This is a genomic window from Ancylobacter sp., assembly GCF_965249975.1.
Classification (GTDB): domain Bacteria; phylum Pseudomonadota; class Alphaproteobacteria; order Rhizobiales; family Xanthobacteraceae; genus Ancylobacter.
Map to the genome: position 1 here is coordinate 56,572 of NZ_CBDFNE010000020.1, position 57,671 is coordinate 114,242.

At 67.7% G+C, this 57,671-nt stretch carries 42 protein-coding genes and 1 tRNA gene (2 of these 43 only partly in view); 26 read left to right on the forward strand and 17 right to left on the reverse strand.

The features are described from left to right. Positions 1-679: the 3' portion of a class I SAM-dependent methyltransferase gene (locus ACP2AH_RS18425; protein ID WP_425107139.1), read on the forward strand. It extends 563 nt beyond the left edge of the window; only the last 679 of its 1,242 coding nucleotides appear in the window; its start codon lies beyond the left edge, outside the window; it ends in the stop codon at positions 677-679. On the opposite strand, the gene ACP2AH_RS18430 is transcribed toward ACP2AH_RS18425, so the two are convergent. Further along, entirely contained in the window at positions 673-1,959 is a 1,287-nt protein-coding gene (locus ACP2AH_RS18430) for a hypothetical protein (protein WP_425107140.1), read from the reverse strand. The two genes, ACP2AH_RS18425 and ACP2AH_RS18430, sit on opposite strands and share 7 nt — an antisense overlap. Positions 1,960-2,272: 313 nt before the next feature. Between ACP2AH_RS18430 and ACP2AH_RS18435 the strand changes: the two genes are divergently transcribed. Next, complete coding sequence (locus ACP2AH_RS18435) at positions 2,273-4,825, forward strand: HWE histidine kinase domain-containing protein (protein ID WP_425107141.1); 2,553 nt, start codon at positions 2,273-2,275, stop codon at positions 4,823-4,825. 42 nt (positions 4,826-4,867) lie between these two features. Here the strand turns inward: ACP2AH_RS18435 and ACP2AH_RS18440 are convergent, their stop codons facing one another. Further along, on the reverse strand, positions 4,868-5,539 hold the full coding sequence (locus tag ACP2AH_RS18440; protein WP_425107142.1) for a TetR/AcrR family transcriptional regulator: 672 nt from the start codon (positions 5,537-5,539) through the stop codon (positions 4,868-4,870). Between the two features lie 126 nt (positions 5,540-5,665). On the opposite strand from ACP2AH_RS18440, the gene ACP2AH_RS18445 reads away from it, so the two are divergent. The 4 genes from ACP2AH_RS18445 (at position 5,666) to ACP2AH_RS18460 (ending at position 11,431) form a co-directional block, all read left to right on the forward strand. Then, positions 5,666-6,835, forward strand: coding sequence for an HlyD family secretion protein (locus ACP2AH_RS18445; RefSeq protein WP_425107143.1), 1,170 nt, complete (start codon positions 5,666-5,668; stop codon positions 6,833-6,835). Positions 6,836-6,852: 17 nt separating this feature from the next. Then, complete coding sequence (locus ACP2AH_RS18450) at positions 6,853-8,424, forward strand: DHA2 family efflux MFS transporter permease subunit (RefSeq protein ID WP_425107144.1); 1,572 nt, start codon at positions 6,853-6,855, stop codon at positions 8,422-8,424. 487 nt (positions 8,425-8,911) lie between these two features. Further along, positions 8,912-10,477: a 2-isopropylmalate synthase gene (locus ACP2AH_RS18455; RefSeq protein ID WP_425107145.1), complete on the forward strand. Its 1,566-nt coding sequence runs from the start codon at positions 8,912-8,914 to the stop codon at positions 10,475-10,477. 183 nt (positions 10,478-10,660) lie between these two features. Further along, positions 10,661-11,431 carry a DUF930 domain-containing protein gene (locus tag ACP2AH_RS18460; RefSeq protein WP_425107146.1) on the forward strand — a complete coding sequence of 257 codons (771 nt, stop codon included), beginning with the start codon at positions 10,661-10,663 and terminating at the stop codon, positions 11,429-11,431. Between the two features lie 166 nt (positions 11,432-11,597). On the opposite strand, the gene ACP2AH_RS18465 is transcribed toward ACP2AH_RS18460, so the two are convergent. From ACP2AH_RS18465 to pabB, 4 genes are all read right to left on the reverse strand, one after another. After that, on the reverse strand, positions 11,598-13,877 hold the full coding sequence (locus tag ACP2AH_RS18465) for a DUF6600 domain-containing protein (RefSeq protein ID WP_425107147.1): 2,280 nt from the start codon (positions 13,875-13,877) through the stop codon (positions 11,598-11,600). Between the two features lie 190 nt (positions 13,878-14,067). Then, positions 14,068-14,856: an aminotransferase class IV gene (locus ACP2AH_RS18470; protein WP_425107148.1), complete on the reverse strand. Its 789-nt coding sequence runs from the start codon at positions 14,854-14,856 to the stop codon at positions 14,068-14,070. After that, positions 14,853-15,437 (reverse strand): anthranilate synthase component II, encoded by a 585-nt coding sequence (locus tag ACP2AH_RS18475; protein WP_425107149.1) that lies wholly within the window; start codon positions 15,435-15,437, stop codon positions 14,853-14,855. Before ACP2AH_RS18475 ends, ACP2AH_RS18470 begins: the two co-directional genes overlap by 4 nt. After that, entirely contained in the window at positions 15,434-16,849 is a 1,416-nt protein-coding gene (pabB, locus tag ACP2AH_RS18480) for an aminodeoxychorismate synthase component I (RefSeq protein WP_425107150.1), read from the reverse strand. The genes ACP2AH_RS18475 and pabB overlap by 4 nt, the downstream gene beginning before the upstream one ends. Positions 16,850-17,065: 216 nt before the next feature. Here pabB and ACP2AH_RS18485 point away from each other — a divergent pair, with 216 nt between their 5' ends. From ACP2AH_RS18485 to ACP2AH_RS18515, 7 genes are all read left to right on the forward strand, one after another. After that, positions 17,066-18,052 carry a tripartite tricarboxylate transporter substrate binding protein BugD gene (locus ACP2AH_RS18485; RefSeq protein ID WP_425107151.1) on the forward strand — a complete coding sequence of 329 codons (987 nt, stop codon included), beginning with the start codon at positions 17,066-17,068 and terminating at the stop codon, positions 18,050-18,052. A gap of 127 nt (positions 18,053-18,179) precedes the next feature. Next, positions 18,180-18,671: a tripartite tricarboxylate transporter TctB family protein gene (locus ACP2AH_RS18490; protein WP_421700410.1), complete on the forward strand. Its 492-nt coding sequence runs from the start codon at positions 18,180-18,182 to the stop codon at positions 18,669-18,671. A gap of 12 nt (positions 18,672-18,683) precedes the next feature. Beyond that, positions 18,684-20,183: a tripartite tricarboxylate transporter permease gene (locus ACP2AH_RS18495; RefSeq protein ID WP_425107152.1), complete on the forward strand. Its 1,500-nt coding sequence runs from the start codon at positions 18,684-18,686 to the stop codon at positions 20,181-20,183. 114 nt (positions 20,184-20,297) lie between these two features. Continuing rightward, positions 20,298-20,373 (forward strand) — tRNA-Lys (locus tag ACP2AH_RS18500). A gap of 213 nt (positions 20,374-20,586) precedes the next feature. After that, a complete protein-coding gene (locus tag ACP2AH_RS18505; protein WP_425107153.1) occupies positions 20,587-20,799 on the forward strand; it encodes a hypothetical protein in 213 nt (70 codons plus the stop codon). A 95-nt stretch (positions 20,800-20,894) separates the two neighbouring features. Continuing rightward, a complete protein-coding gene (locus ACP2AH_RS18510) occupies positions 20,895-21,140 on the forward strand; it encodes a hypothetical protein (RefSeq protein ID WP_425107154.1) in 246 nt (81 codons plus the stop codon). A gap of 51 nt (positions 21,141-21,191) precedes the next feature. Further along, positions 21,192-22,088 (forward strand): transglutaminase family protein, encoded by an 897-nt coding sequence (locus ACP2AH_RS18515; RefSeq protein ID WP_425107155.1) that lies wholly within the window; start codon positions 21,192-21,194, stop codon positions 22,086-22,088. A 52-nt stretch (positions 22,089-22,140) separates the two neighbouring features. Here the strand turns inward: ACP2AH_RS18515 and ACP2AH_RS18520 are convergent, their stop codons facing one another. Further along, positions 22,141-23,238 (reverse strand): alkene reductase, encoded by a 1,098-nt coding sequence (locus ACP2AH_RS18520; protein ID WP_425107156.1) that lies wholly within the window; start codon positions 23,236-23,238, stop codon positions 22,141-22,143. 200 nt (positions 23,239-23,438) lie between these two features. On the opposite strand from ACP2AH_RS18520, the gene pncB reads away from it, so the two are divergent. The 7 genes from pncB (at position 23,439) to ACP2AH_RS18555 (ending at position 34,894) form a co-directional block, all read left to right on the forward strand. After that, complete coding sequence (gene pncB, locus ACP2AH_RS18525) at positions 23,439-24,731, forward strand: nicotinate phosphoribosyltransferase (protein ID WP_425107157.1); 1,293 nt, start codon at positions 23,439-23,441, stop codon at positions 24,729-24,731. Positions 24,732-25,103: 372 nt separating this feature from the next. Then, a complete protein-coding gene (locus ACP2AH_RS18530) occupies positions 25,104-26,387 on the forward strand; it encodes an SH3 domain-containing protein (protein ID WP_425107158.1) in 1,284 nt (427 codons plus the stop codon). Positions 26,388-26,515: 128 nt separating this feature from the next. Beyond that, positions 26,516-27,514, forward strand: a complete 999-nt coding sequence (locus ACP2AH_RS18535; RefSeq protein WP_425107159.1) for a Gfo/Idh/MocA family oxidoreductase — start codon at positions 26,516-26,518, stop codon at positions 27,512-27,514. 11 nt (positions 27,515-27,525) lie between these two features. Further along, entirely contained in the window at positions 27,526-28,680 is a 1,155-nt protein-coding gene (locus ACP2AH_RS18540) for a DegT/DnrJ/EryC1/StrS family aminotransferase (RefSeq protein WP_425107160.1), read from the forward strand. An 87-nt stretch (positions 28,681-28,767) separates the two neighbouring features. Then, positions 28,768-30,303 (forward strand): murein biosynthesis integral membrane protein MurJ, encoded by a 1,536-nt coding sequence (gene murJ / locus ACP2AH_RS18545; RefSeq protein ID WP_425107161.1) that lies wholly within the window; start codon positions 28,768-28,770, stop codon positions 30,301-30,303. A 154-nt stretch (positions 30,304-30,457) separates the two neighbouring features. Further along, on the forward strand, positions 30,458-31,702 hold the full coding sequence (locus ACP2AH_RS18550; protein ID WP_425107163.1) for an efflux RND transporter periplasmic adaptor subunit: 1,245 nt from the start codon (positions 30,458-30,460) through the stop codon (positions 31,700-31,702). Between the two features lie 15 nt (positions 31,703-31,717). Beyond that, complete coding sequence (locus ACP2AH_RS18555; protein WP_425107164.1) at positions 31,718-34,894, forward strand: efflux RND transporter permease subunit; 3,177 nt, start codon at positions 31,718-31,720, stop codon at positions 34,892-34,894. A gap of 505 nt (positions 34,895-35,399) precedes the next feature. Here ACP2AH_RS18555 and ACP2AH_RS18560 read toward each other — a convergent pair. Then, positions 35,400-41,045 (reverse strand): apolipoprotein acyltransferase, encoded by a 5,646-nt coding sequence (locus tag ACP2AH_RS18560; protein ID WP_425107165.1) that lies wholly within the window; start codon positions 41,043-41,045, stop codon positions 35,400-35,402. A gap of 385 nt (positions 41,046-41,430) precedes the next feature. Between ACP2AH_RS18560 and ACP2AH_RS18565 the strand changes: the two genes are divergently transcribed. Further along, the gene (locus tag ACP2AH_RS18565) at positions 41,431-41,751 is read left to right on the forward strand and encodes a 2Fe-2S iron-sulfur cluster-binding protein (protein WP_307020019.1); all 321 of its coding nucleotides are present in this window, start codon (positions 41,431-41,433) and stop codon (positions 41,749-41,751) included. Here ACP2AH_RS18565 and ACP2AH_RS18570 read toward each other — a convergent pair. From ACP2AH_RS18570 to ACP2AH_RS18580, 3 genes are read right to left on the reverse strand one after another with little or no spacing between them, the layout of a single operon-like run. After that, positions 41,742-42,803 carry a YcjF family protein gene (locus ACP2AH_RS18570; RefSeq protein WP_425107166.1) on the reverse strand — a complete coding sequence of 354 codons (1,062 nt, stop codon included), beginning with the start codon at positions 42,801-42,803 and terminating at the stop codon, positions 41,742-41,744. The two genes, ACP2AH_RS18565 and ACP2AH_RS18570, sit on opposite strands and share 10 nt — an antisense overlap. Positions 42,804-42,825: 22 nt before the next feature. Continuing rightward, entirely contained in the window at positions 42,826-44,289 is a 1,464-nt protein-coding gene (locus ACP2AH_RS18575; RefSeq protein WP_425107167.1) for a YcjX family protein, read from the reverse strand. 2 nt (positions 44,290-44,291) lie between these two features. After that, positions 44,292-44,810, reverse strand: coding sequence for a SixA phosphatase family protein (locus tag ACP2AH_RS18580; RefSeq protein WP_425107168.1), 519 nt, complete (start codon positions 44,808-44,810; stop codon positions 44,292-44,294). Between the two features lie 177 nt (positions 44,811-44,987). Between ACP2AH_RS18580 and ACP2AH_RS18585 the strand changes: the two genes are divergently transcribed. Further along, a complete protein-coding gene (locus tag ACP2AH_RS18585) occupies positions 44,988-45,854 on the forward strand; it encodes a MipA/OmpV family protein (protein WP_425107169.1) in 867 nt (288 codons plus the stop codon). 220 nt (positions 45,855-46,074) lie between these two features. Next, positions 46,075-46,491, forward strand: a complete 417-nt coding sequence (gene dksA / locus ACP2AH_RS18590) for an RNA polymerase-binding protein DksA (protein WP_126280180.1) — start codon at positions 46,075-46,077, stop codon at positions 46,489-46,491. A gap of 113 nt (positions 46,492-46,604) precedes the next feature. On the opposite strand, the gene ACP2AH_RS18595 is transcribed toward dksA, so the two are convergent. After that, positions 46,605-48,023 (reverse strand): hypothetical protein, encoded by a 1,419-nt coding sequence (locus tag ACP2AH_RS18595; RefSeq protein WP_425107170.1) that lies wholly within the window; start codon positions 48,021-48,023, stop codon positions 46,605-46,607. Between the two features lie 258 nt (positions 48,024-48,281). Between ACP2AH_RS18595 and cckA the strand changes: the two genes are divergently transcribed. The 3 genes from cckA (at position 48,282) to ACP2AH_RS18610 (ending at position 54,226) form a co-directional block, all read left to right on the forward strand. Beyond that, positions 48,282-50,807: a cell cycle histidine kinase CckA gene (cckA, locus tag ACP2AH_RS18600; protein WP_425107496.1), complete on the forward strand. Its 2,526-nt coding sequence runs from the start codon at positions 48,282-48,284 to the stop codon at positions 50,805-50,807. Positions 50,808-50,838: 31 nt separating this feature from the next. After that, a complete protein-coding gene (gene pgi, locus ACP2AH_RS18605; protein ID WP_425107171.1) occupies positions 50,839-52,482 on the forward strand; it encodes a glucose-6-phosphate isomerase in 1,644 nt (547 codons plus the stop codon). Positions 52,483-52,597: 115 nt separating this feature from the next. Then, positions 52,598-54,226 carry an alpha-D-glucose phosphate-specific phosphoglucomutase gene (locus tag ACP2AH_RS18610; protein ID WP_425107172.1) on the forward strand — a complete coding sequence of 543 codons (1,629 nt, stop codon included), beginning with the start codon at positions 52,598-52,600 and terminating at the stop codon, positions 54,224-54,226. A 38-nt stretch (positions 54,227-54,264) separates the two neighbouring features. Here the strand turns inward: ACP2AH_RS18610 and ACP2AH_RS18615 are convergent, their stop codons facing one another. The 5 genes from ACP2AH_RS18615 to ACP2AH_RS18635 all read right to left on the reverse strand — a co-directional run. Next, positions 54,265-54,822: a MarR family winged helix-turn-helix transcriptional regulator gene (locus ACP2AH_RS18615; RefSeq protein ID WP_425107173.1), complete on the reverse strand. Its 558-nt coding sequence runs from the start codon at positions 54,820-54,822 to the stop codon at positions 54,265-54,267. A gap of 229 nt (positions 54,823-55,051) precedes the next feature. Further along, positions 55,052-55,540: a DNA starvation/stationary phase protection protein Dps gene (gene dps, locus ACP2AH_RS18620; protein WP_425107174.1), complete on the reverse strand. Its 489-nt coding sequence runs from the start codon at positions 55,538-55,540 to the stop codon at positions 55,052-55,054. Between the two features lie 81 nt (positions 55,541-55,621). Next, positions 55,622-56,578: an agmatinase gene (speB, locus tag ACP2AH_RS18625; protein WP_425107175.1), complete on the reverse strand. Its 957-nt coding sequence runs from the start codon at positions 56,576-56,578 to the stop codon at positions 55,622-55,624. Then, entirely contained in the window at positions 56,578-57,534 is a 957-nt protein-coding gene (gene speB / locus ACP2AH_RS18630; RefSeq protein WP_425107176.1) for an agmatinase, read from the reverse strand. Before speB (ACP2AH_RS18630) ends, speB (ACP2AH_RS18625) begins: the two co-directional genes overlap by 1 nt. Positions 57,535-57,564: 30 nt before the next feature. Beyond that, a protein-coding gene (locus ACP2AH_RS18635; protein ID WP_425107177.1) for a creatininase crosses the window boundary here: on the reverse strand, positions 57,565-57,671 show its 3' end. 670 nt of this gene lie beyond the right edge of the window; the window shows 107 of its 777 coding nt (coding positions 671-777); its start codon lies beyond the right edge, outside the window; its stop codon occupies positions 57,565-57,567.

Below are 57,671 nucleotides of genomic sequence, written 5' to 3' on the forward strand. Positions count from 1 at the left end.
CGCCATCTATCTCGCCGAACTCGGCGTGCATGTCACCGCGATCAACGTCGCCACCGAACAGCTCGCCGAATCGAAGAAGCGCGCCGAGGCGGCCGGCGTCGCCGACCGCATCACCTTCTTCGAGCGCGACTATCGCGAACTCACCGGCCGCTTCGACCGCATCGTCTCCGTCGGCATGATGGAGCATGTCGGGGTCAATCATTTCGACGACTATTTCAACACCATCAAGCGGCTGCTGGCGCCGGGCGGCTTCGCGATGATCCACGCCATCGGCCGCATGTCGCCGCCCGGCTCGACCGCGCCCTTCATCCGCAAATACATCTTCCCCGGCGGCTATGTGCCTGCCATGTCGGAAGTGTTCACCTCACTGGAGCGGGTCGGGCTGTGGACGGCCGACTGCGAGATCCTGCGCCTGCACTATTACTGGACCATCCGCCACTGGCGGCAGAACTTCGAGGCCAAGCGCGGCGAGGTGGTGGCGATGATGGGCGAGCGCTTCGCCCGCATGTGGGAGTTCTACCTCGTGGCAGTGGAACTCGGCTTCCTGCACGGCTCGAACATGGTGTTCCAGCTGCTGCTGTCCAATGAGCGCGACGACGTGCCGGTCATCCGCGACTTCATCACCGATGGCGAGCGGGCGCTGGCCGCGCGCCCCGTTCAGCCGCTGCCGCCTCAGTAGCTCTTGAGCCCGTCCCGGCTCAGCACCGCCAGCGCGGTGCCCCGGCCTTCCAGGGCGATGTCGGCTTCCCATGCGCCGCAGCGCACCCGCCTTGTGCTGCGGGCGGTCTCGTCCTGCCAGGGGTCGATCGCCATCACCACGCAGGAGCCGTCATCCAGTTCGATGGTGCGCACCAGAGGCTGGCGCGCGCGCCAGGCGGCATGGGCCGGGGTATCGATGACCAGCCGGCCGCGGCCGATCTTGTCCGACAGCGCCGCCACGCGCTGCAGCGAGCGGACATAGCGCGGGAGCTGCGCATAGGGCGGGCGCGCGGTTTTCAGTTGCGGCTCCCAACCCCACAGCACCACGCCCTTGGCGCCGCTGAAATAGGGAATGATCGCCATCGCCTCGGCGAGATAGCCGGGCACTTCCTTCCCGCTCAGCTCGGCATTCGAAATGTGGAACAGCATCCACTCATAGGCATAGACCGGCTTGTCGCCGAACGGGCGGGTCCGCAGGTAGTTCTCCTCGACATTCGCCGCCATGTAGAAGACCGAGTCGGGCTTGTCGTAGAACAGGTAGATGCTGGAAATATAGAAATCGACATGGGGGTCGATAGACTCCCAGAGCAGGGCATCGGTGCGGTGCGAGCCGTCGATCTGCGCCGCATCCTTGCCGGAGATGCCCCAATAGTCACGCCGGAATGGCTGCGGGCCATAGAGCCCGACCACGGCGTCGGGGTAGCGTTCCTTGGTCCAGAGCAGCGGCAGCCAGAACCATTCCGCCCATTTCTTGTAATAGGCCGCCTCGAACGCCGCCAGCGAGGTAGTGCCGGAGGCAAGACGGGCCGCCGTATCGCCATGCGCCTTCTCGATCGTCTCGACGAAGGGGAATTCGATGTCCTGGACGTAGATCCCGCTGGGCTTGCTGTTCTCGATGGCGCGGCGGACCACCAGCTCGAAATTGGGCGGCATGTCCCAGGGATTGGCGCTTGGCCCGTCCTTGGAGGGGTTGATGTCCCGGCGCGGCTTGCCCCAATAGTCCGTATAGGTGTTGACCAGCGTCACCGGCTCAAAGCCGCGGGCATAGGCTTCGGTGTTGTTCTCGGCAAAAGGGGTGAGCACGTTCCAGAACGCCTTCAGTCCGCCCTTCATCTCGAAGCGGGGAATGTCCGACCAGCGCAGCGTCTCGCCGCCCGGTTGCTGGCTGAAGGCGGGGGCGGGCGACAGCACGGCGAGCGCCGGGGCAAGCAGGAGCGCGAGCAGAGCGGCCGCGCCGCTGCCAGTCCGGGGGATCGTCATCCACTTCTCCGTCGCCATCTCGTCGAGAGGATTCATACGCCAAATCGAGCCATTTGATGGTGGCGCGCCCGCCGGGCACGGGCGGAAACGGCGCTGCGGCGGGAAGCGTGGAACCCGGCGAGGGGGATTGCGTTCTCCGTAGCTACTGACCGCCTGTGAAAGCCGAAAAGTTCCCGTATGCCCCTCGCCCCGTGTCGTCCGTCGCCCTGTTCGCGGCCTCGCCGCCACCGTCCGAAGCCCTTGGCGGCGGGCATGTTCCTCCCCGCTTCCGGCCTCGTCGGCCCGGCCGCGCGCGCGAAGGCCGGGGCGTTGCATGTCGGTGGGTGAGCGGGTCGACCTTTCCAATTGCGATCGCGAGCCGATCCACATTCCCGGCAGCGTGCAGTGCCATGGCTGCCTCATTGCCTGCGATCCGCAGGGCGGGGTGGTGCATCGCCATTCCAGCAATGCGGCCGAGATGCTCGCCCTGACGGGGGACCTCATCGGCCGCGATCTCGCCGATCTGCTCGGCCCGCAGGCAGCCACCCGCATCCGCGAGGCGCTGGTGCGCGGCTCGGACCCGTCCTCGCCGGCGCTGCTGTTCAATGTCGAGCTGGCCTCGGGCGGGCGCTTCGACGTGTCCGCCCATGTGTTCAAGGGCGTCAGCCTCATCGAATTCGAGGTCGCCTCGGCCGAGGACGGGCCGGCGCTCGACCTCGCGCGCTCCATGTTCGCCCGCGTGCGTGGCGAGAAGGACATCGACAAGCTGCTCGAACACTCCTCGCGGCTGATCCGCAGCCTGCTCGGCTATGACCGGGTGATGATCTACCAGTTCGCCGAGGACGGCGCCGGGCAGGTGGTGAGCGAGGACAAGCGCGAGGATCTCGAGAGCTTCCTGCACCAGTGGTTCCCCGCCAGCGACATTCCCCAGCAGGCGCGCACCCTCTATGTCCGCAACATCGTCCGCGTCATCGGCGATGCCAATGGCGAGCGCTGCCCGCTGGTGCCGGAGGAACACCCGCTCGACGACCCGCTGGACCTGTCCTTCGCGCATCTGCGTTCGGTGTCGCCGATCCATCTGGAATATCTGCGCAATATGGGGGTCGCCGCCTCCATGTCGATCTCGGTCATCGTCGACGGCCAGCTCTGGGGCCTGGTGGCGTGCCATCATTACGCGCCGCGCGTGCTGCCGATGGCGGAGCGGGTGGCGGCGGAGATGTTCGGCGCCTTCTTCGCCCTGCATCTGCAGGCGCTGAAGCAGAAGCGCACGCTCGATGTCGCCACCATGGCGCGCCGCGCGCTCGACCGCGTGCTGCGCCTCGCCTCGCAGGAGGAGGAGATCGGCGAATTGTTGCGCGCCAACCTCGCCGACTTCGCCAAGCTGATGCCCTGCGACGGCATCGGCCTGTGGCTCGGCGGGCAGTGGAGCGCGGAAGGCGCGGTGCCGCCGGCCTCCGACATTCCCGGCCTCGCCAATTTCATCGGCGAGCGGGCCGAGGGCAAGGTGTGGGCGAGCCACGAACTCTCCGCCCTCTGGCCGCGCGCGGAAGCGTTCTGCGCCGAGGCGTCCGGCGTGCTGGCGCTGCCGCTGTCGCAGCTGCCGCGCGACTATCTCCTGTTCTTCCGTAAGGAGATCGTCCACACGCTCGACTGGGCCGGCCGGCCGGAAAAGACCTATGAGACCGGCCCGCTCGGCGACCGGCTGACCCCGCGCAAGAGCTTCGCCATCTGGAAGGAGACGGTGCGCGGCAAGGCCAGCCCCTGGACCGAGGCCGACCGCGAGATCGCCGAGGCGGCGCGCTCCACGCTGGTGGAAATCGTGCTGCGCCATAATGAGCTGATGGCCGATGAGCGCGACAAGGCCGACACCCGCCAGCGCCTGCTCAATGAAGAGCTGAACCACCGGGTGAAGAACATTCTCGCGGTGATCAAATCGCTGGTGGAACACTCCCTGCGTGACGGCCGCAGCACGCAGGATTATGTCGACAGCCTGCGCGGCCGGGTGCAGGCGCTGGCCATCGCCCATGATCAGGTGGTGCGCGGGGCGGGCGGCGGCTCGCTCGGCGACCTGTTGCGTGCCGAACTCTCGCCCTATGGCGGCGACGGCTCCCGGCTGACGCTGAGCGGCCCTACGGTGTGGCTCGACGCGCGCGCCTTCTCGGTCATGGCGCTGGTGCTGCACGAACTCTCCACCAACGCCGCGAAATATGGCGCGCTGTCGCGTCTTGGCGGGCGGTTGGAGGTGACCTGGCGCGTCAACCCGGAGGGCGATTGCGAGGTGGTGTGGCGCGAGCAGGGCGGGCCGGACGTGGTCGCCACCGGACGGCGCGGCTTCGGCATGGCGCTGATCGAGCGCAGCGTGCCCTATGATCTCGGCGGCACCAGCCGGCTGGAATTCGCGCCCAGCGGCCTCGTCGCGAATCTCTGCCTGCCTGCCCGCCATATCTCCACCTCGTCGGGCGAGGCGGGGGAGGGGGCCGAGGGCGACGGGCTCGGCGCCACCCCGGCACAGCCGGAGCCATTGTCGGAACTGGGCGTGCTGCTGGTGGAAGACCAGATGCTCATCGCCATGGATGTGGAGATGATGCTGAACGATGCCGGTATCGACAATGTGGTGACGGCGCCCTCTGCCGCCGAGGCGCTACGCCGGCTGCAGGACTTCACCCCGGATGTGGCGGTGCTCGATGTCAATCTCGGCGCCGGCACCTCGGCCCCGGTGGCGCAGGAACTGCGGCGGCTCGGCGTGCCCTTCCTCTTCGCCACCGGCTATGGCGACCGCTCGATGATCCCGGCCGGCTGCGAGGACGTGCCGGTGCTGCCCAAGCCTTATGAGAGCGAACCGCTGATGAAGGCATTGCGCGAGATCTGGGAGCGCCGGGCGGCCTGACGCCGTTGCCGTCACGGCCGATGGGCGGCCGCAGCAACAATTCTAGCCGCGCGCGGCGGGCTTCCCGACCGGCTCCGTGCCGTAATAGGCGAGGAAGATCGCGACGGCGCGGTCCACCGTGGCCTCGATCTGCGAAGGCGTGGGCTGCTGCTCGGTGCCGAACAGCAAGCCCTTCACCTGATTGCTCTGGCACAGGTTGAAGAACACATAGGCGGCGGCGAGATCGTCATCGATGGCGAGCCGGCCGAGATCTGCCTGCTGGCGCAGCAGATCGGCCAGCCTCTGGCCGCCATGGCAGGGGCCGGCCTCGAAGAAGGTGCGGCCGACGCGCGGAAACCGCTCCGCCACCGCGATCACCATGCGCACCAGCCGGATATGGTCCGGCTGCACCATCATGGTCATGAAGGAAATGCCGATCCGGCGCAGCAGGCTCGCCACATCGTCGATCGAAGGGTCGACCACGAACAGGTGCTCGGCGGAGCGGGCGCGGTCATTGTGAACCAGCGCCTCGAAAAGCTCTTCCTTGCTGTTGAAATAGACATAGATCGTCGCCTTGGAGACGCTGGCCGCCTTGGCCACCTCGTCCATGCTCGCGGCGTCGAAGCCCTTTTCGAAAAAGACCTTCCGCGCGCCGTCGATGATGTCGCGGCGCTTGGACGATTCCGGCTCGGTGCGCGCAGGCGCGGCGGGCGTTTCGATCTCAATCATGCTCATGGCTATCCCCAGCCCCCTGATAGGGCGCGCGGAGCGCTGTTGTCAAAGCTCTTGACTAAACTGTTTAGTTTGATATGTAAAGCACCAGAGTGAACTGAACGGTTTAGTTACGTTACGGAGGGTGGCATGGCGCAGGCTGAGATCAAGGCAGTGCCGGAGACGGCGGGGCGGCAATCCGCCGAGCCGATCCCGCTCACCGCGCGCAAGCCGGCACCGGACGCGGCCACACCCGTCGCGCCGTCCGCTGAAGCGGCCCCCAAGCCGCCGCGCTCTCGCAAGAAGCTCGTTCTTGGTGCGATCCTGCTCGCCGTGCTGGCGGGCGGGGGGCTTTATGGTGCCGATTGGTGGCGCGTGGGCCGGTTCATGGTCTCCACCGACGATGCCTATGTCGGCGCCGATACCTCGATTCTCGCCGCCAAGGTGGCCGGCCATGTCGTGGCGCTCGATGTCGAGACCAACCAGAACGTCAAGGCCGGCGATGTCATCGCCCGCATCGACGATGGCGACTACCGGCTCGCCCTGAAGGCCGCGGAGGACAAGATCGCCACCCAGCAGGCGACCATCGACCGCTATGGCCAGCAGATGGCGGCGGCGCGGGCGGAAATCGACCAGGCGCAGGCCGAACTGGCCTCGCAGCAGGCCGAACTGCAGCGCGCCGATCTCGAACTCACCCGCCAGACCCAGCTGATGAAGGACCAGTTTTCCAGCCGCGCCACGCTGGAAACAGCGCGCGCCGACCGCGACAAGGCGCAGGCCGCCGTCGATGCCGCCAAGGCCAAGGTCGTCTCGGCTCAGGCCAATGTCGCCGTGCTTGACGCCCAGCGCACCGAGGCGCTGCGCACGCTCGACGAGTTGAAGACCGCCCGCGACCAGGCCCAGCGCGACCTCGACTTCACCCTCGTCAAGGCCCCCTTCGATGGCGTCGTCGGCAATCGCGCGGTGCAGCTGGGGCAATTGGTGCAGGCTGGCACGCGCATCGCCGCGCTGGTGCCGATGGCGCAGGTCTATGTCGACGCCAATTTCAAGGAGACGCAGCTTGGCCGGCTGCATCCCGGCCAGAAGGTCGATGTCGCCGTCGACGCCTATCCCGACGAGACCTTCCACGGCCGCGTGGTCAGCGTCGCGCCGGCCTCGGGCTCGGTGTTCAGCCTGCTGCCGCCGGAGAACGCCACCGGTAACTTTACCAAGATCGTCCAGCGCGTCCCGGTGCGGATCGAGCTGGATGAGGTCGCCCGCGACAAGGCGGAGCTGCGCCCGGGCATGTCGGTGGTCGCCACCGTCGACACCCGCGGCTGAGCCTTCAGGAGGCGCGCATGTCCGACATCACAGCAACGCTTGGCGCCGCGCCCCGCGCCGCCTCCAGCGAGGGGAGGCGCATGTTCGCCTTCCTGTGCATGGTGTTCGGCATGTTCATGGCGATTCTGGATATCCAGATCGTCTCCGCCTCGCTCGCCGAGATTCAGGCCGGGCTTGCCGCCTCCTCCGACGAAATCTCCTGGGTGCAGACCAGCTACCTCATCGCCGAGGTGGTGATGATCCCGCTGTCCGGCTTCCTGTCGCGGGCGCTGTCCACGCGCTGGCTGTTCGCCGCCTCGGCGGTGGGCTTCACCGTCATGAGCTTCATGTGCGCCACCGCGACCTCGATCGACCAGATGATCCTCTATCGCGCGCTGCAGGGCTTTCTCGGCGGCGGCATGATCCCGACCGTGTTCGCCGCCGCCTATTCCGTCTTCCCGCGCGAGAAGCAGGGCGTGGTGGCCCCGCTCATCGGCCTGGTGGCGACGCTGGCGCCGACCATCGGCCCGACCATTGGCGGCTATCTCACCGATCTGTTCTCCTGGCACTGGCTGTTCCTCGTCAACATCATCCCCGGCATCTTCGTCGTCATCACCACGGTGACGCTGGTGGATTTCGACGAGCCCGACCTCGCTCTGCTCGACCGCTTCGACTGGTGGGGCCTCCTCTTCATGGCCGGCTTCCTCGGCAGCCTGGAATTCGTGCTGGAGGAGGGGCCGACCAATGACTGGTTCGAGGATGAGTGGATCCTCATCTTCGCCGTGCTCGGCGCCGTGTCGGCGGTGGCGTTCTTCGCCCGCGTCTTCATGGCCCGCGAGCCGGTGGTGAATCTGCGCGCCTTCGCCAACCGCAATTTCGCCGTCGGCTCGGCGTTCAGCTTCGTGGTCGGCATCGGGCTTTACGGGCTGACCTATCTCTACCCGCTCTATCTCGCCCGGGTGCGGGGCTACTCGGCCCTGATGATCGGCGAGACAATGTTCGTCTCCGGCCTCGCCATGTTCCTGTGCGCGCCCATCGCCGGCCGGCTGATGGGCAAGGTCGATCCGCGCGCCATGATCGCCTTCGGCTTCGCCGCCTTCGCGGTGGGCACGTGGCAGGTGACCGGGCTGACCAAGGACTGGGATTTCTGGGAACTGCTGGTGCCGCAGATCCTGCGCGGCGTCGGCATCATGATGGCGATGATCCCGATCAACAACATCTCGCTCGGCACCCTGCCGCCGGACCAGCTGAAGAACGCCTCCGGCCTGTTCAACCTGATGCGCAATCTCGGCGGCGCGGTGGGGCTCGCCCTCATCAACACCGTGCTCAACGACCGCTGGGACCTGCACCTCGCCCGCCTGCACGAGAATGTGCAATGGGCGAATGCGGCGGCGGTGGAGCGGCTCGATTCCATGACCCGCGCGCTGTCCGCCCTCGGTTCGGATGCCGGCACGGCGGCGCTGAAGCGGATGGCGGGGCAGGTGCGCATCCAGGCCGAGGTGATGGCGTTTTCCGACGTGTTCCTCGTGCTCACCGTGCTGTTCGTCGTGCTGTTCTTCGCCGCCCCGCTGCTGCGCCGTCCGACGCACAAGGTGGAGGGCGGGCACTGAAATCTCCGCTTCCCCGCCCGGCCGCACGGACGTGACGGGGTCGAACGTCATGGCCGGGCGAGGCCCGGCCGCCGCGCCCTCGGGAGGCCGCCCCCTCCACCCGAAGGCGCGCGGCCCGGTGCCCGCCCGGCCATGACGCACTCGCCTGCCGCCTGCGCGCGCCAGAGGCTCCCCTTACCCTCGCCCTTGCCGTTTCCCCCGCGCTCGGCTATGACCTTGCGCCAGAGCAACCTCGCGAGAGCCGAGCCGTGACGACTTCGTCCGCCCGCCGTTCTTCCGCGACCCCGACCGCGCTGCGGTTTGCGGGGAAGGTTCTCCTTGCGTCCGGGCTCCTTCTTCTTAGCCGCCCCTGAGGGCCGGCCGGGCTTCGCGCCTGGGCGCTCAGGGGATGACGCCTCCCGCCACACTGTCAGACAGGCAACGGACGATGCCGCACGGGCCAGAAGGCCCTGCCGCTCCCGGTGCCGGAGCCGAGAAGGAAGCCCACATGTCCAACCCTCATGACCGCGTCGTCATTTTCGACACCACGCTGCGCGACGGCGAGCAGTGCCCCGGCGCCTCGATGACGCTGGAAGAGAAGCTGGAAGTCGCCGATCTGCTCGATACGATGGGCGTCGATGTGATCGAGGCCGGCTTTCCCATCGCCTCCAACGGCGATTTCGAGAGCGTCGCCGAGATCGCCCGCCGCACCAAGCGGGCGGTGGTCGCCGGCCTCGCCCGCGCCATCCCCGCCGATATCGCCCGCGCCGGCGAGGCGGTGAAGTTCGCCCAGCGCCCGCGCATCCACACCTTCGTTTCCACCTCGCCGATCCATCTCGAACACCAGATGCGCAAGACGCAGGATCAGGTGATCGACATCATCACCGCGACGGTGACGCAGGCGCGCAACCTCGTTGACAACATCGAATGGTCGGCGATGGACGCCACCCGCACGCCCATCGACTATCTCCAGCGCTGCGTCGAGACGGCGGTGAAGGCCGGCGCCACCACCATCAACCTGCCGGACACGGTGGGCTATGCCACCCCGTCGGAGTATGAGGCGATGTTCCGTCAGGTGCGCGCCTACATCCTCGACCGCGTGCCCAATGGCGAGCAGATCATCTTCTCCGCCCATTGCCATGACGATCTGGGCCTCGCCGTGGCCAATTCGCTGGCGGCGCTGGCCGGCGGCGCGCGGCAGATCGAATGCACCATCAACGGCCTCGGCGAGCGCGCCGGCAATGCGGCGCTGGAAGAGGTGGTGATGGCCATCCGCACCCGCGGCGACGTGCTGCCCTATGCCACCGGCATCGAGGCGACCATGCTGACGCGCGCGTCCAAGCTGGTCTCGGCCGTCACCTCGTTCCCGGTGCAGTACAACAAGGCCATTGTCGGCCGGAACGCCTTCGCCCATGAGAGCGGCATCCACCAGGACGGCATGCTCAAGAACAACACCACCTATGAGATCATGACCCCCGACAGCGTCGGCGTGTCGAAGACCTCGCTGGTGATGGGCAAGCATTCCGGCCGCGCCGCCTTCCGCGACAAGCTGAAGGCGCTGGGCTACGAGCTGGGCGAGAACGCGCTGAACGACGCTTTCAGCCGCTTCAAGGAACTCGCCGACCGCAAGAAGGTGGTCTATGACGAGGACATCGAGGCGCTGGTCGATCACGAGATCGCCGCCGCCCATGACCGCATGAAGCTGGTGTCGCTCAGCGTCATCGCCGGCAGCCATGGCCCGCAGCGCGCCACCATGAAGATGAAGGTGGACGGCATCCTCGTCACCGAGGAATGCGAGGGCAATGGCCCGGTGGACGCGGTGTTCAACTGCATCAAGGCCATCGTCCCGCATGAGGCGAAGCTGGCGCTCTATCAGGTCCACGCGGTGACCGAGGGCACGGATGCGCAGGCGGAAGTCTCTGTGCGGCTGGAAGACGGCGATAAGGCGGTGACCGGGCGCGGTTCCGATCCCGACACGCTGGTCGCCTCGGCGCAGGCCTATATCATCGCGCTCAACAAGCTGGCGACCAAGCGCGGCAGCCTGAACGCGCAGGCGCAGCCGGCGGCGGAATAGTCCGTTCCGCGCGACGCGCATCGCCCCTGAACGACGAGAGCCCCGGCCGATGGCCGGGGCTCTTTTTGTTTCAACGGCGCGGGCCTGTCGCGGCGGCACGGGCGGTGGCGGCCATAATACTGCCGGGCGCATCGGGGATGGCTTTGGCGACCACCGGAGGCTCCCTGTGCCGGCCCATCCTGCATGATCGCCGTCTCGTCCCTGCCGGACGCCGTCCACGGTCTGCTGGAAGCTGAAGAGCGCCGGCCGCCGCCGGCCCGCTCCGCCGCCGAGGCCGCGCGGCTCGCCGCCTCCGCGCTGCTGCATCTCGGCGTGCTGGCGGCGCTTGTGCTGGTGGGGGCGAGGGGTTTTCCCGAACCGGCAGACGCGCCGGCGCTGGAAACCGAGATCATCAGTTCCCGCGATTTCGCGGCGCTACGTGCCGTCCCGGCGCCGGTCGTTTCTCCGGCCCCCGTGCCGTCATCGCCGGCGGCGGAGGCCTTGCCGCGCGTGGGCGCGGCGCCGCCCCCCGTGCCTTCCCCCGCGGTGCCGTCGCGTGTGCCGTCCGCAAAGTCCACCACCCATCCGGAGATGATACGCCCTGCGCGGATGCTCTCGGAACAGGCGCTGGACAGCCCGCGCAGCCGGGGCCTGCGCCGCGAACTGGCGCGCCTCGGCGAGGAGGATCGCCTCGCCCAGCTCTGCGATTTGGAGGCGATGGAGCAGATCCACGTCTGGCGCCCGGAGTTCCAGCCCGACCGGCTGGTCGACTACGCCTCGGGCGATACATCGCTGGAGGGAGCGGTGTTCACCGCCAAGGGCGGCGCCTTCCGCAGCCAGCGCCACTGGTATGAGGTGTCGTACCGGTGCGAACTCGACCCGCCGCTGCGCAAGGTAGTGGGGTTCGCCTTCCATGTCGGCGCGGCCATCCCGCGCGAGGACTGGGCTTCCTACAATCTTCCGGCCGTTCATTGAGGGCGGAGAGAGGCGGCAAAATCTCGCCTTGCCCGCGGGACCCCAGCCCTTCCTCCGACAGCGCGGAGCGGTCCCCCGACAGGAAGGACGTAGAAGCGCAGAGGTGACAGCCATTCCGGTGGCATCGACGTCACCGGAATGGCTCCAACGGGAAGGCGCCCCGCCTTTACTGCGCGCCGGGCGGCACGGGCGGCTGACCGGGGCCGCCGGGGCCAACCGGACCTCCCGGCCCACCCGCCCCGCCGCCGGGCGGGCGCGGCTGGCCCTGCGGCGGACGCGCCGGCTGGTTCGGACCGGGCTGGCCCTGCGGGGGACGGGCCTGCTGTGCCCCCGGCTGCTGCGGACGCTGCTGCATCTGCTGCTGCATCTGTTCCTGCCGCTGCTGCTGCCGGGCGCGCTGCTGTTCCTGTTGAGCGTCCTGCACCTGCTGGCGCTGCTGCTGGCGGGCGCGCTGCTGTTCCTGCTGGGCGTCCTGTTGCTGCTGGCGCTGTTGCTGGCGGGCGCGCTGCTGTTCCTGCTGAGCGTCCTGCTTCTGCTGACGCTCCTGCTGCTGGCGCTCGCGCACCTCCTGGTTCCGCTTCGCCCGATCGGCATTGTTCAGCGGCGCCGGATTGGGGGGCGGTCCAGCCGCCGCGGGCGGTTGACCGGGCACGGGGCGGGGGGCGCCCGGCCCGCCGGGGCCGGCATTGGGACCGCCCGCACCAGGCGGCGTCGCTCCGGGCGCACCGGGGCCGCCGGGCCGGCCGGGGCCGGCGTCGGGGCCATTGTTCGGACCGCCCGGACGGGGCGGCGTCGCTCCGGGCGCACCGGGGGCGCCGGGCCGGCCGGGGCCGGCGTCGGGGCCGCTATTCGGACCGCCCGGACCGGGCGGCGTCGTTCCGGGCGCACCGGGCCCGCCGGGCTGGCCGGGGCCGGCGTCGGGGCCGTTATTCGGACCGCCCGGACGGGGCGGCGTCGCTCCGGGCGCACCGGGGCCACCGGGACGGCCGGCGCCGGCGTCGGGGCCGTTGTTCGGACCGCCCGGACGGGGCGGCGTCGCTCCGGGCGCACCTGGCCCGCCGGGCTGGCCGGGGCCGGCGTCGGGGCCGTTATTCGGACCGCCCGCACGAGGCGGCGTCGCTCCGGGCGCACCGGGCCCGCCCGGCGTGCCGGGCGCGACCACGGGTCCGTTGTTCGGGGCGCCGGGGTTGGCGCCGGGGGCCGCCGGTCCGCCGGGACGGCCGGGTCCCATGCCGGCACCGCCGGGACGCGGGCCCGGCTGGTTCTCGATGCGGTCCACCACACGCTGCGCCTTGGCGCGCTGCTCGGCGCGCATCTTGTCAAAGATGGCACGGCGCTGTTCCAGCGCCTCGCGCTGCTGGCGCTGAAGCGCCCCGGCGCGGGCCTCCGCCTGCCGCCGCTCTTCCAGCATCTGGTTGGCCCGCTCGCGCTCCAGAAGCTGCACCTGCTGGCGGAACCGGTCGGGGTTCTCGAAGCGGCGTTCGCGCAGATCGCGCCGGTTGTCGGGGGTGAGCACATTGAGCAGCGCCGCCGAGGGGGCGAGCCAGCCCGGCACGTCGCGGTCCTCGCTGACATATTGCCGGATCAGCGGCCGGCGGTCGGGCTCGATCTCGCGCACATAGCGCGGCGGGGGGCCGCGCCGGTCGCCGAAATCGAGGCGCGGCGCGAAGATGCCGAGCCGGCCGCCGTTTCCATCGAAGAACACGTCGTCGCGATTGTCGACATAATAGACCTCGCGCGTCACCAGCCGCTCGCGCACCGGCGCGGCATAGACATTGGTGCCGAAGCCGCGATTGACGTAATAGCCGTCATCCCAGCTCGGCTCATAGATGTCCGGCGCGGCCTGCAGATAGACGTTGATCTGCGGGATTGGCGCGACATGGACACCAATGTCCTCCGCCGCCATGTAGCGGTCCTCGACGAACACCCAGCTTTCCGCCACGGGCGGAGCATAATGCGCGGGCCGGCCCACGGCGTAGCCGGGGCGATCCGGCGCGATCGGCGCCCAGCCGGTGCGCCCGCCGCCGCGCCGCCACGTCACCCAGGCGGGCGCCCAGGTGTCGCCGGGCACCCAGAACCAGCCATAGGCGGGGTCATAGCCCCAGCGGCCATAATGATAGGTCGCCCAGCCGAAGGGCTCATAGGATTCCCAGTACCAGCCATACTGGTCGGTCCACACCCAGCGCCCTTCCTGATAGGGCCGCCAGCCGGGGCCGACATCGCTGGGAATGAAGACATAATCGTAATCGGGATGGGCGACCCAGGTGCCGAAGCGGCCCAGCTGGTCATAGAACAGGTTCACGTCCATCGTCGCGGCGCCGCCCTGCGGGCCGGCCTGCGCCAGCCGGATCGGCGCGTTCTGCGCGAAGGCGGGCAGTGTGGCGACGCCGGCGAGAAGGCTCGCGCCGATCCCGGCGGCGAGCAGGGGACGGGTCAGGCGAAGCATGGGGCACCTCCGGCAGCTTTGCGGTGGTGTTCAACGCCGCCGCCGCCGGAAGGTTTCAAATAATTGCGGCGTGTCTGGGCCGGTTCACCGGCGCAAAACGCTTCCGGTCAAGAAAGCGTCAAAAATATGATGCCGCCATGTCTCGCGTCCTCTATCTCCGACGCAAGAAGTCGCAAGGTGAGCGGCGCGCTTATTTTCCGCCGGTGGCTTGCCGCCAGATAATATCCTGCAAGTTGCGTATAGTGTCGTGCTCATCGTCCAGTGCAACGCCGTCCAGCGCCGTCACCGGGCGGAGGAAGCGCACGGAATTGGTGAGGAACACCGCATCCGCCCCGGTGAGCGCTGCCGGCGCCAGCGGGCGCTCTTCCACCGCCAGCCCGAGACGCGGCGCCGCCTCGATCACCAGCGCGCGCATGATGCCGGGCAGGCAGCCCTCGCGGAGCGCCGGCGTCACCAGCCGTCCGGCGATGAGCGCGAACACATTGGCGATGGTGGTGCAGGCGACGCGGCCCCGCGTGTTGAGGAGCAGCGCGTCGTCCACCCCGGCCGCCGCCGCCTCGCGCGCGGCCAGAATATGGTCGAGATAGCCCAGCGTCTTGAGGTTGGCCGTGGGCGAGAATTCGTTGCGCCGCCCGGTGGCGGTGATCAGCCGCGCCGGCTGGCCGAGGAGGGCAGGGGACCAGGGCGCGCGCGTCACCACGACGGTCGGCGCCCCCGCGCTGGTCGGCCACAGGCCGCGCGCCGCCGTGCCGCGCGTCACCGTGGTGCGCAGAATGGTCGGCTCCGCCGTCAGGGCCGCGTCGAGCGCCGCCTCGACCGCCGCCGCCTCAAGGACGATGCCGATCCGCTGCGCCGCCGCCACCAGCCGGCCGACATGGCGCGCGCGGGCGAAGACCGCCCCGTCCAGCGCCAGCGCGGTGTCGAACACCCCGTCGCCGAGCGTGAAGCCGCGATCCTCAATGCTGACGACCCCGCTCACGCCGCGCTCTCCCGCGCCCGCGCCAGTTTCAGGAAATTGCCCAGCAGCGCGTAGCCATCCGGGGTCAGCACGGATTCGGGGTGGAACTGCACGCCATAGGTCGGGTGGGTGCGATGGGCGAGGCCCATGATCTCGCCATCCTCGCTCCAGGCGGTGGCGATCAGCGGCGCGCCCTCGTCCAGCTCCACCGCCAACGAATGGTAGCGCCCGGCCGGCAGCGGCGAGGGCAGGCCGGCAAACACATCCGTGCCGGCATGGCGCAGCAGCGAGGCGCGTCCGTGCATCGGCTCCCTGGCGCGCACCACGCGCCCGCCAAAGGCCTGGCCGATGCATTGGTGGCCGAGGCAGATGCCGAGAATCGGCAGCGTGCCCGACAGCGCACGCACCGCCTCCAGCGAGATGCCGGCCTCGTTGGGCGAACAGGGGCCGGGCGAGATCACCAGCGCCTCCGGCGCCCTCGCCGCGATGGACGCAAGGTCCAGTGCGTCGTTGCGGGCGACCTCCACCTCTTCGCCCAGCTCGGTGAGATAGCGCGCGACGTTGAAGACGAAGCTGTCGTAATTGTCGATCAGCAGGATCACGGCGCCGCCCCCTCGGTGAAGGCGCGAAACAGCCGCTCGGCCTTGGTCAGGCTTTCCGCATGTTCGGCGGCGGGATCGGAGAGGGTAGTGATGCCGCCGCCGACGCCGAAGCTGGCGCGGCCGCCTTCCACCGTCACCGTGCGGATGGCGATGTTGAAATCCATGGCGCCGTCGAAGCCGATATAGCCGATGGAACCGCAATAGACCCCGCGCGGCCGGCCTTCCAGTTCGTGGATAATCTCCATGGCGCGGATCTTCGGCGCGCCGGTGATCGAGCCGCCGGGAAAGGAGGCGGCCATCAGGTCCAGCCCGTCGCGGCCCTCCTTCAATTCGCCTGTCACCACCGAGACGAGGTGGTGGACATTGGCATAGGTCTCCAGCCCGCACAGGCGCGGCACCTTCACCGTGCCGGGCCGGCACACGCGCGAGAGATCGTTGCGCAGCAGATCGACGATCATCACGTTTTCGGCGCGGTCCTTCTCGCTGGCGGCGAGCGCGCGGCCGCGAAAGGCGTCGAGCGTCGGCTCCACCGAGCGCGGCAGCGTGCCCTTGATCGGGCGGGTCTCTACCTCGGCGCCGACAAGCTTGACGAAGCGCTCCGGCGAGGAGGAGGCGATGAGACGGTCCTCATTGACGATCAGCGCCGCGAAAGTGGCGGGGTTGGCGCGGCGCAGCTGGTCATAGAGGGCGAAGGGGTCGACGGCGCCGACCTCCGCCTCGAAGCGCTGGGTGAAATTGGCCTGGAAGATATCCCCGGCGCGAATGTAGTCGATCACCCGGGCGACGGCGCCGCGATAGCCCGCCGCGTCGAAATTGGAGCGCCAGTCGCGCGCGCGCACCGGCGCGCCCAGCGGGGCTTCCGGCGCCGCCAGCCGGGCGCTGGCCTCATGCAGCCGTTCGCGGGCGCGGCGGGCGCGGCGGGCGGGGTCCGTTTCCGGCCAGCCGGTGGAAATGAGAAAGGCCCGTTCCGCCACCACGTCGAAGGCGGCGACGAGATCGTAGAAGCCGAGGTCGATTTCCGGCCCCTCGCCGGGCTCGGCCTGCGGTGTGGGGAACCGGTCAAACAGCCGGCCGGCCTCATAGGCGATATAGCCCGCCGCCCCGGCCTGAAAGCCGGCCTCGCCCGGCAGGCGGGGCTGGGCATAGGCGTGGAGCCGGGCACGCAGCGCCTCCAGCGGCGGAGCGTCTTCGCGCACCCCGTTCCAGTGCGCGACACCGCCTTCGCTGCGGAAACGGCCGAAGGGCTCGGCCATGACATAGGACCAGCGCCCGAGCACCGGGTGGCGCATGGCGCTGTCGAGAAAGGTCAGCCCCGCCACCGGCGCGCCATCGCGCGTGCCCAGCCGGCGCGCGGCCAGCCAGGGCTCCTGCCAGGCGATTTCGACGACGAGGGGAGGCGGCTCCTGAATCATGCCGCGAATATGGAACGTCGCGCGACGGGTTCCTAGAGCAGTGATGCGCCCTGCGCCTCCCAGCCATGGATATGTAGGGCGCAGCGTGTTTTCTAAGCCAAAGGGCCACTTGACGCTGCGTTGCGCGGGTGGTGGCCTAGTCTCCCAACAATACGGCGCCCGCGCGGACGGGCGACCGTGCAATCAAACAGGCTCAACACGTCTCGGGAGGGACATATGACGAACTTCAAGGGGGCGGCCACGGCCCTTGCGGCCTTCGCGCTGATGGCAATGCCTTTTGGCGCTGCGGTTGCGCAGGATTATCCCAACCGTCCGGTGACGATGGTGGTGCCGTTCGCCGCTGGCGGACCGACGGATACGGTGGCGCGGCTGATCGCGGAATCGATGTCGCGCACGCTCGGCCAGCAGGTGGTGGTGGAGAATGTCGGCGGCGCCGGCGGCACGCGCGGGGCCGGGCAGGTGGCGAAGGCCGCGCCCGATGGCTACACCGTGCTGCTGCACCATATCGGCCAGGCGACCGCCGCCACGCTCTACCGCAAGCTGCCGTACAACGTGCTCACCGACTTCGAGGAAGTCGGGCTCGTCACCGACGTGCCGATGACCGTCATCGGTAAATCGACGCTGGAGCCGAAGGATGCGAGCGAACTGATCGCCTATGTGAAGAAGAACAAGGACGCCGTGATCTACGGCAATGCCGGCGTCGGTTCGGCCTCGCATCTGTGCGGCATGCTGTTCATGTCGGCGCTGGACACACAGATGACCACCGTTCCCTATCAGGGCACGGGCCCGGCCATGAACGACCTGGTCGGCGGGCAGATCGACCTGCTGTGCGACCAGACCACCAACACGACGGGCCAGATCAAGGCCGGCAAGGTGAAGGCCTATGGCGTCACCACCAAGGCGCCGGTGAAGTCGCTGCCCAACCTGCCGACGCTCGATTCCGCCGGCCTGCCCGGCTTCGAGGTCGCGGTGTGGCACGGGCTCTACGCCCCCAAGGGCACGCCCAAGGCGGAAATCGACAAGCTCAACGCCGCCCTCGTCGCCGCGCTGCAGGACCCCAAGGTCATCTCCCGCTTCGCCGATCTCGGCACCGAGCCGGTGGCGCTGGACCGCGCCACGCCGGAAGTGCACCAGAAATATCTGGAAGCCGAAGTCGCCAAGTGGAAGCCGGTGATCGAGAAGGCCGGCGTCTTCGCCGACTGACGCTGCCACCGGTCGTCGGCGCGCCCGTGTGGCGCGCCGGTTCCGCCCTGCCTCCTGCCCACGCTCTTGCCCGCCTGCCTGCGCTCACCCCGGCGGGCGGGCCCCATCCGGCCGCTGGACACATCCGATGACACGTTTCGTCAAAAGCCCGAAGGAGGTCGCGAGCGGTTTCCTGCTGGTGCTCCTCGCCGCCTTCTTCGCCTGGCAGGCGATGGACCTGCCCATGGGCCGCGCCATCCGCATGGGGCCGGGCTATTTCCCGATGATCCTAGCCGGCCTGCTCGGCTTTCTCGGACTCATCGTCCTCCTCACTGGACTCACACTCCACCCGGTGGCGGAGGAGGATGAAGGTCAGGAAATCGGGCTGCGCCGCTGGCCCTGGGTGCCGCTGGGGCTGGTGACGCTCGCGGTGGTTGTGTTCGGCCTCGGCATCCGCCCGCTTGGCCTCGGCCCCTCCATGGGGCTGGCGGTGTTCCTCTCCACCCTCGCCAGCCGCAAGTTCCGGCTGACCACCGCGCTGCTGTCCTCCGCGATCATGGTGGCGTTCTCCTGGGCGGTGTTCATCAAGGGGCTCGGCCTGCCGCTGCCCATGCTGGGCCCGTGGCTCGGCGGCTACTGAGGAGAGAACCCCATGGAAATCTTCGACAATCTCGCCCTCGGCTTCTCCGTCGCCGTCACCTTCCAGAACATCTTCTACTGCTTCATCGGCGTGTTGCTGGGCACGTTGATCGGCGTGCTGCCGGGCCTCGGCCCGGTGCCGACCATCGCCATGCTGCTGCCCATCACCTTCGGCCTGCCGCCGGTCTCGGCGCTGATCATGCTCTCGGGCATCTATTACGGCGCGCAATATGGCGGCTCGACCACGGCGATCCTGATCAACCTGCCGGGCGAAAGCTCCTCGGTCGTCACCGCCATTGACGGCTATCAGATGGCGCGTCAGGGCCGCGCCGGGGCGGCGCTCGCCACCGCCGCGCTGGGCTCGTTCTTCGCCGGCTCGGTCGCCACCTTCCTGCTCGCCGTCTTCGCCCCGCCGCTCGCCGACCTCGCGCTGAAATTCGGGCCGCCGGAGTATTTTGCGCTTATGGTTCTAGGGCTTGTGGCCTCCGTGGCCCTCGCCTCCGGCTCGGTGGTGAAGGCGCTGGCCATGGTGATTCTCGGTATCCTGCTCGGCCTGTCGGGCCAGGATGTCTACACCGGCACCCCCCGTTTCACCTTCGACATGCTGGAACTCGCCGACGGTGTCGAATTCGTCGCTCTGGCCATGGGCGTGTTCGGCATTGGCGAGATCGTCCGCAACCTGGAGGATGAGCACACCCGCACCGTGTTGGTGCAGAAGGTGAAGGGTCTGCTGCTGACGAAGGACGACATCAAGCGCATTATCGGTCCCATCCTCCGCGGCACCTTCCTAGGCTCCTTCCTCGGCATCCTGCCGGGCGGTGGGGCGATCCTGTCTTCCTTTGCCGCCTATTCGATCGAGAAGAAAATCTCCCGCCATCCCGAGAAATTCGGCAAGGGCGCCATCGAGGGCGTGGCCGGTCCGGAAAGCGCCAATAACGCCGGCGCCCAGACCTCCTTCATCCCCATGCTGACGCTCGGCATTCCCTCAAACCCGGTCATGGCGCTGATGATCGGCGCGCTGATCATCCAGGGCATTGTGCCGGGACCGAATGTGGTCAACGAGCAGCCGAACCTGTTCTGGGGCATCATCGCCTCGATGTGGATCGGCAATTTTATGCTGGTGGTGCTCAACCTGCCGTTGATCGGCATCTGGGTGCGGCTGCTCACCGTGCCCTATCACATCCTGTTCCCGCTCATCGTCGGCTTCTGCTGCATTGGCGTCTACAGCGTGAACAACAACGCCATCGACGTCTACACCATGGCGCTGTTCGGGGTGGTCGGCTACGTGCTGGTCAAGCTCGACTGCGAGCCGGCGCCGCTGCTGCTCGGCTTCATCATCGGCCCGATGCTGGAGGAATATCTGCGCCGCGCCATGCTGATCTCGCGCGGCGATCCGACTGTTTTCTTCACCCGGCCGATCTCCGCCACCATGCTCGGCCTCGCCATGCTGGCGCTGGTGGTTGTTCTCCTGCCCTCCGTCCGCAAGAAGCGCGAGGAGGCCTTCCAGGAATAAGTCGGTCGGCTCACCGAGCCTGTGGATAGATCAGGAAGCGCACCTGACCCTATGGACACACCCCGGGGGCTCTGCTACACGACCCCCCGTCCGCAAGGCCACGGTCTGCGGCGGGGGCGCATAGCTCAGTTGGTAGAGCAGCTGACTCTTAATCAGCGGGTCCTAGGTTCGAGCCCTAGTGCGCCCACCAAATCCCGGTTCGCCGGCGACTGGTGGAAACCACGGCGAAGTCTCTTCGCCACCCCCTCTTCTTAATCTTGTTCGTCATGCTTATTTGACGGCATCGCGCGGCGATGCCCGTCGCGGGAATTCTCTCTTCCCTATGACCATCTGAAAGCACCGGGCGGGCGATCCATCGGCGGCGGCGCCGTGTGATCCAGGCCGTTTCGCTCGGGAGGGCGACATGATTGACCAGTCTTCCATGCTGTGTGCCCATTGCCAGCGCTGCGGGCGGCGCTCGGTACTCGGGCGTGTCGATGCGGCCACTCTCGCGCCGCCGGCGGAGGGCGGCAGCGCACCGCGCCTCCGCTGCGACATGTGCGGCGGCCGGCAGGTGAAGCTTTTCAACGCTCAGGGCCCGGTGGAAATGCTGGCCTTTCTCAACGGACGCCTGTGAGGGGAGCCGTCATCGGCGCGCCGTGAAAGCGGCGGCGAACGAATTACGGCCTCGCGCGTTAGGCCTCGCAACAGCACAAGCAGGCGAGGCAAGTCATGGAACATCCGAACAACGGTTATGGCGTATCGGGCGGAGCCGGCGCCGCGAACACCGAGCGTAAGGCAGAGGGGGCGCCAACTCAGCCCCGCGTGGCGGGCACGAGCACCTCGAGCGGCCTGGGCGATACCGGCAGTCGCTCCACCTCATCCGCCGCATCGCTGTTTCCTCCGCGCCTTTATTCGTTCCGCGCGCTGGTAGCGATGGGGGTGTTGGGCTTCGTGGTGGGCCGCATCTGCCGCTGAGGTCTCACCCTTGGGCGGGGCGGCGTGGGCGCCGCTCCCTGGAAATCGATCATGCAGACTTTAACTGTCCGACACGTCACCCATTACCGCTATGCCAACCCGGTCGTATTCCACACGCATCGGCTGATGCTGCGCCCGCGCGACAGCCATGATCTGCGGTTGGTCGAGGCGGAACTGGTGCTCTCGCCACATGGCACGGTGCGTTGGATCCACGACGTGTTCGGCAATTCTGTCGCCATCGTCGATTTCGCCGAGCCGGCAAACGAATTGCGGATCGAAAGCGTGCTCACGCTTGAGCGCTACGGTCTGGGCGGCCTGATCTTCGAACTTGCCGAAGACGCGCAGTCGTACCCCTTCGTTTATTCGCCCGATGACCGAATTGATCTCGGTCGGATGCTCGAGCCGCATTATCCCGATCCGAACGGCGAGCTCGAGGCCTGGGCAAAGGGGTTCGTCGCCACCCGCCCCACGGACACGATGGCGCTGCTGACGGACATCAACAACAGCATCCATGCGAACTTCGCCTATAATCTGCGGATCGAGGAAGGCACCCAGCCGCCGCTGGAGACGCTCCGCCTCGGCACCGGGTCGTGTCGCGATTTCGCGCTGCTGCTGATCGAGACGGCGCGCGCGCTCGGCATCGCGGCGCGTTTCGTCACCGGTTATCTCTATGATCCCGCGCTCGATGGGAGCGAGATGGGCGTTGTCGGGGCGGGAGCCACCCATGCGTGGGCGGATATCTATCTGCCGGGTGCCGGGTGGGTCGAGTTCGATCCCACCAATGGAACCATCGCCGCTGACAATCTCATCCGCGTGGCGGTCACGCGTGATGCCAGCCAGGCGGTGCCGGTGGGGGGGGGCTTCACCGGTCTCACGGGCGACTATCTCGGCATGAATGTCGATGTGGCGGTGCGCACGGTCCAACCGCAAGCGCCGCTCGCCGCCTGATCCCGCGCGTCCGGGAAAAGAAAAGGCCCGGCAGTGCCGGGCCTTTCGTGCGTCAGGCGCTCGCGCCTTCCAGCGTGGGATAGTCGGTATAACCCTTGGCGCCGCCGCCATAGAGATGGTCGCGGTCGAGTTCGTTGAAGTCGACGCCCCGGCGCAGGCGCTCAACCGCGTCGGGCGAGGAGATGAACGCCTTGCCGAAGGCGACAAGGTCAGCCTTGCCGTCCGCGATCACCTGCTCAGCCATCGCCTTGTCGTAGCCGTTATTGACCATCCAGGCGCCGCTGTAGCGGGCGCGCAGCGCCTCGAAATCGAAGTCCGGCGCGATGTCACGCGGTCCCCCGGTGGCGCCCTCGATCATATGAACATAGACGGGGTGCAGGCTCTCCACCACATCCATCACATGGTTGAACAGCGCCTGCGGGTTACTGTCCGCGAGGTCGTTGGCGGGCGTGACCGGGGAGAGGCGCAGCCCGGTGCGCGCGGCGCCGATCTCGCCGATCACCGCCTCAAGAACTTCCTTGAGGAACCGGGTGCGGTTCTCGATCGACCCGCCATAGGCATCGTCGCGCTTGTTGGCGCCGTCGCGCAGGAACTGGTCGACGAGATAGCCATTGGCACCGTGAATCTCCACGCCGTCGAAGCCCGCGCGGATGGCATTGGCCGCCGCCTTGCGGAAATCGTCGACGATGCCTGGGATTTCCTCGAGCGCCAGCGCGCGCGGCTCGTCCACCTCAACGAAGCCGTTGTTCACATAGGTCTTGGTGTTGGCGCGGATGGCGGACGGGGCGAGGGGCGCGGCGCCGCCTGGCTGCAGCGAGCGGTGCGAGACGCGCCCGACATGCCAGAGCTGCACGAAGATGTGGCCGCCTGCGGCGTGGACGGCATCGGTGATCTTCTTCCAGCCCTCGATCTGCGCCTGGGTGAACACACCGGGCGTGTCCTGATAGCCCTGCGCGGTGTCGGAGATCTGCGTCGCCTCGGTGATGATGAGACCGGCGGTGGCGCGCTGGCGATAATAGTCCACTGCGAGCGGCGAGGGGACGAGTCCCACCCCGGCGCGGTTGCGCGTCAGCGGCGCCATGACGATGCGGTTGGCAAGAATGATGTCGCCGAGGCGATAGGTATCGAAGAGGGATTTCGTGGCAGCCACGATGTGCTCCTGTCGAGAAGGGGCCCTGTCGTTCGGCAGGGCGTTGGAGCGCAGTTAATCATTGGATCGGCGGTTCCAAGGGCTGAATCGCACGACCTTCGTCGCAGGCTCGATCCTGCCCGCGCGTCGCGCGGCGGCGTGGCCTGCAATTTCGTGCGGCATGCTCTAGAAGGGGAGGCCGGGCAAACGGGGCCTACCGCATGATCGACATCGCCACTCGCGTCTATAACCACACGTGGAAGATCGACCCGATCGTCCGCTCCGTGCTCGATACGGACTTCTACAAGCTGTTGATGGCGCAGACGATTTACCGCCGTCGCTTCCACACACGCGTCACCTTCGGCATCATCAACCGCACCCATTCCGTGCGCATCGCCGATTTCGTCGATGAGGGCGAACTGCGCGAGCAACTCGACCATGTGCGTACCCTGTCGCTGACACGCGGGGAGTCCACCTGGCTGCGTGGCAACATGTTCTACGGCAAGCGCCAGATGTTCTCGCCGGACTTCGTCGCCTGGTTCGAGGGGTTCCGCTTCCCTGCCTACCATCTCGAAAAGCGCGATGGGCAATATGAGCTGACCTTCGAGGGGCCGTGGATCGAGACCACGATGTGGGAAATCCCGGCGCTCGCCATCATCAACGAGCTGCGCTCGCGCGCCGTGCTGCGCAGCATGGGGCGCTTCGAGCTGCAGGTGCTCTATGCCCGTGCCATGACCCGTGTGTGGGAGAAGGTGGAGCGGCTGAAGGCGCTGAGCGGGGTCGGCGTCGCCGATTTTGGCACGCGCCGCCGGCACGGCTTCCTGTGGCAGGACTGGTGCGTGCAGGCGATGATGGAGGGGCTGGGGGAGCGCTTCCTCGGCACGTCCAACTGCCTTATCGCCCTGCGCCGCGAGGTCGAGGCCACCGGCACCAACGCCCATGAGCTGCCCATGGTCTATGCCGCGCTCGCCGATAGCGACGCCGCACTCGCCCGCGCGCCCTATGACGTGTTGGCCGACTGGCAACAGGATTACGAGGGCAACCTCCTTGTGATCCTGCCCGACACGTTCGGCACCACGCATTTCCTGGAGAAGGCGCCGGACTGGGTCGCGCGATGGACCGGGATCCGAATCGACAGCAAGGATCCGATCGAAGGCGGCGAGGAGGCGCTGCGCTGGTGGAAGGCGCGCGGGCAGGACCCGACGCAGAAACTCGCCATCTTCTCGGACGGGCTCGATATCGGCGACATCGAGCGCATCTACCGCCATTTCCACGGCCGCATGCGCATGGGCTTCGGCTGGGGCACGCTTTTGACCAATGATTTCCGTGGCTTCGCACCTGAGGGGCGACTGGACCCGATCTCCATCGTCTGCAAGGTCATCTCGGCCGACGGGCGCCCGACGGTGAAACTCTCGGACAATCCGACCAAAGCCATGGGATCGCCGGCGGAACTGGAGCGCTATCACCGCATTTTCGGCGCCACCGCCGCGCCGGCACGGGCGGTGCTGGTGTAAGGGCGGGCACGTTTCCCACAAGGCATTGCAGCTGTTGAGGTAATTTGACGCGAGGGGAGTGAGTGCGGCCAAGAGTTGCCGCAATCTTTGTTCATAAGGAAATTTCCGGCATGTGACATTCTTGCATCAAGAGGCCATTTGCCGGTAAGTTGTGACCCGTCGCATACGAAGGCGGTTTACGGAACTCGGTCGCGGGCCCTTGGGCGCCGGCCCGAATGGACTGGAAGAACGCATGCGAAGTGGTCAGCGCCGCGCCCTTGAGCTGGCCGTCAGTGCTTCTCGGCACTGCCGGCATCCGCACCGTGCAGACGCTTTTGCCGTTTCGTCTTTCTTGTTCGCCCGCCCTTTCCTCGTAGCGTAGAGTTCCGCGTCATGGCCACGGCATCGCAACAGTCGCGCGGAAACGGGCTCTCCTCCTCGTTGATTTCCGATTTCCGTTCCATCGTCAGCACGCTTGAGCAGGAAAAGGCTGGTCGCGACGGGAACCCACCCGACGGCGAGGCGTCTGCGGCAGCGCGCCCCACGCCTGGTGAGGAGCGCTCGCTCGGCGATGTGCGCAGCCGTATCGCGGCGCTCGGCGATATGGGCGATGTGTTTGCCGCCAGGCCGGCATCGGCACGGGTCGAACCGGTCGCGGCGCCCGCCGCGGAGACGGCGCAGGCCGCCCGCCGGCGCAGCTTCGGCAGCACGGCGCGCCAGCCCGGAGAATCGGAGGCGCGGCGCAAACGCAACGCGTCCAAGGATGTCATCACCTGGCAGCGTCTCGGCGTGCTGGCGGTGTTCATGGCGGTGGTCGGTGGTGGCGCCATCCTGCTGCAGTCGCTCGCCGCCCGTGAGGAGGCGAAGGTCGCCCCTGAAGTGATCGGCAACGCCGCCGTGGCGAGCGTCGCTCCCTCCGCCCAGACCGAGGCGCAAGCGGCCGTCGCGCTCAAGCCGGTGGAACTGTCGGGCGCGGCGATCGAAGCCTCGGTGCCGTCGTCCGCCCCGCCGGCCGTGCTCGCCCATGGCTCGGCCTCGGACAATCTACCCCCCATCGTGCTGAACGCGCGGGGACGCGCGAGCGCCGCTCCCGATGTCCCGCCGCTGGCCTCCGGCGTCACCGCCTTCGCCGCTCCCGATCCCGTGGCGGCCGCCGCTGGGGCCATCCCCGATGCGGCCGAAGGAGCGCCTGAGGCGGCCGAGGCAGTCGCCGCTGATGCGGGCGCCGACGCGCCAGCATCGACGCGCGTGGCGGCCCTGCCGAAGCAGGCACCGCTGCCGCCGGCCCGGGCACCCCAGCGCGAGGTCGCGGCGGCCACTCCTGCGGCTTCGAACGCCGAGGCCGCGTCTTCGGCTCCCGCCGCTCCTGCGGCGCCTGCCGTGGCCGAGCCTCTGCCCGCGGGCTTCGGCGGCGACCCTGTCGGTACGGCGGTCATGCGCAGCCCGGTGACCATGCGGGCGGCGCCGAAGAAGGGAGCCGTCGCCATCGGCAACCTGCCGCGCGGCAAGCAGGTGCAGCTGGTGACGTGCCAGCAATGGTGCGAGATCATCGTCGATGGCAAGCGGGCCTTCGTCTACAAAAGCTTCGTAGATACTGGCGCCGTTGCGGCGGGCGCGGGCGCTGCGGCGGAAGAGGCCGGCGACGCGGCGGAGGCCGAGGCCGCCGCTCCCGAGTGAGGCCGTCGGTAACAGGTTGAAGCAAATAGTGAAGCCTTTGTTGCGGCTTTACGATTCGGCCTCTCTCGCCACGCTTCGGGGCGCGTGTTAGACCCCGGCAACCTATTCAGACGGAAGGATGTTCCCGAATGGTGAAGGACCCGAGCGGGGCTTCTAAGCCCGTTCGCGTCGGCGTCGTCGGCGTCGGCATCATGGGTTACAACCATGCCCGCGTGCTGATCGACCTGCCTGGCGCCGAGATGGTCGGCGTCGCCGATCCCGACCAGGGCCAGCGCGAGAAGGTGGCGGCGCTGCTGGGCTGCCGCGCCTTTGCCAGCATCGATGAACTCGTGGCGAACGGGGCCGAGGCGCTGGTCATCGCCGCCCCCACCCATCTGCACCACGAAGTCTCGCTGCGCGCGATCGAGGCCGGCATGCATGTGCTGGTGGAAAAGCCGATCGCGCCCACCGTTGCCGAAGCGGAGGCGATCGTCGCCGCGGCCAAGGCGAAGGACGTGGCGCTGGTGGTCGGCCATGTCGAACGCTTCAATCCGGCGGTCGAGGCGGTGAAGAACGCGATCCGCGACGAGGAGATTCTCTCCATCGGCATTACCCGCGTCGGCCCGTTCCCGCCGCGCATGTCGAATGTCGGCGTGGTGATCGATCTTGCCGTGCATGACATCGACCTGATCTGCCATTTCACCGGCTCGCACATCACCGAGGTGCAGCCGCAGGTGAAGGCGGCGGTGGCCGAGCGCGAGGATATCGCGCTGCTGCAGTTCCGCACCGCAAATGGCGTGCTGGCGCACATCAACACCAACTGGCTGACACCCTTCAAGGCGCGCACCGTGCATGTCGCCACCCGCAAGAAATATGTCATTGGCGATCTGCTCACCCGCCAGGTGACCGAGTACTTCGACTACAAGCCGGATGGCAGCTACTCCATGCGCCATCTTCCCGTCGCCTATGCCGAACCGCTGCGGCTTGAACTGCTGCGGTTCCTCGAGGCGGTACGCGGCGGTTCGGCCCCGGCGGTGACGGGCGAGGATGGCGTGGCGGCGATTGCCGTCGCCATGCGCTGCCTTGAGGCGCTGGAACCCGCGCCGACATCCGCCGTGCCGTCGCCCCTGCGCGCCAGCGTGGCCTGAGAGGAACACCGATGAATTCGCATGTGAAAACCGAGTTGGCGCCCATTCCTTTCATCGACATTGCCGCCCAGCGGACGCGGCTCGGCGCGCGCATCGACGAGGCGGTGGCGCGGGTTCTGACGCATTGCCGGTTCATCAACGGGCCCGAGGTGACGGAATTCGAGCATCAACTCGCCGCCTTCGCCGGCGCCAAACATGCGGTCGCCTGTTCCAGCGGCACCGACGCGCTGGCCATGATCCTCATGGCCTGGGGCATCACGGCCGGTGACGCGGTGTTCTGCCCGGCCTTCACCTTCTGCGCCACAGCCGAGGTGGTGCCGTGGGTCGGGGCAACCCCGGTCTTCGTCGATATCCTCGAAGACACTTTCAACATGGACCCGGCCAGCCTGGAGGCTGCCATTGCGGTGGCGAAACAGAAGGGGCTGACGCCGAAGGTGGTGGTGCCGGTCGATCTGTTCGGCCAGCCTGCCGACATGGACGCCATCGAAGCCATCGCCAAGGCGCATGGTCTCAAGGTGCTGTGCGACACGGCGCAGGGCTTCGGCGCCACCTGGAACGGCCGGCGCACCGGCTCCTTCGGCGACGCCACCGCCACCAGCTTCTTCCCCGCCAAGCCGCTCGGCTGCTATGGCGACGGCGGTGCGGTGCTGACCGATGACGACGATCTTCTGCCGATCCTGAAGAGCGTGCGCGAGCATGGCCAAGGCGTCGACAAATACGAGAATGTCCGCCTCGGCATGACCGGCCGGCTCGACACGATCCAGGCGGCGGTGCTGCTGGAAAAGCTCGCCATTTTCGAGGACGAGATCGCCGCCCGCCAGCGAATCGCCGACCGCTACAATGCGGCGCTGGCCGATGTATGCACCGTGCCGGCGGTGGACCCGCGCGCCAGTTCGGTCTGGGCGCAGTACACGATCCGCTTGCCCCACGGCGTGCGCGATGATCTGGCGGCCGCGCTGCAGAAGGAAGGCGTGCCGACCGCCGTCTATTACCGCATTCCGATGCATCGCCAGCCGGCCTATGCGCAGTATCCCGCCGCCGGCAACGGCCTGCCGGTGTGCGAGAAGCTGGCCGGCGAGGTGATCAGCCTGCCCATGCATCCCTATCTCGATGAGGCGGCGCAGGAGCGCGTCATCGCGGCGGTCCGCCGCGCGCTTGGCGCCTGAGGCACAGCAGGGCTGGCCGGGCGGGGGCGGGGAGGCTAGCTTTCCGCCCGCCGTCCGATTCCGGCAGCCTCAAACGCGTCGGCTCCCATGATACGCAGCATCTTCACGGTCGGCGGCTGGACGCTTCTCTCGCGGCTGACCGGCTTCGTGCGCGACATCGTCATGGCGGCGGTGCTCGGCGCCGGGCCGATGGCGGATGCCTTCTACATCGCCTTTCGCCTGCCCAATCATTTCCGTTCCATCTTCGCCGAGGGCGCGTTCAATACCGCCTTCATCCCGGCTTATGCGCGGGTGAAGACCGTGGAGGGCGAGGTAAAGGCGCGCCGCTTCGCCGACGGCATCCTCACCGGCGTGGTGCTGGTGCAACTCGCCATTCTCGCCATCGCCCTGATGGCCACGAATTGGGTCGTCGCCACGCTGGCGCCGGGGCTGTCGGACGATCCCGGGCGCTTCGCCCTCACCGTGGATTTCACCCGCATCACCTTCCCCTATCTCGGCCTCATCGCCGTGGTGACGTTGGTCGGCGGGGTGCTGAACGCCAATGACCGCTTCTGGGCGGCGGCGGCGGCGTCGATCCTGCTTAACGTCGCCATGGTCGGCACGCTCAGCGTCGCCGGGCTGTTTCCCACCGCCGGCCATGCGGCGGCGTGGGGCGTGCTGATCTCAGGCTTCCTGCAACTCGGCCTGCTGGTGTTCGATGCCGAGCGCCACGGCCTCGGCCTGCGCTTCGGCCGGCCGCGGCTCGATCCGGAGACGCGCGCCTTCCTCATCGCGCTGGGGCCGGCGATCATTGGCTCTGCCGGGGTCCAACTGGCGATCTTCGCTGACACCATCATCGCCTCCTTCCTGCCGCAAGGCGCGGTGGCGGCCCTGTTCTATGCCGATCGCATCAACCAGCTGCCTATCGGCGTCGTCGGCATCGCGGCCGGCATCGTGCTGCTGCCGGAAATGTCGCGCCGCATCGCAGCGGAGGATTTCGACGGCGCGCGCTTTGCCCAATCGCGGGCGATCGAGCTCACGCTGCTCTTGGTGCTCCCCTTTCTTGCAGCGGCGCTGGTCATTCCCGAGATCATCATGCGCGGCCTGTTCATGCGCGGCGCCTTCACGCCGGAGGCGGCGGCCGAAGCTGGCGCGACCCTCGCCGCCTATGCCATCGGGCTCGCGCCCTTCGTCGTGGTGCGGGCCTTCATGTCGCCCTTCTATGCCCGTGGCGACACGCGCACCCCCGTGCTGGCGACGCTGGGGGCAGCGGTGGTGAATATCGGGCTCAAAGTGCTGCTGATGGGCACGTTCGCGCAGGTGGGGCTGGCCTTCGCCACTTCCGTCGGCGGCTGGATCACCGTCCTGGTCCTCGCCTTGCTGGCGCGCTGGCGCGGCTATGAGTGCGGCGATGCGCAATTGCTGCGGGCTCTTCCGCGCCTAGGGCTGATCCTCGCCGCGCTGGCGGCGACTCTGTTCGCGACCGCCACCGTCGTGCCGCCTTGGCTGAACGTGCTGGCGCATGGCCGCGACGAGATGCTTCTGGCCTTGTGCGTCGCAGCGGGCGGAGCGGTCTATGCGGTTCTGGCGCTGGCGCTTTTCGGTCGCCGTTATCTCATGGGCCTGCTGCGCGGGCGGCGCTGACGGGCGTGTCCGTTTACGTTTTATTGCTTACGCGGTGCAGCAAAACTGTGGTACGTCGCACCGGCGTCATGGGTTCCGGGCGGGGTGTCCCATGGCTTGCGACCCCAAGGGGACAGTGTCCCGACATGCCCGATGAGCCTTCCCGGAGATGTCCATGATCACCGCGCTGCCGCGTCTTTCCCTCGCTGCACTCTCGCTCGCCGCCCTCGCGCTGGTGGGCTGCTCCGAGCAGAATCAGGGCCAGCCCGCGGCCGCTCCGCCGCCGCCATCCGTGACAGTCGCTCATCCGACGACGCGCACGATTACAGATTACGACGAATATGTCGGCCGCTTCGCTGCGGTCGATCTCGTCAATGTCTATGCGCGGGTTTCGGGCTATCTGGAAAAGGTGGCCTTCACCGACGGTCAGCTGGTGAAGCAGGGCGACCTTCTATTCACCATCGACAAGCGGCCCTTCCAGGTGGCGCATGATCAGGCGCAGGCCAATCTTCAGCGCGCCCAGGCCGAGCTCGACTTCGCCACCTCCGACCTTCAGCGCGCCCAGACGCTGATCGACGACAAGACCTCCAACGCCATTTCCAAGCAGGCCTATGATCAGCGCCTGCAGAGCGAGCGAACGGCGCGGGCGAGCGTGGCGGCGGCGCAGGCGGCGCTGCAGGCCTCGCAGCTCGACCTCGATTTCACCGATCTGAAGGCGCCCGTGAGCGGCCGCATCGGCGACCGCAAGGTGTCGGTCGGCAACCTCGTCACCGGCGGCTCGGGCGGCACCAACACCAATACGCTGCTTGCCACCATCGTCTCGCTGAACCCGATCTATTTCGAGTTCACCTATGACGAGGCCTCCTATCTGCGCTACCAGCGTATGGCGAAGGAGCTGGGCGCTAAGGCGGATTCGATCCCGGTGAAGCTGGGGCTGATCGATGAGAAGGGCTTCCCACATGAGGGTACGCTCGACTTCGTCGACAACCGCATTAGCGAGGACACGGGCACGATCCGCGGCCGCGCCACCTTCGCCAACCCGGATGGCACCTTCACCCCGGGCATGTTCGGCCGCATCCAGATTCCCTCCGCCGCCCCGCACGAGGCGGTGCTGGTGCCCGATGTGGCGATCGGTACCGAGCAGACCCGCAAATTCGTCTATGTGATGCAGCCGGGCGACCAGCCGCAGGCGCCGCAGATGAAGTATGTCACCCTGGGCCGCGCATATGACGGCCAGCGTGTCGTCACCAGCGGCATCGGCAAGGACGACCTCGTCGTCGTCAACGGCCTGATGCGCATACGTCCCGGCGCGAAGGTGGTGGGGAAGATGGAGGCTCCGGCGGCTCCTCCCGCCGCCGGTGCGGCGGGCGATGCCAAGGCGGCCGACGGCAAGGCATCCACCACGACCACCGCCAACTGAGCGCGGAGCGGTCTCATGCGATTCTCCCACTTCTTCATCGATCGCCCGATCTTCGCCTCGGTGGTTTCCATCGTGGTGATGATCCTCGGCGCGGTCGCCTTCGTCTCCCTGCCTGTGGCGCAATATCCGGACATCGCGCCGCCGGTGGTCAATGTCAGCGGCCAATATCCCGGCGCCAGCGCGGAAACGGTGGCCGACACCGTCGTCGCGCCGATCGAACAGCAGATCAACGGCGTGGAGGGAATGCTCTACATCTCCTCCAACTCGACGGCGGACGGGCGCTTTTCCATCGCCGTTACTTTCGACATCGGCACCGATCTCGATATCGCGCAGGTGCAGGTGCAGAACCGGGTCGCCACCGCGACACCGCGCCTGCCGCAGGATGTGCAGCAGATCGGCGTCACCGTCGCCAAGTCCTCGCCGGACATTCTGATGGTGGTCAGCCTGTTTTCGCCGGATGATTCCCGCGACTCGCTGTTCATCTCCAACTACGCCAACCTCCAGATCAAGGACCAGCTCCAGCGCGTGCCGGGCGTCGGCTCGATCACCGTGTTCGGATCGCGCGACTACGCGATGCAGGTGTGGCTCGATCCCTTGAAGCTGCAGGCGCTGAACCTGACGGCGGGCGACGTCACCGCCGCGCTGCAGGCGCAGAACCTTCAGGTTGCCTCCGGCGTGCTGAATGCGCCGCCGGTGCCGAACCAGATGGGCTTCCAGATCGCCGTGCGCACGCTTGGCCGCCTCTCGACGCCCGAGCAATTCGGCAACATCGTGGTGCGGGAGACGGGCAACGCCGTAGTGCGGCTGCGCGACGTGGCGCGGATCGATATCGAGGCGCAGGACAATTCCTCGATCTCCTACTTCGATTCCAAACCCTCCGTGGCGCTCGGCATCTTCCAGCTGCCGGGCTCCAACGCGCTCGCCACCGGCGAGGCGATCGAAGCGGCGATCAAGGAAATCGCCAAGGGCTTCCCGCCCGGCGTCGCCTATTCCACCGCCTACAACCCCACGCAGTTCATCGCCGAATCCGTGCGCGCGGTGGAACACACCATCATGGAAGCCATCGTTCTGGTGGTGATCGTGGTGGTGCTGTTCCTGCAAAGCTGGCGGGCGGCGATCATCCCCATCCTCGCCATTCCGGTGTCGCTGATCGGCACCTTCTTCATCATGAGTCTGTTCGGCTTCTCGCTGAACAATCTCTCGCTGTTCGGTCTCGTGCTGGCCATCGGCATCGTGGTGGACGACGCGATCGTCGTGGTCGAGAGCGTGGAGCACAACATCTCCACCGGTCTCTCACCGCGCGATGCGGCGTACAAGACCATGGACGAGGTGGGCGGGGCGCTGGTGGCGATCTCGCTCGTGCTGGCCTCGGTGTTCATCCCCTCGGCCTTCATCACCGGCATTTCCGGCGAGTTCTACCGCCAGTTTGCCCTCACCATCGCCGGTTCGACGCTGATCTCGCTGATGGTGTCGCTGACGCTGTCGCCGGCCATGTGCGCGCTGCTGCTGAAGCCGCATAAGGGGCCAGATCACAAGCCGGCCTGGTACGCCCGGCCGTTCACTGGCTTCTTCTATTATTTCAACAAGGGCTTCGACGCGGTTTCGGGCGGGTATGGCTGGCTCACCAGCAAGCTGGTCCGCGTCGCCGTGGTGGTGTTGCTGGTCTATATCGCCATCCTCGCCGGCGGTTTCCAGCTGTTCCGTACCACGCCGCAGGGCTTCATCCCGGCGCAGGACCGCGGCTATCTCATCGTCGCGGCGCAGCTTCCCGGCGGCGCGGCGCTGTCGCGCACCAATGAGGTGATGACCAAGGCCGCCAAGGAGGTTCTCGCGACCCCCGGCGTGGCGCATGTGGTGAACATTGTCGGCTTCTCCGGCGCGACCTTCACTAATGCGCCGAACGCGGGCGCCATGTTCGTCATTCTCAGCCCCGCCGCCGAGCGCGCCGGGCACCCCGGGCAGTCCGCCCCGGCCATTCAGGGCACGCTGTTCGGCAAGCTCGCCTCGGTCGAGGAGGCGCAGATGATCGTCGTCATGCCGCCGCCCGTCTCGGGTATCGGCAATGCCGGCGGCTACCGGATGATGATCGAGGATCGTGGCGGGCGCGGCTATCAGGCGCTGCAGGGCGCGGTCTACGCCATGATGGGCGCGGCAAACCAGACGCCGGGTCTGAAGCAGGTCTATTCGCTGTTCGAGACCTCGACGCCGCAGCTCTTCCTCGACATCGACCGCACCAAGGCGCAGCTGCTCGGGGTCAACATCGCGGATGTGTTCTCGACGCTGCAGACCTATATCGGCTCGTCCTATGTCAACGACTTCAATCTGTTCGGCCGCACCTATCGGGTGCAGGCGCAGGCGGACGCGCCTTATCGCCTGACCTCGGACGATCTGCTGCGGCTGCGGGTGAAGAATGCGGACGGGCAGCTTGTGCCGCTCGGCTCCTTCACCACGGTGAACGACATCTCCGGCCCCTACCGCGTGCCGCGCTACAATCTCTATCCGGCGGCGGAGCTCGACGGCGACACGATGCCCGGTACCTCGCAGGGCCAGGCGATCCAGAAGATGCAGGAAATCGCCGCCCAGGTGCTGCCGGATGGTTTCGCCTTTGAGTGGACGACGCTGGCCTATCAGCAGGTGAGGGCGGGCAATACCGCTATCTTCGCCTTCGCGCTGGGCGTGGTGTTCGTATTCCTGGTGCTGGCGGCGCAGTATGAGAGCCTCACCCTGCCGCTGGCGGTGATCCTGATCGTGCCCATGTGTCTCATCGCAGCGGTGGTGGGCATCCAGATCCGGGGACAGGACAACAACATCCTCAGCCAGGTCGGCTTCATCGTCCTCATCGGCCTCGCCGCGAAGAACGCGATCCTGATCGTCGAATTCGCCAAGCAATTGGAGGATCGGGGCGAAAACCGCTTCGTCGCCGCCACCGAGGCCGCCAAGCTGCGCCTGCGGCCGATCATCATGACGTCCCTGGCCTTCATCTTCGGCGTCGTCCCCCTCGTCATCGCCAAAGGTGCGGGCGCGGAGTTGCGGCAAGCGCTTGGCACGGCGGTGTTTTCGGGAATGATCGGCGTGACTTTCTTCGGTCTGCTGTTCACGCCGACCTTCTATGTCGTCTGCCGCTGGCTCGCCGGCTTCGGCGAGCGGCGCCGGGCCCGCAAGGGTGAGACGCCCGCCGCCGCGCCGCACTGAACAGGGCGCTGGGCGTCACAGAATGATCCATCGACCCCGCCGCTCCTTCGAGCGGCGGGGTTTTCTTTGTCGCGAGATATCACGATGCACCTGGCGGGCCGTGGGGGCCCGATCTCTCGGGCTTCCGCCACGGCCTGCCGTTCCGGATCGGGGCCGGCGACCTGCGGGGACAGGGCGGCCCGGCCATCCGTCTTCGCGTTATGATGGCGGCCTTGGTCGCCTGCCCATGCTCTGCGCTGCGTCGCCGAGAGGGTCCGTGCAGCAGCCGGAGACGACTGACGCACTAGGCGAGGGGCGACCTGCGGGCCGTGCTCGTGGCGCAGACGTTGGCCGATCACCCTTGGCCCGGCGACGGCTACGCCCCGGCCCGCTTCACCCTCCGCTCCCGTCCCAACGGTCGCCGTCGACGACGCTCTTTCACAGATCGCCGCGCCTCGCCCAAAAGAAAACCCCCGCTCAAGGCGGGGGCTCTCAATCGATGGAGTAGGGGACAGGCCGGGTCGCGTCAGTCGAAGCGGCCGGCGGCGTGGGCGAGCAGGGTGTAGACCTTGCCCGTGTCCGAGGTGAGATAGGTCTTCGTCAGTTCCTGCCCGCGCTCATCGCGGGAGACCTGCTCCAGCAGACGCTCGAACTCGCCAATATAGCGATCAACGGTGTCGCGGAATTCGAGGTCGCGCCGGTACTTGCGGCGGATCTCCTCGAAGGTCTGCTGACCCTGCATGGTGTAGAGCCGGCGGGTGAAGACGTTGCGCTCACCCTTCTTGTACCGCTCCCAAAGGTCCACCGCCGCTTCGTGGTCGATCATCCGGGCAATGTCCACCGACAGCGAGTCGAGCGACTCGATGGTGTGGTGCACCGGGCGCTCCGGCTGGCCCTGGCGCGGGTCGAAATTGCGCGCAGGGTTGGCCGGGACGCTGCGGGGCATGGGGCCAACTGGCCCATTGCCCTCACCGTCCGAGGCCCGCGCGAGCAGTTCCGACAGCCAGCCGCCCTTGTCGGAACCGCTGCGTTCAGCGGCCGCCGGGGTGACATTGGCGCGGCGCTGGGGCGCGGGAGCCGCATTGCCATTGCCGCGCGGCGCCTCGAAATAGGCGGGCGCTTCCGGCCGGGAGGCCGGCTCGGGGCGCGGCGCTGCCGCCTGGGGGCGGGCGAGTGGCGCGCGGGCGGCGGGAGCCGGCGCCGCGGGCAGCGGCTGCGGGCCGGGTAGCGGGGCGGCAATACGCGCCCGGGGAGCGGCTTCCACGTCGAGCGTGCGACCGTGGCGCGACACGATCTCGTTCAGCTCGGCCAGCGCCTTGATCTGCTCGGCGACGGTACGACGCATGGCCGAGGCATTGGCCTCGGTCTCTTCGGGCAGTTCCAGAATGCCGCGCTTCAGCTCCTCGCGGGTGGTCTCCAGCAGGCGCTGGATGTCCTGCACCGAGCTGCGCAGCGCCTGGGCGGTGCCAGCGAAGCCCTGATTGGCCTGACGCATCAGCGTCTCCACCTCGCGCACGGCCTGCTCATAGGTCTCGTGCAGCGCGGCCACGGTACGCTCGCGCTCGGCCTCGGTCGCTTCGCGCATCTCCTGCTGCTGGCGCACGATGGCATCGGTCGAGTTGCCGGCGGCCGCCAGGATCGACTTGGAGATGGCGCCGACGCGCTCCTCGGCGCGGCCGAAGGTGCTCTCCAGCGTGGTGGTGTAGTGCGACAGCCGCTCATCCAGCTCCGTCGTCCGCCCGGTGACCTGTTCCGCAAGCGCGAGAAGCGCCTCGTGACGGCCGCCGAGGGTGTCGTCCAGGTTCTCATGCGCATTGCCGAGCGCATTGGCGACGTTGGTGATGAGGCTCGCCTGCTCGCTGAAGGAATGGCTCAGGCGGGCCACGTCCTTGAGCACGTCCGTAGAGACCGAGCGCAGCGCGCGGATCTGCTCGTCCATGCGCGCGGAGGCGACAGCACTGGCCTCCTCGACATTGGCGACGGTGCTGCGGAAGGCTTCCAGACGTTCGCTGATCGTCTTCTCTGTGTCGGCGAGATTGCTGGCCGAGCTGGCGAGCACGTCCTGCAACTGCACGTTCACGTCGCCCAGGCGCTCCAGCAGGCTGGTGACATCGCCCTGCAGCGCCTCATTGGTGGCAGCGATCTCGGCCACGGCCGAACGGCCGCTGGCGGCGATCGCATCGATCAGGCCGCTGCCACGCCCTTCCAGCGCCGCCGCGAATTCTTCCGCCAGCCGGGCAAACTCCTCGGACGCCACCGTGGTGGCGCGGCGGGCGCTGTCGGTAAGCTGAGCGCCCTGGCCGTCGAAGGCATCGACAAGGCGGGCGAATTCCTGGGAAGCCCCTCCGGTCGCTTCGCGCACGCTTTCGACCAGCTGGCTGCCGCGCCCGTCGAACTCGTCGACAAGGCGGGAGAACTCGCTGGCGGCGAGGGCGGTCGCCTGGCGGGCGCTTTCCACCAGCTGGCTGCCGCGCCCGTCGAATTCGCTGAGGAGCACATCGCCGGCGGTCGCGATTTCCTGGGTGACCTGGCCGCCGATCTGCTGCAGCGAGGTCGAGACCTCGCCGGTGACCAGCTTGAGCTGGCTGTTGACGTCGCTGCCCACCGACTGCAGCGAAGCAGTGACTTCGCCACCCGCCGCCTGCAGCGAGGCGGCGACATCGCCGGTGATCTGCTGCAGCGAGGACACGACGTCGCCGCTGATCTGCATCAGCTGGTCGGCGCGGCTGGTGGTCGCGCTGTCGAACGCGGAGATGATGGCATCCGAACGGGCTTCCAGCGTGTTCAGCAACTCGTCGCTGGCGCGCATGATCTCGGTCACGGCGCCATTGCGCGTGGTGTCGAGCGCGGAAACCAGGTTCTGGCGGTGATCGTCGATGGCCGTCAGAAGATCGGTGCTGGCGCGGGCGATCTCGCTGGTGATGGAGATGCTGCGGTCTTCCAGCGCCGTGAGCAGGCCGTTGCCGCGCTCTTCGACGATGCGGGCGATCTCATCGGTGCGCGAGTCGAACAGCGTCGTCACTTCGCCAGCGCGGTCGGACAGGGTGCGGCTGACATTGTCGACCAGCGAGGTGAGGCTGGTCTCGATCTCGGATGCTTCGCTGCGCAGCTGACCGGCGACGGCGCCGATGCGCTGGCCGAGCAGATCGGCCATCGCCGCGCCGCGCACCTCCACTGAGGTGGCGACATTGTCGAGACGGCTGATGACGGTCGCCTCGAAGCGGCCCACACGCTCGTCGAGCGAGGTCGCGATATCCTGGGCGCGCGCCGCGAGGGTGCGGTCGGCCTGGTCGATATGCTGCGACAGCTGGTCGGCGATGGTGCCGGCACGCTCGTCAAAGAAGCCGCTGAGCATGCCGAGCGACTCGCTCATCGCGTCATTGGCCTGACGGGCACCTTCCGACAGCGTCTGGGCGAACTCGACGGTGCGGCTGCCAAGAGTCTCGTTGAGGCCTTCCACGCCCCGGTCGAGCACGCTTTCGATGCTGGCAATGCGCTGGTCGAGCGCAGCAGCGACCTGCTCGGCCTTGTTCGAGACCTGATCGTCGAAGCCGGAGAGGTTAGTATCGATCGCGCGGGTGACCGCGTCGACGCGATCTGAAATGCGCTGCACCAGCTGGCCGCCATTGGTGTTGATGACCGTGTCGAAGTCGCGCAACCCGTCGACGATCTGACGGCCCAGCAATGCGGTGTCGACAGAGATACGGTCGGCGATCTCGCCGCCGCGGACGCTGACCAGATCCTCGATGTTTCGGAACTGCTGCTCCAGGTGGTCGCGCATGTTCTCGCTGCGCGTGGTGAGGTCGGAGGCGAGGTAGTCGGCCGCCTCGCGGAACTGCTCGGTCACCCGCGCGCCGTTGTCGGCGAGCGTTTGCGCCGCTTCGGCGCCGACATGGGCGAGCTGCTGGGTCAGGGCCTGGCCGCGATAGTCGATATCCTGCGAAACCCGGCCGGCCGCTTCGGCGAGCGCATCGTGAATGCCGGTGCCGGCCTGCGACAGCTGGTGGACGACGCGCTGCCCGGTCTCGCCGAGCAGCCGCTCCAGTTCGGCGCCGCGCACGGCGACGGCGTCATAGATGCGGTTGCCGGTATCGGCGATGCGGTCGGCGAGGTCGTCGCCGCGCACGGTGATGGTGTCCGCCACCCGGTTGCCGGTCTCTTCCAGCTTGCGCACGACTTCGCCGCCGCGCACCGACAGATCGAGCACCAGCGCGTCGCCGGTGGTCTTGAGCGTCTGGTTCACCTGGCTGGCGCGGATCGCGATCTCGTCGGCGAGCCGCGTCCCGGTGCTCACCAGGGCGTCGGTGATCTCGTCCGAGCGCGCGGTCAGCGTGCTGGTGAGGTTGATGGTCGTGGCCGACAGCTTGTCGCCCAGTTCCTCGGTCCGCAGATTGACCACATGCGACAGCTCGGAGGCGGTGCGCAGCAGGCGGTCGCCGATCTCGTCGGTCCGGGCGGCGAGAGTGTCGGAGAGGTTCTCCGTGACGCCGGTCAGCTGGCGGCTGATCTCGTCGGTGCGGATCGACAGGGTGTCGGAAAGGTTTTCGGTGACGCCGGCGAGCTGGCGGCTGATCGCGTCGGTGCGGGTGGCCAGCGTATCGGTGAGGTTCTCGGCGATGCCGGCAAGCCGCAGGCCGATCTCGTCAGAGCGTGCCGTGAGCGTCTTGGAGAGGTTGTCGGTGGCGCCCGAGAGCTGGCGGCTGATCTCGTCGGTTCGCGTGCTCAGCGTTTCGGTCAGCTGGGTGGTGACGCCCGAGAGACGGTTGCCGATCTCATCGCTCTTGGCGGCGAGGGAGGAGAGCAGGTGCTCGCTGGAATCGGACAGGTTGGTGTTGACCTCCGACCCGGTCGCCTGCAGCCGGTCGATCAGGTCGCCGCCCTTGTCGGAAAGGGCCTCGATGATGGTGTCGCCAACGCGGCCGAGCGCGAGGGTGATGTGTTCGCCTCGATCCGAAAGCGTCAGGGCCACCCGGTCGGCGGCCAGGGTGACGGTCTCGTTGATGCGGTCACTGACATTGCCGACTTCCTCGGCAAAGGTGAACTGCGACGCCGCGAGCGTTTCGCGCACATGCTCGGTCTGGGTCAGGATGGCATCGCGTTCGAGCTGCAGGCGCTCGATCAGCTGATGCATCTTGCGATTGTTGTCGTCATAGGCCTGGGCCAGTGCCGCCACCTCGCCGCGCACGAAGGCTTCCGCTTCGCTGGCGCGGGTTACCGCCTGTTCAAGTCCGGCATATTGGGCGAGCGTGTCCGGCGAGACGCCTTCCGGCATCTGAATGGCCGGCAGGGCGGCGGCGGTTGCCGGCGCGATGACGGCCGGGGCGGGCGCGGGCGCCGGCGTCTTCGCCGGTTCGGCAAGGCGGATGGCGACCTGCGCCATGGAATAGGCGACGATCCGCATTTCCTGCATCCGCCGCACCATGGCGGCGAGCACGACGAAGAAGATCGGCGGAACGATAGTCGCGGCAATGCCGGCGAGGAAGCCGGGCGCGTTCATCAGCGCGGAGAAATTACCGCCAACGGCCCCGAACTGCGCCTGCAGCAGCACGCCGCCGGCCACGAGCCAGATCAGCGCGGCGAGGCTGGCAACGACATAGGGCGTGGAGGAGGGCCGGCGCTGCAGAGACGCCAGCAACTGCCCGATGCTCTCCCGGTCGTCATTGGCGGCGGCACGGCGTCCCTTCGACGGCGTGGCCGTTTCGGCCGGCTCAGCCTCGCTGCGTACTTCAGCGCGCGGAAGAGCGGCCGCAGCGCCCGCGGCCGCCGCGCCTGCCGCCACAGCGGGGGCGACCGGGCTCAGCCCGGCATCGGAGGAGGTGAAGTCGAATTTCGGCTCGCCCGCGCGAGCAAGGTCGGACGTGTCGGCGAGGTCATCCTCAGATAGCCGGAAGTCGTCGTCGAGCGACGCCGCGTCGAACTCGGCCGGCTCCGCCGTATCGCCGAACAGGTCTATCTCGTCGAGAAAGCGCGGCGATCCGGCTTCGCCGGTGGTGCCGGCGCGGGTCTCGATACGCGGTCCCTCCGGCTCGCGGGCCGGGGGCAGCTCGAAGTCGTCCCCCGCCGATGCGGCGAAGCCGTCATCTGGCGTGTGGTCGAGACTGAGCGCCTCCTCGATGGCCGACAGCGCGGCCTCGGCGGGATCCTGCTCAATCTTCTTCGTGTTCGTCGACATCGGCGCCTGCCTCCGGTCCGTACTCTACTCCGACCGGCTCGCGCCGTCGGCCCGGGGTTTCGCGGAGTCATGGCATTCCCGTCCGTGGGAGAGTTCCGCACTTGACGAGAGGAACGCCAGTTCCCCGCAGCTTTATCCTACGCTCTTGACCATCAGAAATGGAACGGGGGTTAACGGGCTGATTTCAGTTATCGTTAACGCCCTGTTTACCACGCCGTGAAACCTGTGATTCACGGTCTTATCAAAATCACCTCGGCACCTCTCGCTCCGCGAATCGGGCTGCGGCCAAACTCCGGGGCCGAGGCATGAGCCGGCTGGCGTTCGGCGCGTCACACCGTTATCTAGGGCGGACCTTCCTGAAGTCATTCCAAATCGCTGAAGCCCCATGCCCAAGATCACCTTTATCGACGCCGCCGGCACCGAGCGCTCCGTTGAGGCCGCCCTCGGCGCCACCGTAATGGAAGCGGCGATCCGCAACGGCGTGCCGGGAATCGACGCCGAATGCGGCGGCGCCTGTGCCTGTGCGACCTGTCACGTCTATGTGGACGAAGCATGGCAAGCCGCCACCGGAGAGCCGGGCCCCATGGAGGAGGACATGCTCGACTTCGCCTCCGACGTGCGCCCCACCTCGCGTCTGTCCTGCCAGATCAAGGTGACCGAGGCGCTTGACGGGCTGGTCGTGCGCACGCCGGAAAATCAGGGCTGAGCGGTTCCCGGCGGAGGCTTTGCGCCTTCGCTTACGGTTTCCTTCGTCGTGCTGCGGTTGATGAGGCCGGAAGCGACGTCGCTGAGCGCCGGTGCCCGCAGGGCGACGAAGGGCAGGGGGCGTGTCACCTCAATGGCCGCTATGCCAAGCCGCGCGGTGAGCAGGCCGTTCACCACGCCCTCGCCCAGCCGTGCCGAGAGTTTGGCGGCGATGCCATGGCCGACGACCTGCTGAACCAGTGAATCGCCTGCCGCCATGCCGCCGGTCACGGCGAGATGGGTGACCACCTGGCGAAAAAGCCGCACCATTCCGAGCGCGCCGGGGCGTCCGCCATAAAGCTGCGCCAGCCGTCGCACGAGGCCGATGGCCGTCACCAGCACGAAGATGAGATCCACCGCCGCCCGGGGCGAGACGGCGGTGACCACCGAGACGCGCTTGGCGGCGTTGGACACCAATTGCGTCGCCTCGGCGTCGAGCGGTGCCATCAGCTGGCGCTCGGTAAGGCGGATCAGATCGGCGCCATCGATGATGGCGTCGAGATGGCCCGAGAGTTCGGTGCGGGCGCGGAACAGGCGCGGCGAGGTCGCGGCGATGGCGAGCAACTGGCTCGTCACCGAGTCGGCGAGCCGCCGATCATCCTTCGCCAGCGCTTCCGCCGCCTGCTCGCGCAGGTGGTTGAGCGTGCGCAGGCGGATGAGCCCGAAGGCCTCGCGCGTTAGAATGGCGAGGCTGGCCAGCGCCAGAGCCAGCGCGAAAGCCAGACCGACATAGCCGAGCCAGTCTGCACGGGCGAACAGGTCTTCGACCAGCTTCGTCACCGCCAGTCCGGCTCCGAGGCTGACCAGACCGCCGAGCCCCGCCCAGAACAGCTGGCCCCAGCGCGACGTCTTCGGCGGGGCCGGCGGCAGCGGGGTAATCTCCTCTAGCGCTTCGGCCGTCGTGGGCGTGACCACGACGGCGCCGCGCGGCACGGCGCGGCCGTCTTCGGCCAGCACGACGCCGGGATCGTCGAGACGGAAGGCTTGCGGGCGGCGAGGGGTGCGGTCGCTCATAAGTGTCCCTGTCCAGCCGGCTCTATTTCAGTCGGTCGCCGAGGAGGAATTCCAGCGCGCGATCGAGACGAATATGGGGAAGCGGCAGCGCGAGAGTCTCCGCATTGCGCGCGACCAGCGGTGGACGGAAGCGCAGGAAGCGGAAATCACCGCCTGCCGCGTCCGACAGACCGCTGAAGCCATGGGCGGGATCGAACAGGGCGGAAGGGTTCTCCGGCAGGTCGCCGGGGAAAACGGCGGCCTCCGCCAGCCCGTCGAATTCGTCGGCGCCGTGCTGGCCGGCCTCCGGTACGCCGACAATGGCCGGCAGATGCGCCCGCCCGCGCTTCACCATCGCCTCGCGCGTCGCCCGCACGGCGGCGAGTGCCACCACGTCGATATCCGCCCCCGCGCTTTCCGCCCGCGCCAGCGCCCGCTCCACCAGCCGGCGCAGGATCGCCTCCAAGGGATCGTGGCTGGTGTGGTGCAGATGGTCGGCCTTGGTGGCGGCGAACATTACCTTGCCGATGCGATGGCGGAAAAGGGCGGAGAGCCATGAGTTCCGCCCGATGCGGAAGGCCGCGAGGATGCCGTCCAGCGCCGATTCGAGGTCGGCCAGCGCCGCCGGCCCGGCATTGAGCGCGGAGAGCACGTCGATGAGCACGATCTGCCGGTCGAGCCGGGCGAAATGATCGCGGAAGAATGGGCGGACGATGCGTTCCTTATAGGCTTCGAAGCGACGCTCCATCATCGCATGCAGCGAGCCGGAAGGGGCCTCCGTACCTTCGGCAAGGTCGAGCGGAGCGAAGGTGAGGGCGGGCGAGCCTTCGAGGTCCCCCGGCATGAGGAAGCGCCCCGGCGGCAGCAGGCTCATCGACACGGTCTCGGCCCGGCACGCGGCGAGATAGTCCGTGAACAGCGCCGCGAGCTTCCGGGCCTCGGTCTCATCCGCCGGGGCGGACGGGTCCGTCGCCGCCAGCGCCGCCAGGAACGGGCCGGCGAGCGGACGGCGGGCGGGCGCATGGGCGAGGGCGAGGCTTTGGCGGGCGAAATCGGCAAAGGACTGATCGAGCAGCGGCAGGTCGAGCAGCCACTCGCCGGGATAGTCGACGATGTCGAGTGTGAGGGTCCGGCGCCCGCCGCGCGCGGGAGCGTAGTCGATGGCCAGGCGCAACTCGCTGATGCGCCGTGTCGATTCCGGCCAGCGGCGGTCGTCCACCAGGGTTGCCAGATGCCCCTCATAATCGAAGCGCGGCACCCCGTCGTCGGGCTGCGGCTCCAGCCTTGCGGTCGCGATGCGTCCCTCATGCATGGCGCGGAAGACCGGCAAACGCCCGCCGCGCATCAGCGCATGGATCAGCGCCGTGGTGAACACCGTCTTGCCCGCCCGCGACAGGCCAGTGATGCCGAGCCGCAGCGTCGGGCTGGCGAGGTCCTCGGCGCGGTCGATCAGGGTCTGCGCGGTGAGGCGCGCCTCGTCGAGCAGCCAGTCAAGGCGGGAGGCCACGGCTAGTCCTTCTCCTTCGCCACCCCGAGCGCACGCGGCGTGACGAATCGTTCCAGCGTGCCGATGCCAGGCTCAACCTCGGTCCAGTTCGCCACCGGCACGTCGATGACCGCAAAGGCACCTGTGGGAAATTTCGGCAGAACCTTGGCCCGCTGCTCGCGGCGCAGGAGCAGCGTGGTGAAGTCCTCCATGCCGGGATTGTGTCCGACGAGCATCAGGGGCGACGCCTCGTTCTGCGCGGTGACGAGACGCATCAGATTGGCGGCGGGCGCTTCATAGATGCTGCGCTCATAGGCGGGCAGCGGGTGCGCCGGCCAGTCGCTGCTCACAATCTCCCAGGTCTCAATGGTGCGACGTGCGGGCGAGACGAAGATGCGGGCGGGAAGCAGTTCCTCCTGCGCCATGTAGGCGCCGATGGCGGTGGCGGCGCGCAGGCCACGCGGGGCCAGGGGGCGGTCGATGTCGGCGACCCCGTCCGGCCAGGCGGACTTGGCGTGACGCAGAAGGATGAGGCGCAGCATCATAATCCATGAGCGGAGGAGGGGACGTAACGGACATATAGGTGCGAAATCCGGCGGTGCGAGTATCCGCACGCGCTGCCGCCTTAATGATTGACGGGCATTAAGTGACTTTTCGGCAACCACTTGCGTGCTAACCTGCGGTAAGGAAGAGGCTGTCGGTTTCATAGGATGGGTTCAATGCGGTCAGTCGGCTTCGCGAGTGTCGTGGTTGTTGCGGGGGCGCTCGGTCTTTCGGCGTCGATCGCTCAGGCCGCCGACATGTCCTATAAGGGTGACCCCACCTATGCCCCCGCCGAATCGCGCGACCGTCAGTGGACGGTGACGCTGGGCGGCTATGTGATGGGTGTGCCGACCTGGATGGGCTCGGACGACTATGAATTCGGCTTCAAGCCGATCATCAGCATCAACCGCGCGGACCGGCTCAGCGAATTCAAGAGCTTCAACGACAATCCGAGCATCGCGCTGTTCGACAACGGCGTGTTCGAGGCCGGTATCACCGGCACGATGACCTGGAAGCGGGACTCGTCCAGCTCTTATGCCCTGCGCGGCATGTCCAACATCGACTATGCCTACCAGGTCGGCGGCTACGCCCAGTGGTTCCCGATGGACTGGCTGCGCCTGCGCGGCGATGTCCGTTATGGCTTCGGCGGCTTCGAGGGCGTGGTGGCGGACTTCGCTGTGGACGCCATTCATTTCAGCCCGGAACTCTGGGGCGTTACCCTCTCGGCCGGCCCGCGCATGACGCTGGCCAGCTCGGGCTATACCGACACTTATTACGGAATCACCCCGGCCGAGGCGACGTTCGCCCAGGCGCTCGGCAATCCGCTGACGCCCTACAAGGCCGGTGGCGGTATCTATTCGGTGGGCTTCGGTGGGCAGGTGGTGAAGCGCTTCACCGAGAACATCACCGGTTCGATCTTCGCCGAGTACAAATATCTTATGGACGACGCGGCTGACAGCCCGCTCGTTGTGCAGAACGGCGACCGCAACCAGTTCCAGGCCGGTGTCTCGCTCGCCTATACGTTCTTCCTCGGTTTCGAGTAGTAGCGCGGGCCGGGTTACCGGCGCGCTTCCCCTGGCGGCGCGGAGATCCTCCGCGTCTTGGAGCCGTGACGGCTCCCTGCCTCGTTTGGGCGCTCAACCTGCTGAAAAATCCGGCATTTTGTGTCGAGCGCATGACGCTGTGAGGTGTTGTGCGGCGCGGGGCGTGGCGATATAAGCTGCCCCCGATAGGGGTGCCCCCGGAAAACGAGGACCAAGGCCGATGTCGGTTGAGATCGACCAAGAGTACCGCCCCCGCGAGGACGAGCCTTTCATGAATGAGCGGCAGCGGGAGTATTTCCGCCACAAGCTGCTGCAGTGGAAGGAAGACATCCTGCGCGAGGCGAAAGAGACGCTTCAGCACCTTCAGGACGAGAATCAGAACCACCCGGATATTGCCGACCGCGCCTCGTCGGAAACCGACCGCGCCATCGAGCTGCGGGCTCGCGACCGGCAACGCAAGCTGATCGCGAAGATCGAATCCGCGCTGGAACGGATCGATGACGGCTCCTACGGTTATTGCGAGGAGACCGGCGAGCCGATTTCGCTCAAGCGCCTTGAGGCCCGTCCGATCGCGACACTGTCTATCGAAGCGCAGGAGCGGCATGAGCGCCGGGAGCGCGTCTATCGCGACGACTAGGATTGATGCGATCGCCTATCTGCCGGCCTCGTTGAGAGGGCGGCGAGGATATGAAAAGGGCGGCCCGGATGACGGGCCGCCCTTTTCCTTTGTTCGATATGGCATCCTGCGGTTCAGGGGCGGCGGTTGCGGCCCAGGAGGCTCGCCATTTCCTCCTCGAACAGGTCCACTTCCTCACCGGGACGGGGTGTGGCCTCATCGGGCAGCCGGATTTCCGGGGCGAACATGTCGATCGCCCGGGCCGACGCCGCGGGCACGGCGGGCGCATTCTCCGCATTGGTGTCCAGGCGCACCTCCGGCGCCGCCGCATCGACCGCCCCGATGGGCGGCTTGACGAGCGGTGCCCCGGTCAGCGGTGCCCGCGTGGGCGGAACGGGCGCCATTTCCGCCACGGGTCCCGCGACTACGGGAGGGGAGGCGACGGGCGCGGAGGGCGCCGCATGGACAGGCATCGCCGCATGAGGCGCCGGCGCCGGGTGGGCCGCCGGCGTGGCGGAACGCCCCGGCCGGTCGATCGCCTTTTCCAGCGCGCGTTCGAAAGCCGGCGAACCGAGAGGCGAGGCGGCAACTGGCGGCCGAACAGGCTCGGCGTCGGCCACGGGCGGACGCCGCAGCGTCTCCTCCAGATGCTCGGCCATGCCGGCAAACAGCGGGTCGACCTTCACAGTGATCCGCGCGCCGGTGTCAGGCTCGGAAGCGCCAACAACAGGTTCGGCGCGGGTCGCGACCGAACCGGCGCCCGGCGCGTGGGGCAGCGGGGCCAGCAACGACGACGTGCGAGGAGCCTCCGCCATCTCGGGCACGCGCGGTTCCAGTGGGCGGCGGGCAAAGGGCGGACCGGCGACCGGCGCCGGCGAAATTGCCGGACCGGGCGGAAGAGGAGCGGGTTCCGCACCGATGTCGCGGGCCGGGCCGCGCGAGATCATCGGCGGGCGCGGATCCACAGGCCCGCGCGCTTCGGGGGGCAAGGGCGTGGCGCGCGGCGCACGCGCGGCGTTCGCAGGCGGCGGCGGTGTCTCGCGGGAGGGGCGCGGTTCGCGCAGAGGTTCGGTTCGCGGGGAGGGGCGGTGAGGATCGCCGGCCCGCGGAGGGTCGAAACGGTGAGGATCGAGCGGCGGTTGGTCCGGGGTCCGCATCGGCTCGGCGCGCAACGGCTCGTGATGCGGTGCGGTCTCCGGCAGCCGTGCCGGCTCGGGCGCGCGCGCCGGGTCGACTGCCCGCGCGGCCAGGGGAGGGTGTTGCGGCGCCCGGGCGTGGACGGCGGCAATGCCGCTCTCCACCAGGAAGTCGCTGCCCCCGCCGAGCACGACCAGATGCTGGACATCGTCGCGCTGGATCAGCACGAGGCGGCGGGTTTCGTCGATCTGGATATGGTCGATGACGGCCAGCCGGTGACCGGCGACCATGCGCTGGCTCCGGTTGCGCCGTGTCAGGCGGCCCAGCCACACCACGAGGCCCGCCAGCACGATCAACCCGGCAAGGGCGAGGATCGGTACGGTGTAGGGTCCGAGACCGGACAGTACATCCATCATGCGCCACATCTCCTGCAGGGCGGGCCTGCGCTGGCGTCGCACAGACCGATCACATGCGTCCTTTGTGTCGCGTCAGGGCCCTTCCGGCAAGTCCCGGCCTCAATTCCGCCGTCCGGTGCACGGCTTAGATCGCTGCGTGCGGCGGATAAGCCCAATCGGGCCTTGCCCCGGGGGAGCGGGTCAGGCACCAAGAAGGACAGGTTGAATCGCCTCGCTGCGCGGCGTCGGCGGCGGTAGCGGAAGGCTTCTGGCTTGAACATGGCGGACGGCGGACGCGACGATCCCACCCTCGACCGGACCGAGATCGGCGGCAGCATCCGGCTGGTGCTGCTTGTTGCGCTCGCGCTGGTCGGCGCGGTGGTGTCGCTGCTGCTGTTGGGCCGCGACCGGGCCGACCCGTGGATCATCGGACTGCTGACCGTCCTTGCGGTCGTCGGCGTATTCGCCCTGTTCGCCTATGCGGCGGGCCTGCTGCGCTTCGGCGCGCCGGACCTGCGCGACGAGCTGGCGCGGCGAATCGTCGATAGCGGTCCCGAGGGCGTCAGCATCGTCGATACGCTGGGGCGGGTGCTTTATGCCAATCCGCGCTATTGCGAGATCACGGGCGCGGCTTCCCTTGTGGAAGCGCGGCCGGTCGAGCGGCTGTTCACCAGCGACCCCGATGTGTCGGAGGCGGTCTATCGCCTCGCCCAAAGCGTGCGCGAGGGGCGTGCCTCCGTCGAGGAGGTGCGTCATGCGGTTCCCGGCCAGCCGGTGCGCTGGCTCCGCCTCGGCGCCCGCCCGGCGGCGGCGGGGAAGGGCGTGCGTTGTGCCGTGTGGACGGTGAGCGACCTGACACGCGAGCGGGAGCGGCAGGAGAGCGCGTTTCTCGAACTGCAGCACGCCATCGACTATCTCGACCACGCCCCGGCCGGCTTCTTCTCGGCGGCCGGCGGGGCCATTCATTACATTAACGCCACGCTGGTGGATTGGCTCGGCTACGACCTCGCCGAATTCGGCCCCGGCGGGCTCACGGTCGGCGACATCGTGCCGGGGCCGGCGGCGGCGCTGCTCACGGGTATGGCGCCGCTTCCTGGCGGTGTGCGAACCGAGGTGCTCGACCTCGACTTGCGGCGCAAGAATGGTCAGCCTCTTCCGGTCCGCCTCTGGCACCGCGTCGCCTATGCCTCCGACGGCACGCCGGGCGCCTCGCGTACGCTGGTGGTCAACCGCTCGCGCGAGGACAATGCCGCCGATCCCGCCCGCGCGGCCGAGGTGCGGTTCGCGCGGTTCTTCCACAATTCGCCCATCGCAATTGCCGAGGTCGATGCCGAAGGCCGCGTCGTGCGTGCCAATGCGATGTTCGCCCGGCTGTTCGGCGGCCGCGAGGATGAGCGGCGGCACATTGTCGATCTCGTGCCCGAGCCGGCCCGCGCGCCGCTGCGGGGCGCGTTGACGGCGGCGGTGCAGGGGCAGGCGCCATCGGCACCGCTCGATATCGTGCTGGAGCGCGAGGGCGGGCGGTCGGCGCGCTTCTATTTCGCGTCGGTGGAGGATGGCGGCGCCGCACGCGAGGCGGCGATCGTCTATGTCATCGAGACCACCGAGCAGCGAGCGCTGGAAGCCCAATTCGCCCAGTCGCAGAAGATGCAGGCGGTCGGCCAACTCGCCGGCGGCGTGGCGCATGATTTCAACAATGTGCTGACCGCCATCATCGGTTATTCGGACCTGCTGCTGGCCAATGCGCGCCCCACCGATCCGTCCTTCCAGGACGTGATGCAGATCAAGCAGAACGCCAATCGCGCGGCGGGGCTGGTGCGCCAGCTACTCGCCTTCTCGCGCCGCCAGACGCTGCGCCCGCAGGTGCTGCGGCTCGGAGACGTGATGAGCGACCTCACCATGCTGCTGCGCCGCCTGCTCGGCGAGACCATCAAGCTGGAGGTTAAGGAAGGACGTGACCTGTGGCCGGTGAAGGCCGACCTCAACCAGTTCGAGCAGGTCATCGTCAATCTGGCCGTCAATGCCCGCGACGCCATGCCGGCCGGCGGCACGCTCGCCATCCGCACCGCGAATGTCAGCGCCGCGCAGGCCGCTTCCTACGCCGAGGCCGGTCTGCCGGAGGCCGACCATGTGCTGGTGGAGGTGGCCGACACCGGCACTGGCATTCCGCCTGACATTCTCGACAAGATCTTCGAGCCCTTCTTCTCCACCAAGGAAGTCGGCAAGGGCACGGGCCTTGGGCTCTCCACCGTCTATGGCATCGTCAAGCAGACGGGCGGCACGCTGCAGGTGGAGAGCGAGGTCGGACGCGGCTCGGTGTTCCGTGTCTTCCTGCCGCGCCATGTGCCCGATGCCGCGGAATTGGCGCCGCGTGCGCCCGAGCCCGACGCCCCGGCGAAGGCCGCCGACCTCACGGGACGCGGCACGCTCTTGCTGGTGGAGGACGAGGAAGCTGTACGGGCCTTCGCCGCCCGGGCGCTGGCCTCGCGCGGCTACCACGTGCTGGAGGCCGGTTCCGGTGTCGAGGCGCTGGAAGTGATGGCGCAGCATCCCGGCGAGGTCGAACTGATCCTTTCCGACGTGGTGATGCCGGAAATGGATGGCCCGACGCTGTTGAAGGAGTTGCGCCCCAGCCATCCCGACATCAAGGTGATATTCATGTCGGGCTATGCCGAGGAGGCCTTCGCCAAGAATCTGCCGGAGGGCGCGGATTTCGGCTTCCTGCCGAAACCGTTCACCCTCAAGCAGCTGATCGAGGCGGTGAAGGCGAGCATGGGCCGGAGCGAGCCGGGCCGTACCGAGTAATGTCCCGCGAGGGGACCGTCTGGAGGATGAGATGAGCGCAGCGACCGAGGATGTCTTCAAGGCTCTGGCCGCCGACCATGCTTCCCGCGCCGAGCAAAAGGTGGCGGCCCTCTTCGCCGCTGATGCCGACCGCTTCGCGCGCTTCTCCGCCTCTTTCGAGGACATGCTGCTCGATTTCTCCAAATGCTCGCTGACGGCGGACACGCTCGGCCTGCTGCTCAATCTTGTCCGGACCGCCGGGGTCGAGGCCAAGCGCGAGGCGATGTTCTCCGGCGTGCACATCAATCTCACCGAGGACCGGGCGGTGCTGCACACCGCGCTGCGCGATCCCGGCGAGACGCCGCTGGTCGTCGACGGGCAGGACGTGCGTGCCGATGTCGTTTCGGTTCTCGCCGCCATGGCGCATTTTGCGGAAGGCATCCGCTCCGGCGCGCTCAAGGGCTGGACCGGCAAGCCGATCACCGATGTGGTGAATATCGGAATTGGCGGCTCGGACCTGGGGCCGGTCATGGCGACCATCGCGCTGACGCCGTATCATGACGGCCCGCGCGCGCATTACGTCTCCAATGTCGACGGCGCCCATCTCTACGACACGGTGAAGGGGCTCGATCCGGCGTCCACCCTGTTCATCGTCGCTTCCAAGACCTTCACCACGCAGGAGACGATGGCGAACGCGGCCAGCGCCCGCCACTGGATCGTCGCGGCGCTGGGCGAGGCGGCGGTGGCGAACCATTTCGCGGCCGTATCCACCGCGCTCGACAAGGTTGCTGCGTTCGGCATCGCGCCGGACCGGGTGTTCGGCTTCTGGGACTGGGTCGGCGGGCGCTATTCGGTTTGGTCGGCCATCGGCCTGCCGGTCATGATCGCGGTGGGCGAGTCGCATTTCCGCCGCTTCCTGGCCGGCGGCCATGCGATGGATACGCATTTCCGCACGGCGCCGCTGGAGAAGAACCTCCCCGTCCTGCTGGCTCTCGTTGGTCTCTGGCACCGCGACGTGTGCGGCTATGCCACCCGCGCGGTCATCCCATATGACCAGCATCTGGCGCGACTGCCGGCCTATCTCCAGCAGCTCGACATGGAGAGCAACGGCAAGCATGTGACGCTCGACGGCAAGACGGTGGCGCATGACACCGGCCCTGTGGTGTGGGGCGAGCCAGGGACCAATGGCCAGCATGCCTTCTTCCAGCTCATCCACCAGGGCACCAGCCCGATCCCGGTCGAGTTCCTGATCGCCGCCAAGGGCCATGCCGAAGAGACCGAGCCGGGCCTCAAGCGTCAGCATGCCATGCTGATCGCCAACTGCCTCGCCCAGTCCGAGGCGCTGATGCGCGGGCGCTCGCTGGAAGAGGCCAAGGCGCAGCTTCTCGCCGCCGGCCGTGACGAGGCCACCGCCGACAAGATCGCCCCGCACCGCGTGTTCACCGGCAGCCGACCCTCGGTGACGATCGCCTATGAGACGCTCGACCCCTACACGCTCGGGCGCCTCATCGCGCTGTATGAGCACCGCGTGTTCGTCGAGGGTGCGGTGTGGAACATCAACAGCTTCGACCAGTGGGGCGTCGAACTCGGCAAGGAACTCGCCAGCACCTTGCTGCCGGCGGTGGAAAGCGGCGTGGCGCCGGACAGCGTCTCGACCTCGGCGGCGGGGCTGCTGCGCCATCTCGTCCGTAAGTGACGGTCCACCCCTGGCCCGGTTCTCTTTTCGGGAACCGGGCTTCTTCCCAAACGTCTAATGATCCCGGCGTGGCTGCGGCTGTCGGGGATGGGTTGAGCAAAGTCCGGGAGCGAGCATGATCCGCGTCGTCGCCACTACGCCGTATGAGGGCCAGAAGCCGGGCACGTCGGGCCTGCGCAAGAAGGTGCCGGTGTTCCAGCAGCCGCACTACATCGAGAATTTCGTGCAGGCGCTGTTCGATAGCCTCGACGCTTTCGAGGGCGAGACGCTCGTGATCGGCGGCGACGGGCGCTACTACAATCGCGAGGCGATCCAGATCGTGCTCAAGATGGCGGCGGCGGCGGGTTTCGGCCGGGTGCTGGTCGGCAAGGGGGGCATTCTCTCGACGCCGGCGGCTTCCTGCGTCATCCGCAAGCACGAGGCGTTTGGCGGCATCATCCTTTCAGCGAGCCACAATCCCGGCGGGCCGGAAGGCGATTTCGGCATCAAGTACAATATTGGCAATGGCGGCCCGGCGCCGGAGCATGTGACCGACGCGATCTTCGAGCGGAGCAAGACGATCCGCGAGTACCGCATTCTGGACGGCGACGACGTCGACCTCGATACGCTCGGCATCACCCGCCTCGGCGACATGGTGGTCGATATCATCGACCCCGTCGAGGACTACGCGGAACTGATGGGTGCGCTGTTCGACTTCGACGCTATCCGCGACCTGTTCGCGTCCGGCTTCACCATGCGTTTCGATGCGATGAGCGCGGTAACGGGCCCTTACGCCACCGCGATTCTGGAGGAGACGCTGGGCGCCCGCCCGGGCACTGTGATGCACGGCACGCCGCTGCCGGATTTCGGCGGCCACCACCCCGACCCAAACCTCGTTCACGCCAAGGAACTCTGCGACCTCGTCATGTCGGAGGAGGGGCCGGAGTTCGGTGCGGCTTCCGATGGCGATGGCGACCGCAACATGATCATCGGCCGCGGCCGCTTCGTCACGCCCTCGGATTCGCTCGCCATCATCGCCGCCAACGCGCATCTCGCGCCCGGCTACAAGGCGGGCATCACCGGCATCGCCCGCTCCATGCCGACCAGCGGGGCGGCTGACCGTGTGGCCGCCAAGCTCGGCATCACGTGCTACGAGACGCCGACGGGCTGGAAGTTCTTCGGCAATCTGCTCGACGCCGGGCTCGCCACCGTGTGCGGGGAGGAGAGCTTCGGCACCGGCTCCAACCATGTGCGCGAGAAGGACGGTCTTTGGGCCGTGCTGATGTGGCTCAACATCCTCGCCGTGCGCCGCCAGAGTGTCGCGGACATCGTTGCCGAGCACTGGCAAGCCTATGGGCGCAACTATTACACCCGGCACGATTACGAGGAAGTCGACAGCGCCGCCGCCGATGCGCTGATGGCCGATCTGCGGGCGCGGCTGGAGAACCTGCCGGGCACCGTCATCAACGGGCTCACCGTGGAGCGCGCCGACGATTTTGCCTACCGCGACCCGGTGGATGATTCGGTGACCACGAAGCAGGGCATTCGCGTATTCTTCGACGACGGCTCGCGGATCGTCTACCGCCTGTCGGGGACAGGGACCGCTGGCGCGACGCTGCGTATCTATCTCGAACGCTTCGAGCCCGACGCCGCACGGCACGATCTCGACACCCAGGACGCGCTCGCCGGTCTGGTTCAGATCGCTCGCGATTTGCCGGATATTGAGGGACGCACGGGGCGCAGCGCGCCGACCGTCATTACCTGACGGCGCAGCGACGCCCGGCGTGGGGCGACGGCGCTTGGCTACCGCAGAGCGCCCGTCCAGTGCAGTTCCAGCCGCCGGAGGACGCCATAGGCGATGGTGAGTTCATCACTCTCATCATCCTGTGCGGGTTGTGAGCCGGCGGGTCGGCCGTCATGTGTGGCGCGAATGGCGTCACACAGGCCCTGCGCCTTCGTCGTCAGTCGCAGCCGGGCCGAACGTCGGTCGCGCTGCGAGGCGGCGCGATGCACATATTCCGCATCAACAAGTTGCTTGAGATTGTAGGACGCGTTCGACCCGAGATAGTGCCCGCGCTCCAGCAGGTCGCGGACGGACAGTTCGTCATTGCCGATGTTGAACAGCAGCATCACCTGCGACGGGCTGATGTCGTCCACGCCAAGGCGGGTGAGCTCGGCGCGCAGTACATCGAGGAACCGGCGATGGGCCCGCTCGATCAGCCGCCCGATGTCCAAGGGGGTGACCTGGGTGACACCTGCGGGCCCATCCAACGAAGCGACCGCCGGAAAGGCCGTCTGCGAGGCGTCGGAGTCTCCCGCCAGCTCTGCTGCCTGGGCGGCTTTCCGTGCAGTCGACCTCATAGCTGTGTCCCCATCCCCGTAATCGATGACTGATTTCGCGACCGTCCCCGAACGGTCACGCAACAGACGCCGATGATGTGGCCAGCAGATTATTGAGAAAATGCGGCGGTCGCCAACGGATTTATGAGAGGCGTGCCCCGGTCCACGGAAAACCGTCGTGGCACCGGAGCAGCGTTGCAAAACGTTCCGGGGGAGATGGCCTCATCCCTGCCCGGCCAGGGCGCGGACCTCAGCGCGGGGTTTCGAGATGCGATTCGAGAAACCAAAGCGCTTTATCGAGGGAGCGCGAAGCGGCGGTGAAGATGTCGGCAGTGGTCGGGTCGCCGGCGTCATCGGATTCACTGATCGCCTTGCGCACATTGTTCGCCACCGCGCCGAAACGCTCGGCCAGAGCCGCCAGATGGTCGGGAATGGCGTAGATGTCGGTCGGGTAGGCTTTCAGCGGGGTGCCGTCGGCAACGGTCTGCGTGGTTCCCAGCGCGGTGCCGCCCAGCTGCACCACACGCTCGGCCATGGTGTCGTTATGGTCGTCGAGCTCGGTGCGGAAGCCGTCGAGCATTTCATGCACGGCGATGAATTGCGGGCCCTTCAGGTTCCAATGCGCCTGCTTGACCGCCAGCGCGAGGTCGATGCCGGCGGCGAGATTGGCGTTGAGCAGGTCGATGGCGACCTTCTTGGCATTGGACGGAACGTCATTCGCGGTCTTGTGGTCGGACATGGGAAACCCTCTTCCTCGGACGGCCCGGCAGCGGCACTGCCGGGCGCCAAAAGGGACAAGATTGGCCGCGCCGAACGGTATTCAAGAGCCCCTGTTGTGAAGAATCCGGCCGATGAAGTTGAGCAGCAACTGGGCGGCGAGGATGGAGGTGACCCCGCCGGGGTCATATTCCCGCGCCACCTCGACCAGGTCGATACCCGCGACGGTGCCGCGCTTGGTCAGTCCGTCAAGCAGTTCCAGCACTTCGTAGTAGGTGAAGCCACCATGGCTCGGCGTGCCGGTGCCGGGCGCGATGGAGGGGTCGAAACCGTCAATGTCGATGGTGACGTAATAGCGCTTGCCGGCGGGAATGCGTGCCAGCACCGCTTCCGTGCCGAGCTTGCGGATCTGGCGCACGGACAGGATGTCCGAGCCCATGGCGCGGGCTGCTTCATAGCCCTCGCGCGCGGTGGAAGAGACGTTGCGGATGCCGAGTTGGGTGAGGCCAGTGACATAAGGCTTTTCCGCCGCGCGGCGCAGCGGGTTGCCATGGCCGCGCCGCACGCCGTGGCGCTCGTCGACGAAGTCGAGATGAGCGTCGAACTGGACGATGTGGATCGGCTCCTGCTCGGAGAACGCCTCAATGCAGGGAATGTTGATCGAATGATCGCCACCGAGCACGACCGGGAGAGCGCCGGCGGCGAGGATCTTGCGCACGGCCAGCTCAATATTGGCGTGGCTGCCCTCGGTGTCGGTGTGGATCATGTCCGCATCGCCGATATCGACGATGCGGGTGGTCTCCGCCGCGAGGTAGGTGACGTCGTCCTCGTGATCGTAAGCACCTGCGTGGCCGAAGGAGAACAGTGTCGAGGCTTCGCGGATGGCGCGTGGGCCCGAGCGGGCGCCCGAGCGCCATTGCGTGCCGAGATCGAACGGCGCGCCGACAATGGCGACATCGGCATCGATCTTGTCCCAGTCAAGCTGCAGCGGGTACTTGCCGAACGTGCAGATGCCGACGAAGGGAAGATCGAGCCGGCCACCCTCATAACCATGGGCCATCAGCGTGTTCCCTTCTTTTCCACGGCGCCTGCCAGCACGCAGAGCAGTTCGAACATGATCGTCGCGCCCGTAAGTGCCGTGAGGCCGGAGGGGTCGAAGGGTGGGGCGACTTCGACGAGATCGGCGCCGATAATGTCCAGTCCGTCGAGCAGGCGCACCATCTGCTGCGCCTCGCGGGTGGAGAAGCCGCCGATTTCCGGTGTGCCGGTGCCCGGCGCCTGCGAGGGGTCGATGCCGTCAATGTCGAAGGTCACATAGGTCGGCGCTTCGCCGACAATGGCACGGGCTTCCGCCATCACATCGGCGACGCCACGCTCCATGAACTCCTCGATGAAGATGATGCGCACGCCCATCTCACGGGCATAGTCGTAATTGCCGGCGTCGGAAATGGCGCCCCGCAGGCCGATCTGCACGAAGCGCTTGGGGTCGACGAGGCCTTCCTCGATGGCGCGGCGGAATGGCGTGCCGTGGGTGTAGCGGCTGCCATTGAAGAAGCTGTCATAGGTGTCGGAATGGGCATCAAACTGGATGAGGCCCACGGGGCCGCTTTTCGCCAGCCCGCGCAGGATCGGCAGGCTGATGAGGTGGTCGCCCCCGGCGGTGAGCGGCAGCGCGCCCGCCGCGCGCACGCCCTCATAATGGGCGGTGATGATGTCGAGCGAGCGCATCAGGTCGAAGGGATCGATGATGACATCGCCGCAATCGGCGACGCGGGCGCGGTCATAGGGCGAGAGGCCGGTGACGTGGTGCACGCGGCGCATCAGGCTCGACTGGTTGCGCAATTCGCGCGGGCCGTGGCGGGTGCCGGCGCGGTTGGTGGTGCCGAGGTCGAAGGGCACGCCGATGATGGCGATATCGACCTGGGAGGGCTCGGCCACCGGCAGGCGCATGAAGGTGGGAAGCCCGGCGAAGCGGGGAACGGTGCCGGAATCGAGGGGTTCGAAAGCGTTGGTCATGGTGGCGGAACCTGATGCCTATGTTCGGGCCTAAAGCCCGAACTCCTTGCGGACGGCGGCGGAGATGTGGGTGACGTAATCGGCCATCAGCGCCTCGCCCTTTTCAACGGTCGAGCCGGTGGCCACCGCCAGCACGC

Coding starts and splice junctions, on each gene's coding strand:
- ACP2AH_RS18430 (WP_425107140.1), bottom strand. CDS start 1,959: ATGACGATCCCCCGGACTGGCAGCGGCGCGGCCGCTCTGCTCGCGCTC.
- ACP2AH_RS18435 (WP_425107141.1), top strand. CDS start 2,273: ATGTCGGTGGGTGAGCGGGTCGACCTTTCCAATTGCGATCGCGAGCCG.
- ACP2AH_RS18440 (WP_425107142.1), bottom strand. CDS start 5,539: ATGAGCATGATTGAGATCGAAACGCCCGCCGCGCCTGCGCGCACCGAG.
- ACP2AH_RS18445 (WP_425107143.1), top strand. CDS start 5,666: ATGGCGCAGGCTGAGATCAAGGCAGTGCCGGAGACGGCGGGGCGGCAA.
- ACP2AH_RS18450 (WP_425107144.1), top strand. CDS start 6,853: ATGTCCGACATCACAGCAACGCTTGGCGCCGCGCCCCGCGCCGCCTCC.
- ACP2AH_RS18455 (WP_425107145.1), top strand. CDS start 8,912: ATGTCCAACCCTCATGACCGCGTCGTCATTTTCGACACCACGCTGCGC.
- ACP2AH_RS18460 (WP_425107146.1), top strand. CDS start 10,661: ATGATCGCCGTCTCGTCCCTGCCGGACGCCGTCCACGGTCTGCTGGAA.
- ACP2AH_RS18465 (WP_425107147.1), bottom strand. CDS start 13,877: ATGCTTCGCCTGACCCGTCCCCTGCTCGCCGCCGGGATCGGCGCGAGC.
- pabB (WP_425107150.1), bottom strand. CDS start 16,849: ATGATTCAGGAGCCGCCTCCCCTCGTCGTCGAAATCGCCTGGCAGGAG.
- ACP2AH_RS18485 (WP_425107151.1), top strand. CDS start 17,066: ATGACGAACTTCAAGGGGGCGGCCACGGCCCTTGCGGCCTTCGCGCTG.
- ACP2AH_RS18490 (WP_421700410.1), top strand. CDS start 18,180: ATGACACGTTTCGTCAAAAGCCCGAAGGAGGTCGCGAGCGGTTTCCTG.
- ACP2AH_RS18495 (WP_425107152.1), top strand. CDS start 18,684: ATGGAAATCTTCGACAATCTCGCCCTCGGCTTCTCCGTCGCCGTCACC.
- ACP2AH_RS18505 (WP_425107153.1), top strand. CDS start 20,587: ATGATTGACCAGTCTTCCATGCTGTGTGCCCATTGCCAGCGCTGCGGG.
- ACP2AH_RS18510 (WP_425107154.1), top strand. CDS start 20,895: ATGGAACATCCGAACAACGGTTATGGCGTATCGGGCGGAGCCGGCGCC.
- ACP2AH_RS18515 (WP_425107155.1), top strand. CDS start 21,192: ATGCAGACTTTAACTGTCCGACACGTCACCCATTACCGCTATGCCAAC.
- pncB (WP_425107157.1), top strand. CDS start 23,439: ATGATCGACATCGCCACTCGCGTCTATAACCACACGTGGAAGATCGAC.
- ACP2AH_RS18530 (WP_425107158.1), top strand. CDS start 25,104: ATGGCCACGGCATCGCAACAGTCGCGCGGAAACGGGCTCTCCTCCTCG.
- ACP2AH_RS18535 (WP_425107159.1), top strand. CDS start 26,516: ATGGTGAAGGACCCGAGCGGGGCTTCTAAGCCCGTTCGCGTCGGCGTC.
- ACP2AH_RS18540 (WP_425107160.1), top strand. CDS start 27,526: ATGAATTCGCATGTGAAAACCGAGTTGGCGCCCATTCCTTTCATCGAC.
- murJ (WP_425107161.1), top strand. CDS start 28,768: ATGATACGCAGCATCTTCACGGTCGGCGGCTGGACGCTTCTCTCGCGG.
- ACP2AH_RS18550 (WP_425107163.1), top strand. CDS start 30,458: ATGATCACCGCGCTGCCGCGTCTTTCCCTCGCTGCACTCTCGCTCGCC.
- ACP2AH_RS18555 (WP_425107164.1), top strand. CDS start 31,718: ATGCGATTCTCCCACTTCTTCATCGATCGCCCGATCTTCGCCTCGGTG.
- ACP2AH_RS18560 (WP_425107165.1), bottom strand. CDS start 41,045: ATGTCGACGAACACGAAGAAGATTGAGCAGGATCCCGCCGAGGCCGCG.
- ACP2AH_RS18565 (WP_307020019.1), top strand. CDS start 41,431: ATGCCCAAGATCACCTTTATCGACGCCGCCGGCACCGAGCGCTCCGTT.
- ACP2AH_RS18570 (WP_425107166.1), bottom strand. CDS start 42,803: ATGAGCGACCGCACCCCTCGCCGCCCGCAAGCCTTCCGTCTCGACGAT.
- ACP2AH_RS18580 (WP_425107168.1), bottom strand. CDS start 44,810: ATGCTGCGCCTCATCCTTCTGCGTCACGCCAAGTCCGCCTGGCCGGAC.
- ACP2AH_RS18585 (WP_425107169.1), top strand. CDS start 44,988: ATGCGGTCAGTCGGCTTCGCGAGTGTCGTGGTTGTTGCGGGGGCGCTC.
- dksA (WP_126280180.1), top strand. CDS start 46,075: ATGTCGGTTGAGATCGACCAAGAGTACCGCCCCCGCGAGGACGAGCCT.
- ACP2AH_RS18595 (WP_425107170.1), bottom strand. CDS start 48,023: ATGATGGATGTACTGTCCGGTCTCGGACCCTACACCGTACCGATCCTC.
- cckA (WP_425107496.1), top strand. CDS start 48,282: ATGGCGGACGGCGGACGCGACGATCCCACCCTCGACCGGACCGAGATC.
- pgi (WP_425107171.1), top strand. CDS start 50,839: ATGAGCGCAGCGACCGAGGATGTCTTCAAGGCTCTGGCCGCCGACCAT.
- ACP2AH_RS18610 (WP_425107172.1), top strand. CDS start 52,598: ATGATCCGCGTCGTCGCCACTACGCCGTATGAGGGCCAGAAGCCGGGC.
- ACP2AH_RS18615 (WP_425107173.1), bottom strand. CDS start 54,822: ATGAGGTCGACTGCACGGAAAGCCGCCCAGGCAGCAGAGCTGGCGGGA.
- dps (WP_425107174.1), bottom strand. CDS start 55,540: ATGTCCGACCACAAGACCGCGAATGACGTTCCGTCCAATGCCAAGAAG.
- speB (WP_425107175.1), bottom strand. CDS start 56,578: ATGGCCCATGGTTATGAGGGTGGCCGGCTCGATCTTCCCTTCGTCGGC.
- speB (WP_425107176.1), bottom strand. CDS start 57,534: ATGACCAACGCTTTCGAACCCCTCGATTCCGGCACCGTTCCCCGCTTC.